Genomic DNA, 45,973 nt, shown 5'->3' with positions numbered 1-45,973 from the left:
GTACGGTGCCGGCGAAGTACGCGCAGCTCGACCACCGCGTGGAGTACGGGGACGGTGGTGAAACGTCGACGGATAATTTGATTGCGGTATGCCAGCATCATCACAACGCCAAGACGGACCGCCGGTGTGATTATCTCTTCGACCCCGTCACCGGCTTTGTGTACTGGTTGTTTGAAGACGGCACGTGGGAGTCGACGGAGCCGCAGGGGATTATGGCCCAGCGGTGGCGCCAGACCATTGCCCAGCGCGCCGACCAGCTCGCCGCCGAGCGCAACCTCATCCCGCTGCCCGAACCGGAGGAGACCAGCTTCGCCGACTAGGAATGACGACGAGCGACAAGGATAACGTCTCTGTGGTGCATGGCCCCGGCGCCGTGCGTGACGTGACGTTCGCGGCGGGATAATTCGACGACCTCGAGCTGCGTGAGTTGTTCGGCGAGCCATTCTGGCATGGCCACCTCATCGGATTCCATTTCGTGGTGGACGAAGAGGAGCGTACCACCAGGAGCGACAAGCGACTCGAGGAGCGAGACTGCCTCCGCGGTCGCGGGAATCCCTCCGTAGTGGACCGAGACCAAGTCATAGGTTGTGCCGCCGAGCTCGGCGAAGTCCGCGACGCGAGCGGTTAATCCGTGTGCGCGGGTGCGGGCAACGGCGGTAGGCGCGAAGTCGATGCCTTCGGCGTCCCAGCCGTGCGCGGCGAGCCAGGCAAGGTCCGCGCCTTCGCCGCAGCCGATGTCAAGGGCGGTGCCGGGCTTGAGCGTGCCCGCGTAATCGACAAGCGTGGAGTTGGGGTTGCCGGACCACAGTTGCTCGGACTCGAGGTAGCGGGCTTCCATTTCCTCGGCGGTGGGCTGGTATCCAGGACCCTTGTGCTCGTGGTGATGATGGTGCTGTGTCATTGCATCGATGCTACTGGCAGGAGTGCCTAGGCGCGCTCGATGGGGTTCGTGAGCGAACCGATGCCGGGAATCTCGATCTCGATGGAGTCGCCCGGGACCATGGGCGCGGTGCCAGCCGGGGAACCGGTCGTGACAACGTCGCCGGGCAGTAGGGTCATGGACTGGGAGATCTCGGCGAGGATCCCGCCCATCTTCACGATCATCTGGTTCGTGTTGGAGTCCTGTTTCTGCTCGCGGACGCCGTCGTGGGTGAGGTAGGCGTTGATCTTGGTGTCATCGAGATCGAACTTGTTGATGTCGGTCTCGATCCAGGGACCAAGCGGGCAGAAAGTGTCAATGCCCTTGGCACGTGCCCACTGGCCATCCTTGAACTGGAGGTCGCGGGAGGAGACGTCGTTGCAAATGAGGAAGCCAAGGACGTGGTCCTGCCAGTGCTCCGGATCGATGTTCTTGGAGACCTTGGAGATGACGACGGCGAGCTCGCCCTCGAACTCGACGTTGGTGGCGAACTCCGGGATCTTGATGGGAGCGCCGGGGCCGATGACGGCGGTGGACGGCTTGACGAAAATGGTCGGCGGCAGGTCGTCTGCTGACTTGGCGAAGACCTCGGCGACGTGGTCGGCGTAGTTGCGGCCGAGCGCGACGACCTTGGTGGGCAACGTCGGCGCGAGGAGGCGGAACTCGCCTTCCTTAAACTCGCGGCCGGTGGTCTCCGGCGGGGTAAACGGGGTGCCGGAAATTTCCTTCGCGACGAGCGAGCCGGGCTCGCCCTCGATGATGGCGAAACAAAGTCCTTCTTGGTGTGCAATTCGTCCTAAGCGCATGGAGGCAATCATACTCAGGGCAGGGTTAGCAAACGTGCAAAGGTGGGATTAACAGCTGTGTCGCCTGGAAAGAGCTATGCATTAAATTCTGCGCTCGGTGACGACGTCGCTGAGGCGTGCGGCGTTGATATGGGATTGCTGAGCGAGAAAGAGTTCGCCGCAGGCAAGGGCATCGGACAGCGCGTTGTGGCTGCCGTAGCGTGGTAGCCCATAGCGCTCACGCACGCGGGCGAGCCGAAGGTCTTCGCCGCGGGGCACGGCGCCGGTACGCTCCATGCGGCGCCGCTCCAGCGCGAAGGTATCCGCAATGGTGAGCGTGGGTAGCTCACCGCGCAGCTCGAGGCAGGCGGCGTCGAGAAAGTCTGCCTCGATGCTGGCGAAGTGCGCGAGGAGGACGCGGCCGTGGAGTGCGGCGAGGAGGGCATCGAGGGCATCGGCAAGCGGAGTGCCGTGGGCGGACTCGTCGTGGGTGATGCCATGGATGGTGGCGGACTCCCCCACCTCGACGCCGCGGATGACGTGGTAGCCAGACAGACCAAGCGCGATGAGCTGGCCACGCACGGGAACCCAGCCCATGGAAACAATGCGGTCGCGACTGGAGTCGAAGCCGGTGGTTTCAAAATCGACGGCAAGAAACTCCACCTTGGCGAGCGGCGTGGATTTTTCGGGCGGGTCGAGGTCCAACTTTCTACGCGTAAAGAAACGAGTCAGCATGGACGAGCCTCCTCCCTCAAAAATTAGATATTGCGTACAGGATACTTGGTGGCCAAGGCGTTCTGCATCGACTTGATAATGCGAAAGGCATCGCGCAACTGTTCGCGTTCGAGACGGCTGAGCTGCGCAGGGTCGATGCGATAGTTCGGGGTTTGCCCAGCCCGGACCTGGAGCGATTGGTGGCGGAGGGTGAGTGCGCGGAGGACCGAGTGGGCATCGGTAAGCTCGTGGGCTCCGGCGGCAGAAACGCTTTTCCCGGCAGTCGAGGAAAGACGATCATCGGTCTCGAGGGCTGTCGAACCTGCGGCAAGGGCGAAGAGGCGCGCCATTTGGACGATGCCGGCGGTGCCGCCCTTCTTGATATCGAGGGTGTTGACGTGCTGGCCGTCACGCTCGACCACGAGGCCGCGGAAGAACGTGAGCGGCGGCTCGCGGCGGGCGGCAAGGCTCGCCAGGTGTGCGTGAAGGCGCTGCGAGGTCGCCGCCGCGACGGCCGAGGCGTGGACGCGCTCGCCCAGCGCGAGGGTGCCCGCGACCGCGCGGAAGTCGAAGAATACCTGGGCGTGGAGCAAGGCATCGGGCTCCGGGGCGGCGGTCCACGTTGCAAAGGTCTGTTCCCACTGAACGACCGTCATGCGCCAGCGGGGATTCATCGCCATCATGTCGCCCGGGCACAGGGACTGGCCGCCTGCGTCGAGGCCACGGCAGACGAACTCGGCCAGGCGCGCGAAGTACTCGCCGTGAGCCTCCGCGTCATAGGAGTTGTCGAGGACAAGCGCGTTGTCCTGGTCCGAGGCGAGACCCATTTCTCGGCGGCCCTGGGAGCCAACCGCAACGAAGGCATATGGCACGGGCGGCGGGCCAAGCTCGAGCTCCCCGAGTTGGCACAGACGGCGGGCCAAGGCGTCCGCGGCCATCGTAATGATGTTCGCGACCTCCTGGGGGCTCGAGCCGCGATCGATATAGCGCACGGCGAGCGTGGCGGCCTCCGTAAAGGCGCCGCGGAGTTCGGCGAGGCTGCTGCGGCGGGACAAATCCGCGGCAACAAAAATGGGATCCGCATGCAGGAGCCGGGCGATCTCCGAATCCGTGACGACGCCGAGGACGCGGTCGCCGACCACCGGCATGTGGTGGAAGCCGCGCTCCGTCATGAGAAGGTGGACTTCCATGGCCATGGCGTCGGGGCGCACGGACAGTGGATTTTCCGTCATAATGCGACGCACGGGCTCGGAGGGATCCAGGTTCGCCGCAAGAACCCGGGTGCGCAAGTCACGGTCCGTGACGATGCCGCGCAGCTGGCCGTCGTCGAGGACGAGCAGCGACGATGTCTCCGCCTGCGTCATCGCGCGGGCGGCCTCGACGATGGTGGCATCGGGAGACACAGACTGTACCGGCCGCAGCGTCATCTCAGACAGGCGCGTGCGCAGCAGCTCCGTCGAGTCCTCCTGCAGCTCGTGCGCGAGGTGGGAAGCGCGGCGGGCCTCCGTGTCGTAAAAGCGCGCGAGGTCCGGGTTCTCCGCGGAGACTGCCTGAAAAGCAGCGCGCGGCAGCACAAGGAGCAGGCAGTCCTCGACCACGTCAAAGGTATAGCATGAAACTGGATCCTCGACGAGCGTCGAATACGCAAAAGACTCCCCCGCCCCGCGGCGGTCCACGAGCTGGCCTTCCTCGCTGATGACATCCACCGCGCCGGAGCGAATGATGTAGAGGTTATCGCCCCGTTCGCCCGCCCTCAGCAGCTGCGTGCCGCGGCGGGCGTAGAGCACGCTGAGCTCTGACGTCAACGCGGCGAGATGGGGTAGGCGCGAAAAGGGTTCGTGTTGGGCGAGGAAGCCCGTGACCTCCTCAAGCTCGACGGTAGGATGGCTCATAGTGAGCTAGATTACTGGTAACTGACGAACCAGGGGCGCGGTTCGACAGAAAATGTTCCCTCTGGGGTAAGCATGGGCTCGTCTTCATCAATGAAGTTCTTCCACGCCATGAAGTAGTCCGAACTCAATCCTTCCCGCATGACGTTCCATGTCTCCATCTTGACGCCGGTCGGACCGTGGCCATCCGCGTGAAGGACGAAGGCAAGCTCCGGGTGGTCGGTTTTTATTGTCTCGCGGTCGCGAATCATCTGCTGCTGGAACTGGTGCAGCACGAGCGCTTTCTGCGGCAGCTTCTTCTCAGAGACTAACCCCGCCAGCCAGTCTGCGACCTCGTTGACCTCTGCGGCTTCGACGTGGCCGACGTTTTCCATCGGCAGCTCATCCGGACCAATCTTCCACTCGGGGTCAAGCGCAAGTCCCACGTTGGGGCCCGAGAGCAGGTCCTCGTAGCGCTGTGCCTGTTCCAACAGGCTCGCTCGGCCCGGTTGCAGGTCAAGGATGGCGTACCCGCCCGCGTCCACAATCGCGTCGACGTAGGGCTCCAGCTCCGCCGGGTCCGACTCATTCGAGTAGTTGCCATCCGGTCCCGGGCCGCCGGAGGCCACCGTCGCGATGACCTCGAAGGCTGGGATAACCGGGTAATCCGTGAACTCCTGGTATTGCGCCGCGAGCTCCTTGACCTTCGCGACCGAGCCGGCCGGGTCCTGCTCGCCCATCACGCCGAGCGCAGGGCCCGACGGGTGCCCGTAGAGCGCCACCATGCGTCGGCCCGGGAATACGAGTCCGCCGCCGCCAGGCAGCTCGCCATTCGCGGCGAGCTCGACTCTACGATCAAAGTTTTCTTGTGTGCCAAACCCCGGGCCCAGCGCCACGACGTTGCCCTTGGACACGGCGTCCATGGACGCCTTCGTCACGCGCGGGTCACCCACCGCAAGCGGCATCACGGTCGCGCCCGCGGCGCGTGCCGTGGCAATATCTGCCAATCCAGTCTTCGCCGTAACGAGCGCGGTGAGGTCACGGGGCTCCGGCGGCGTCATGCCAGCAACGGTCTGCATCTCCCCAAAATGCTCGCTTGCCGATGCCCCCTGCTCCAGCGTCTCCGCATTCTCATAGGTCCCCACGTTGCCGGCCGTGTAGACCTTGGTCACGCCGAGTTTTTCCAATTTCGCTGCGGTATCTGGACCATCGAAAAACATCGGGATGCCCTTCTCGACCGCAGTCTGGGCGCCGGTGAGCGCCTGGTCCTTATCCGTGACGACGGCTTCTTCCGCAGCGTCAAAGAACGATGACGCGTCGGGGTCGACTGTGGGGGTGCTGGGGGCTGCGACTTCCTCGGAAGTCTGCGTCTCAGGCGTGCTCGAGCAACTGCCGAGAGCTAGGGCACTCGCGGCGAGGACGGCGGCGGAAAACGTACGAAGGGAGCGCACTGTAGTCATTGGGCTGATACTACAGGGCGCTCCCGCAAAATTTGGTCTAGACTACGGCGGCGATTCGGTCGCCCACCTCAGTCGTACGAATGGGGGCATCGCCGCGGGCGGATACGTCCTCGGCAACCGCCTTCTCAATGCGCTGCGCACCCGCCTCGTCACCCAGGTGGCGCAGCAACATGGCGCCCGACAGGATGGCGGCAGTCGGGTCCGCAATGCCCTGGCCCGCAATATCCGGGGCCGAGCCGTGGACGGGCTCGAACATGGACGGGTTGGTGCCGGAGGCATCAATATTGCCGGAGGCCGCCAGGCCGATGCCGCCGGTCACGGCGCCAGCGAGGTCCGTCAAGATGTCGCCGAACAGGTTATCCGTGACGATGACGTCATAGCGGGACGGGTCCGTCACCATGTAGATGGTTGCGGCGTCGATGTGGTTGTAGTCGACCGTCACATCTGGGAATTCCTGCGCAACCTCGTCGACGGTGCGCTGCCACAGCGAACCGGCGTTGACGAGCACATTCGTCTTGTGCACGAGCGTGACGTGCTTGCGGCGCTTCTGAGCGCGCGCAAAGGCATCACGCACGACGCGCTCGACGCCGAAGCGGGTATTTTGGGAGACCTCGGAAGCGACCTCGTGGGGGGTATTTACCCTCAACGAGCCGCCGTTACCGCAATACAGACCTTCGGTCCCCTCGCGCACCACAACGAAATCGATGTCGCCCGGATTCGCCAGCGGCGAGGTCGACGTCGGATACAGCTTGGACGGACGCAAGTTGACGTGGTGGTCAAGTGCGAAGCGCATCTTGAGCAGCAGGCCGCGTTCGAGAATGCCCGGCGGTACAGAGCCCGGGGCGCCAATGGCGCCGAGCAGAATGGCGTCATGCTCGCGCAGGGAGGCCAGATCATCCTCGGTGAGCAGTTCCCCGTTGCGCAGGTAGCGACGCGCACCGAGGTCGTACTCGGTCGTCTCGATATCGTCGCGCACGGCGCAGAGAACCTTCAGCGCTTCTGCCGTGACTTCTGGGCCGATGCCGTCGCCGCCAATGACCGCGAGTTTCATTTTGCGGGATTCCTTTCTCACCTGATGGATTTTGTAGCCAGTGTAGCACGCAGAAACGGGCGCCACCATGAAAGGTGACGCCCGTTTTCAGAGTGGGGTGTTTACTCGCTGAGATCGAACTGGAAGGCCTCAGCCTCGAGCTTCGCCGAGATGGACTCAACGAGAGCCTCCGGGACCTCGCGATCGACGCGGAGGATGAGGACTGCGGACTCCGCAACCTTGCCCTGAGTCAGGGCAGCGGCCTGGATGTTGATGCCGTCGGCACCCAGCGCGGTACCGACGGTGCCCAGTGCGCCCGGCTTGTCCGCGTAGCGGAAGAAGATGTTGCGGCCGGTGGCGCGCATGTCGACGCCGCGGCCGTTGATACGGACAAACTTCTCGACGCCGTCGATGCCGGTAAGGGCACCGGTGAGCTGCGAGGAGTCGCCGTCGGCGGCGATGACCTTCACGCGCAGCGAGGAACGGTGACCCTTGGACTCGGCGTTGGTGCGCACGGAAACGTCGACGCCGCGGGTCTCTGCGATCTGCATGGCATTGACGAAGGTGACCGGCTCGGAAACGACACGGGAGAACAGGCCACGGACGGCGGACAGGCCCAGGGCCTCGACGTCTTCGGTGGACAGCTCGCCACACGCCTCAACCTCGATGGCCACCGGTGCCTTGTCGAGCAGCGCACCAGCGGTGAGACCGAGCTTGCGGGCAATCTCGAGCCAGCCGGCGACCTCTTCGCCGACGCGGCCGCCCTGGACGTTGACGGCGTCCGCGACGAACTCGCCGTTGAGCGCCTTAAGAACGGAGGCAGCGACGTCGGTACCGGCACGGTCCTGTGCCTCAACCGTGGAGGCGCCGAGGTGCGGGGTGACCGTGACCTGCGGCAGCGCGAAGAGCGGCGAGTCGGTGCACGGCTCGGTGGCATAGACGTCGAAGCCGGCGCCACGGTGGTGGCCAGCCTTGATGGAGTCTGCGAGGGCCTGCTCGTCGACGAGACCTCCGCGGGCCGCGTTGATAAGGATCTGGCCCTCCTTCGCCTTGGCCAGCAGCTCCGCGTCGAACATGCCCGTGGTCTCCGGGGTCTTCGGCAGGTGGATGGTCACGAAGTCAGCGCGCGCCATAAGGTCTTCGAGCTCGACGAGCTCGACGCCCAGGGCGGCGGCGCGGGCCGGGTTCGCGTACGGGTCGTACGCAATGATGGTGGTCTCGAACGCGGCGAGGCGCTGCGCGAAGAGCTGGCCAATGTGGCCGAAGCCGACGATGCCGATGGTCTTGCCGTAGATTTCCACGCCCTTGAAGGAGGAACGCTTCCACTCGGCACCGCGGAGTGAGGCGTCAGCCGAAGGAAGCTGACGGGCGGTGGCCATCAGCAGCGCGATGGCATGCTCGCAGGCGGAGTGGATGTTCGACGTCGGAGCGTTGACAACCATGACGCCGCGCGCAGTGGCGGCCGGGATGTCCACGTTGTCGAGACCCACACCGGCACGGCCGACGATCTTGAGGTTGGTCGCGGCGGCGAGGACTTCCTCATCGACCGTGGTGGCGGAACGGACGAGCAGCGCGTCAGCCTCCGGAACGGCGGCGAGGAGCTCGGCACGGTTGGGACCGTCGACCCAGCGGACCTCCACCTCCTCTCCCAGTGCAGTCACGGTGGACTGAGCGAGCTTGTCAGCGATGAGGACTACCGGCTTCGACATTACTTTCCTTCTTTTCCCTTGAGGGAAATGTCAGTGGGGTGTATAAGATACGCCGAATTGTAATCTATTCATGCCAGCCTTGTCCAATTCGGTCGGACAATAGGCTAGCATCACCGAAATCACTGCCCAACGCCACGAGCGGGCCGTTTTCTAGACCCGCCACCATCGCGTACGCCGCTTTCGACGCGGTCGGGTCGCCCGAGGGCATGACACGCACGGACGCGCCAAAGGCCACGGCATTCGCGACCGCGGCAATGGGCGTCGTGGGCGTCGCAACAACAATCGGCGCCATCTGGGCGTCGCGGCGCGATTGCGCAGGCAGCGGCTCGACGCGGTTGATATCCTCGTAGCGCGTGAGCGGCTGCCACGCTGCCTTGAGCTCGATATGCTTCGCACTATCGAGGTTCGCAACCGCGGCGACCATGCGCTGCGGGTCCGCAATGACCTGGCTCGTGAACTCGAAGGCGGTGAACTCCCCCATCGCGCGGGTGACCCCATTGTCCTTGATAACAGTCAGGGAACCGGCCGTGTTGGAGGCCAGCGGCACGTCGCCGATGAGGACGACGCGCGAGACCCCCAGCTCGCTGATGAGCGCCACGATATCCGTGCGCGCGTCTTCCGCATACGTCACCATGGGTACGCGCTGAGCGACGGACAGGGACGCGGCGCGCAGCGCGGCGGCATCGGAATCTTCTGCAATGATGAGCGATTCCGAGTCTGGGAAGAAAGTGTGCACGGCGTCGACGCCCGTCGCGTCCGTGAGCACGCTGATGTGTCCCTCAAAATCCTTCGACACGAAGCCGTTGACGTTTTGTGCGCGGGCCTGCTCGAGGTTGATCTCCGAGTCCGGCAATTCCGTGATATTCGTCGGCACAGCTACGTGCGCGCAGCCCGCGAGGAGCAGCGTGCAGGCACAGGCGGCGAGAAATCTACCGCACGAAGGCATTCGGCCCCTCGTCACCGCCGCCCAGGTCGTTTTCGTTAACGTCGCGGATGACCGGCTTGCCGATGGCATACTCAACCATGCCAATGAAACGCTCGCGGCGGTCGGCGAAGAAGCCTTCCCAATCCGAGGTGTGGAGCGTCGTCGGGTCGATCTCGTGCGAGGCGAGGACGGCGTCGAAATCAGCGTCATCGAGGATGGATTTGGACTGCAGGCGCGGCAGGTAGCGCTGCGGCGAGCGGCCCTCGAGGACGACCTCGGTGCGCTTGCCCATGGGCGTACGGTTGAGCACGGACGCCGCGAGGACGGGATCGACGCCGTTCTTCTCGCACCAGGCGAGCGGGAAGACTGGGAAGAAACCCGGCTTGAGCTCGGCAAAGGAGTTCTTGTCGAAGACGCGGCCGGTGCGCCAGTCGCGGGCGCCGCGGGCCATGAGCAGCGCGTCGAGCGCTTTGAAAATGCCCGTCGTGGAATCGGCAGACAGCAGGCGGGATTCGCGGAAGTCAGTGTCACGCACGGTCTTCGGCTCTACGTCCGTGGTACCCAACACCCAGGCGACAACCTCGTCGACGTCGCGGCCGGAGCGCTGCGCCACGGCGGAAGAACCGTAGAGCTCGCCAAAGACGCCGGACCAGAACCAGCGGTTGATCTTGTCCCACGCCTCTTGCGTGGACAACGCTCCGGGCTCGGAGACGAGGCGCGCAAGGATGACAGACAGCGGCACGATCTGCTTGGAGAACGGCACCTGGTCGTGGCTCAAAATGCAGCGCTCGGACAGGAAGGAGGCGACCTCCGCCATGGTCACGCGCAGCGTCTTCGTCGCGTCCTTGTACTCCGGCAGGGACAGCGACAGGATGTCTTCGCGCGTGCCGGAGGCATGTCCGCGCAGCGAGGTCGCGAGCAGAGAGACGGCAGAGAGGAACTCCGTGCGTCCGATGGCGTCGAGCGCGCCGTGGCGACGCAGCAGCTTCTCGGTCTCGGCCCAGTCATCTGCCAAGTGGAAGTTCTCGTCCTCGCTGGCGAAGACCGCGGTGAGCAGATCGAAGACATCCATCTGCAGGCCGGAGCTATTCGCCTGGGCGAAGACCTGGCCCACGCCAGCACGCTCGGTCTCGCGGGACAGGCGGATGATCGGGATGTCGTAGCCTGCAAGCGGGCGGAGTATGCGGTTGTGGAACGCCACGGCGGCATCGGCAAGCTCCGCGTCGCCGGAGGCAGCCAACTCGAAGAGGGCCTTGGTGCCGTCCTCAAAGAGGAGATCGGCGACCGGAATGCAGCCAGCCTCCAGCGCGGTGGCGCGGTCCGGGATGCGGTCCAGGTCCGGGCCGAAGTGCGAGCGCATCATGCCATCCTGATTCACCGCGAACACGGCCTCGTCCGGCATGAGCTCGTTGGCGACGGCCTTGCGCACATCGACGTAGAAGGTGCGGGTGATCTTCTTATTGCGGAAGTCCTTGGTATTGACCCGGCCCTCGCCGCGGAAGCAGTGGTACAGCGTGGTGAGGCGCTGCTGGCCATCGAGGAGCAACAGGCCCGGGTTCACGCCGGTATTCGGCGCACCGGTGAGCGGGCGCGGACGGAAACGCATGGGCTCGTTACGAGTATCGAGCACCATGAGCGCGCCCACCGGGTAACCGCGCAGGACGGTGACGATGAGCGAGCGGATGCGATCTTCATCCCAGGCGTAGTGACGCTGAAAATCGGGCAACTGAATATCGCCGCGCTCGATGCGGGCGAACAGGTCGGTGAGATCAAAGCTTGGCGTTGTAAAACCCATGTGACCGAGAGTACCCCGCAAAGGGAATGCCCGCCCGTATAAAAGCGATCCCTGGGCATATCTCACACAAACGGAGCCAAAAGCAGGCATGCAAAAGCCCTCCCGCGTTGACCGCAGGAGGGCTTGAGTGCGAAGAGCTTAAGCGGTCTGCTCGTGAGCGTCGACTTTGACCCAGCTCATCATGTCGCGAAGCGTGGAGCCAGTCTCCTCAATCGGGTGGTTGGAGACCTCGGCGCGCATGCCCTCGAGCTCCTTGTTGCCGCCCTCAACGTTGGCGACGAGGCGCTTGACGAAGGTGCCGTCCTGGATGTCCTTGAGGACGTCCTTCATGCGAGCCTTGACAGAGTCGTCGATGATGCGCGGGCCGGAGACGTAACCACCGAACTCAGCGGTATCAGAGATGGAGTAGTTCATATTGGCCAGGCCACCCTCGAAGATGAGGTCGACAATGAGCTTCATCTCGTGCAGGCACTCGAAGTAGGCCATCTCCGGCTCGTAACCAGCCTCAACGAGGGTCTCGAAGCCGCCCATGATGAGGTACTCCAGGCCACCGCAGAGGACAACTTGCTCGCCAAAGAGGTCAGTCTCGGTCTCCGCCTTGAAGGTGGTGGGGATAACGCCGGCGCGGGTGCCACCGATAGCAGCGGCGTAGGACAGGGACAGGTCGTGACCCTCACCCTTCGGGTCCTGCGCAGTGGCGATGAGGCAAGGAACGCCCTTGCCGTCGACAAACTGGCGACGGACGAGGTGGCCCGGACCCTTCGGCGCAACCATGCCGACGGTGATGTCAGCGGCCGGCTTAATGAGGCCGAAGTGAATGTTGAGGCCGTGACCGAAGAACAGGGCGTTGCCCGCCTCCAGGTTGGGCTCAATGTCCTCGGTGAAGATCTGCGCCTGGGAGGTATCCGGAGCCAGCAGCATGATGACGTCGGCCCACTTGGCGGCCTCCGCGTTGGTGAGGACCTTGAAGCCGGCCTCTTCTGCCTTCGCGCGAGACTTGGAGCCTTCACGCAGACCGACAGCAACCTCAACGCCAGAGTCGCGCAGGTTCTGCGCGTGGGCGTGGCCCTGGGAGCCGTAGCCGATGATGGCGACCTTGCGGCCCTGGATGATGGACAGATCTGCATCTGCGTCGTAGAACGTCTCAATTGCCATGAGTGTCAATCCTTACTGTTGGTTCGTGCGGGTGCTTTCTTTATTTCTAGCACACTATAGACGAAAAGTGTTCATTATCTGAGACAAATTTTTCAATTTGTCTCAATTGGTGGGAAATTGTGGGTGTGGGGTTATTTGGTGGGCGCCATCGACTTCGGACCGCGGCCCAATGCGACGCGACCAGACTGAATAAGCTCGCGAATACCAAAAGGCTCGAGCACGTCCAGCAGCGCACGCAGCTTGCCCGGGGTGCCCGTCGCCTCGATGACGACAGACTCGGGAGCGACGTCGACAACGCGAGCACGGAAGATATCGACCGCACCGACGACCTGCGCGCGGTTGTCGTTATTAGCCGAGACCTTCACGAGCATGATCGCGCGCGAAATAGTGGTCTCCTCATCGAGCTCCACGACCTTGAGGACGTGGATGAGCTTGTTGAGCTGCTTGGTCACCTGCTCCGTCACGATGTCATTCGCATCGACGACGATGGTGAGGCGATTGATGCCCTCCACCTCCGTCTTCGCTGACACAAGCGAGATGAGGTTGTAGCCGCGACGGGAAAACATGCCGGTGACGCGGGAGATGATGCCTTCCACGTCCTGCACGAGGACGGAGAGGGTGTGGCGAGTGATATCGGTTGCTGCCATGGTATTTAAGCCTCCTCCAGGGCCTCGTGGATTTCGGCGGGTTCTTCCGCCGCGGACGTGTTGTCATCAAAGAGCGGTCGCAGACCCAGCGCGTACTGAATCTCCTCGTTCGAAGCTCCTCCCGCAATCATCGGCCACACCTGTGCGTCCTCGCCGACAATGAAGTCGATGACAACGGGGCGGTCATTGATAGCGCGGGCGCGCTCAATAGCGGGCACGACCTCGTCCTCAGTAGTCACGCGAATCGCCTCGCAGCCCAATGCTTCCGCCAACTTCACAAAATCCGGCAGGTAATGGTCGGCCTCGCGCAGCTTGGTATGCGAGTAGTGCTCGTCGAAGAAGAGGGTTTGCCACTGGCGGACCATGCCCAAGTTGCCGTTATTAATCACGGCAACCTTCAACGGGAAGCCTTCCACCGCGGCGGTGGCCAGCTCTTGGTTCGTCATCTGGAAGCAACCATCACCGTCAATAGCCCAGACTTCCTTCTCCGGCATGGCGGCCTTGGCGCCAAGTGCCGCTGGCACCGAATAGCCCATCGTGCCCGCACCGCCCGAGTTGATCCACGTGCGCGGATTCTCGAAGTCGATGAACTGCGCCGACCACATCTGGTGCTGGCCCACGCCAGCGACGTAGATAGCCTCCGGCCCGACGGTCTCCGAGAGCTTCTCTAGGACGAACTGCGGGTTAAGCTTGCCGTCCGCGGTGGGCTTCCAGCCGCGCGGGAAGCGCTCCTTCATATCCTCCAGGTACGCAATCCAATCCTCGATGTCCGGCGGGTTGAGCTTCGCCTTGCCTTGGTACGTCTTCGTCATCTGCAGCAGCACCTCGCGGGCGTCACCCACAATCGGGACGTCAACCTCGCGCAGCTTACCCACCTCGGCTGGATCGATATCCGCCTGAATAACCTTGGCGCCCGGCGCAAAGGTGTTCAAGTCGCCCGTCACGCGGTCGTCGAAGCGCGCGCCAATAGTAATAAGGAGATCCGCACGCTGCATGGCGGCCACAGCCGGCACCGTACCGTGCATGCCTGGCATACCCATGTGCAGCGGGTGCGAGTCCGGGAAAGAACCCAGCGCCATGAGCGTCGTCACCACCGGAATGTCCGTGTACTCCGCGAACTCCAGGAGCTCGCGGTGCGCGTTGGCCTTAATGACGCCGCCACCCACGTACAGCACCGGACGCTCGGACTTCGCAATGAGTTCGACCGCCGAAGAAATCTGACGCGGGTGGGGCGTCGTGGTCGGCCTGTAGCCCGGCAAGTCCAGCTGCGGCGGGTAGGAATAATCGAGGTAGCCGTTCTGGACGTCCTTGGGAATGTCGACGAGGACAGGACCCGGACGCCCCGTGGCGGCAAGATGGAAGGCCGCGACGATGGCCTCCGGGATCTCCTGCGGATCCGTGACAATGAAGTTGTGCTTCGTAATCGGCATGGTCACGCCACGGATATCCGCCTCCTGAAAAGCGTCCGTGCCCAGCAGGCTCGAGCCCACCTGGCCGGTAATGGCGACGATGGGGACCGAGTCCAGGTTCGCATCCGCAATCGGGGTGACGAGGTTGGTCGCGCCCGGGCCGGAGGTCGCGATGCACACGCCCACCTTGCCGGAGGCCTGTGCATAGCCTTCCGCCGCGTGACCCGCGCCCTGCTCGTGGCGGACGAGCACGTGACGCAGCTTCGTCGAGGCATAGAGGGCATCGTACAGCGGCAACACGGCGCCGCCCGGAATGCCGAATACAAGGTCAGTGCCCAGATCTTCGAGGGTGCGGACGATGGCCTGCGCGCCAGTCATGCGCTCGGTGCTCTTTTTTGCGCCGGACGTCGACTTGGCGAGCGAAGCCGGGGTCGGCGACGGTGATGCTGCCACGGTCAATTACTCCTTGGGGTCAAAGCTTGTTTATTTTTACGGTGCCGCGGGTATGGCGCCGTGCGATCTGTGAAGGATGAGGGTGGTCCTCCAACAACAAAGCCCCCGTCTCAGTTGCGGTGTGTGCAACTGGCGAGGGCGCTTGCTCTAATCAACGACAACTTATGCCGTTGCGGCAGGCGCCGCGTCCGGTACTACAAGCTGAAGTCGAATAATGATCATGGTTTCTATCTTACACTCGATAGGCTATCCCGCCACTTGATACCCCCATTCCATACATTGAAACCCATATCTCGCGAGGTGAGCCGGATTTCCCACACTCGGTCGGTCGCCCCCGTTACACACCTCCCCGCCGTGTCCACTAGTGTCTACTGACATGAATGCGCACACCTTCAGGCCGGATCGCACCCATATCCTCGCCATTGTGCTCATTGCGATGATCGCCATCATCGGCATCGCGTGGGCACCGCTCCAACTCGGTTGGCTGTTGATCTTCCCTGTCCTGTGGATCTGGTGGGTTCTCAAAGCCCACACCACAGTCTCCGAAGACGGCATTGATATTGGCTACGCCTTCCGCGGCAACGTGCACCTCGACTGGGATAACTTCCGCGGCATCGGTTTCAAGGGTTCCCGCACATTCGCTTCCGATGCCGCCGGCAAGGACCACAGCCTGCCCGGCGTCACGTTCAACTCGCTGCCTAAACTTTCCGATGCCTCCCGCGGCCGCATCCCCGACGCTCTCACCGCCGGCCAGTACGCCGCTGAGGAAAAGGTCGTCATCATCCACCGCGACGGCGAGCAGATTCTTCTCACCAAGGAAGAATTCGCCGACTACAAGCGCACGCACCCCGATGCTTAAACCCACCCGACCATAAACAAGGACTCCCCATGTTTCCCCTGCGCTCCAAAGTAACCACCGTCGGCCGCCAGGCCTCCGGCGCCCGCGCCCTGTGGCGCGCCACCGGGACCAAGGAACACGAGTTTGGCAAGCCGATCGTCGCCATCGCCAACTCCTACACCCAGTTCGTTCCGGGCCACGTCCATCTCAAGAACGTCGGCGACATCGTGGCCGAGGCCGTCCGCGCCGCGGGCGGCGTGCCCAAGGAATTCAACACCATCGCCGTTGATGACGGCATCGCCATGGGCCACCAGGGCATGCTCTACTCGCTGCCGTCGCGCGAGATCATCTCCGACTCCATTGAGTACATGGTCAACGCGCACACTGCCGATGCCCTCGTGTGCATCTCCAATTGCGACAAGATCACCCCGGGCATGCTCAACGCAGCACTCCGTCTCAACATCCCCACCATTTTCGTCTCCGGCGGCCCGATGGAGGCCGGCAAGGCCGTCGTCGTCGACGGCGTGGCACATGCACCCACCGACCTCATCACCGCCATCAACGCGACCGCCAACGAACAGGTCTCCGACGAAGGGCTGACCGCCATCGAGGCGGCCGCCTGCCCGACCTGTGGCTCCTGCTCCGGCATGTTTACCGCGAACTCCATGAACTGCCTCACCGAGGCCCTCGGCCTCTCCCTGCCGGGCAACGGCACCACGCTGGCCACCCACACCGCTCGCCGTTCGCTTTTTGAGAAGGCCGGCGCCACCATCATGGATCTGTGCCAGCGCTACTACGGTGAGGAAGACGAGTCCGTCCTGCCGCGCAATATCGCGACGAAGGAAGCCTTCACCAACGCCATGGCGCTCGACATGGCCATGGGCGGTTCTACCAACACCATCCTCCACACGCTTGCCGCCGCCCAGGAGGGCGAGGTCGACTTCACCCTCGAGGACATCAACGAGCTGTCCTACAAGGTGCCGTGCATCTCCAAGGTGGCCCCCAACGGCAACTACCACATCGAGGACGTCCACCGTGCCGGCGGCATCCCCGCCATCCTCGGCGAGCTGCGCCGCGGCGGCTTCATCGACGAGTCCGTCCATACCGTCGCCTACGACACGGTCGACGGCTGGCTCAACGACTGGGACATCCGTGGCGGCAAGGCCATCGATGAAGCCACCGAGCTCTTCCATGCAGCCCCTGGCGGCGTACGCACCACCAAGCCCTTTTCCCAGTCCTCCCAGTGGGAGAACCTCGACACCGACGCGGAGAACGGCTGCATCCACTCCGTGGACCACTCTTTCTCCTCCGACGGCGGCCTCGTTGTCCTGCGCGGCAACTTGGCCCCCAATGGCGCCATCGTCAAAGCCGCCGGCGTCGACGAGGAACTGTGGAAGTTCTCCGGACCTGCCCGCGTGGTCGAGTCCCAGGAAGAAGCCGTCTCCATCATCTTGAAGCACGAGGTCCAGCCGGGCGACGTCATCGTCATCCGCTACGAGGGCCCGGCCGGCGGCCCGGGCATGCAGGAAATGCTCCACCCGACTTCCTTCCTCAAGGGCTCCGGCCTGGGCAAGGCTTGTGCGCTTATCACGGATGGCCGTTTCTCCGGCGGTACCTCCGGCCTGTCCATCGGCCACATCTCCCCGGAGGCCGCCCACGGCGGACTCATCGGCCTGGTCGAAAATGGCGACACCATCACCATCGACATCCACGAGCGCAAACTCACCCTCGAGGTCGATGAGACCGTCATCGCGGATCGTCGCAACGCCCAGGAGTCCCGCGAGAAGCCCTGGACTCCGGTCAACCGCGACCGCCAAGTGACCAAGGCGCTGCGCGCCTACGCCAACATGGCGACTTCCGCTGACCGCGGCGCCGTCCGCGTTGTCGACGGCTTCGTCAACTAGGCATATCGACCCTCCTGTTGCCCCGACAGGAGGGCTTCGCCGTTTTCACGCGCGGATGGCCTAGAGTTATCTAGCGATGAAACTGCTTGAGAATCCCGCCTTCCGCCTCACCCTCGCCGTCCTCGGCGCGCTGGGTGGCCTCGCCACCATCATTCAGCACGTCCTCGTGACGGACTTCCCAGTGGACATGATCATCTACCGCGAAGGTGTGAAGGCCTTCCTCGACGGCCGGTCCGTCTACGCGGAACCCATGATGGCTGGCGACCTCAAGCTGCCATTTATTTACCCGCCCTTCGGCGCGCTGTTCATGGTGCCACTCACCATCTTCTCCGGCATCACGGATTCGATGGCCGGCGACATCATGATCGTCATTTCGGACCTCGCGATCCTCGCCTGCCTCTTCGGTATCTTCCGCGCCGTGACGAAGCGCAGCGACATCTGGTGGGCCATCCTGCCCGTCTGGGCCCTAGGCCTTAACTTTGAGCCCGTCCGCCTCAACGATGGCTTCGCCCAAATCAACATCGTGGTCATGACGCTCGTCGTCGCCGATCTTGTTCCCCGCAAGCGCTTCCTCCCCCAAGGCTGGCTCATCGGCGTCGCCGCCGCTATCAAGATCACGCCGCTGGCCATCCTGCTCTACTTCCTGGTCCGCAAGGAATGGAAGCCCATCCTCACCGCAGCCGCCTCGGCCGTCATCGCGACGCTTATCGCCGCCGCGGTGCGCTGGCAAGTCTTCGTCGAGTTCTTCTCCACCAAATTGCTGCAGATGGGCTCCGGCGGCGACTTCGGCGTGGGCACGGACTACCAGTCCAACTCCTCGCTCAAGGCCGTCATCCAGCGTCTGTTTACCTCCAAAGAGGCCGCCGAGGCCCACGGCACGCTTATCAACCTCCTGTGGCTCGCCGCGGCGCTGCTCACCGTCGTCCTCGGTGCGCTGCTCATCCGCCGCCTCGTCCACCGCGGCTGGGACACCGAAGCCTGGATGACCGCCGCCGTCGTCATGCTGCTCATCTCCCCCGTCTCCTGGTCCCACCACTGGGTATGGCTCGCGCTCATCATCCCGGTACTCTTCTACCGCGTCTGCGAAACCCGTACGTGGCTTACCGGCGGGCTCATGGCCGTCCTCGTCGCCTGGGCCGCCATGCTGCTCACCGTCCCGCCCAAGTGGTGGTTCGGCGACCAAATCGACGTCTACGACATGCCCTTCTTCCAGAAGTTCCTCGTCGATGACTTCGTGTGGCTGGCCGTTATCGCTTTCACGCTCTTCGCTCTGTGCTTCGCCCGCACTCAGTCCCCGACCATCTCGCGCAGCGCCGCCAAGTGACCCTCGAACGCCGACTTTCCGGCCGTGGTGAGCATGACCCACACGGTGTCCTTACCGCGCGAGGAGCCATACTCACGAAAGCGTGAGACATAACCATGGTCCTCGAGCGTGTCCAGCTGCTTGGACAGCGTCGCATCCGAGATCCCTACCTCATCACGCAGCGCCGCGAACTTCATCTCCTTGCGGACCTGCCCCTCAACCGCCCCAAACGCGTTGAGCGCCGCGCAGATTTTGAAGCGATTGAGCGGGTGAATGACCGGATCAAGCGCCGCCATCACTGCACTCCGGGGTTCATCAACGCGCCGCTGCGGAGCATCCAGGCACTATGCGCCGTAGCGCACGCCCCGAAGAGAACGCACGGCCACACCGGCATGGGATCAAAGAAGTTATTGATGAGGTCGACGAACAACGGCCACAACATGAAGCTGAGGGCCGCGTAGAAACTCTTGCTCACCTTCGGCTGCGTAAACGGATCCTGGCGCATAGCCGGGCGCACCTTGGACAGACGGGCAATCTGCCACGCCAGGACGCAGAGAACTACGAACAACCCTCCCATCGTGAGAAAGCTCTGCCACCCTCCTCGGTTCAGTGCAAGAACGAAAATGGAAACGCCGTAGACAAGGCCAAAGAGCACCGCCATCCACACCGGCGCGGCGGTCGTCCGATGTGCCTTTTCCTGAACTCCGGCCTGGTATTCCAGGGCCTCACGAACTTCATCGTTCATCATTCCTCCTTGTTTTCCTCTGTGGAAATTGTTTCATTTTCCACTCTGGAAAGCAAGAGGGTGATTAGCCAAAACCCCCGAATAAGGTCGAGAATTTTCGATTTTTCGCCGCCTATTCGGACGTTGTGGCTAAGCAAGACAAAGCAAAAGCCCGCCGCAGCGAACTGCGACGGGCCTTGAAGGGGACACGGCCAAGCTTTTAGCTCAGCGGATTAACCCCAGCGCCGAACCACCAGGCGACGACGAGGATAGCGATACCAATGACGACGAAGATCCAGGACGAGGCCAGCGGGCGGCGAGCCCAGGAGCGACCAAAGTCGAAGGAGATAACGCCCGGGCCGGTGAACTGCAGGGCGAAGGCTACCAGCAAGAGGACGATGGACAGCCACATGGCGTCCGGCCAGTTGAACAGGTTGAGGCCAGCGCTCGACTGCGTAAGCTCATGAATGGCAGCAAAGCCGGTGACAACCAGGCCCAGCATGGATGCCAGCGGGGTGACCAGGCCGAGCAGCAGGAAGACGCCGGCGATGAGCTGGAGCGTCGGCACCGCGATGGCGAGGACCTGCGGCAGGGCGTAGCCAGCGAACGAGGTCTCCAGCTCGGAAAGCCCCTGGGCTTCACCGAGGCCGAAGAAGGTGCCAACACCGGCGACGATGAGGTACAGGGCCAGCGCGATACGGACGAAGAGGAGGCCGAAGTCGAGGGTGCCGCGGCGGGGGTCAGCCTTCCGCTGCTCACGCTTGGCACGGGCATCGGCAGCCTTTTGCTCCTCCGGGGTCGGACCCTCCTCCGCCTCAGCGACGGCGACGGGCGCGGCGTTCGTATTCGGGTCGAAGTGCTGGGTAGGGGCGGCCATGTCAACCGTCTCGTTGCGCACCTCAGCGGGCTTGGAGTAATCCTCGGAAGTCTGCGCGAACTGCGTGGTCTCCGCCGGGGGCTGCTTCTTTGCGGCCGAGTCAAAGCTAATGGTCTCCGGCGAGCCTCCCACCTGCTGGGGCTGGGCGCGGTCGCCGAAAGACTTGCTCGCAGGCGAGGAGCCGGTGCTCGGGCTATAGGTCGGGACGTCGACGTCGTCGAAGTCGCGTGCGTTATCGGGCCTGTTTTTGTCGGTCATACTTTCCGAATGTAGAGCAGTTCCTGGGAGTTTGCCGTGGGGCGCGCCGATTGTTACCGAGGCGTTGTTTTGCACGACGGGAAAGCTCGGACTATTCTAAGGTTAAATATTTTGTTGACACATGCACAACTTTAGGCGCAACTTTAAGGCAGGGACCCGCAATGGCCACTCAGGACACCGCAACGGATTGGGCCGGCGACGCGCGCAATGCCTCTCCGGACGGCGAATTCGTCCGCGACACCACCTACATCGAAGACCGCATCTCCCCCAGCGTCTCCGAGCCGACCGCACAGGACGACGGCACGTTCTTCTGGCCCATGGAAGCCGGCCACTACCGCCTCGTCGCGGCACGCGCCTGCCCGTGGGCACACCGCGCCGTCATCACCCGTCGACTCATGGGGCTCGAGGACACGCTCTCGCTCGGTCTAGCCAGCCCGACACACGACGTGCGCTCCTGGACCTTCGATCTGGATCCCGGCGAGGTCGATCCGGTACTCGGTACGAAGCGCCTTCAGGAGGCCTACTTCAACCGCTTCCCCAACTACCCGCGCGGCATCACAGTGCCGGCCATCGTGGAGGAATCCACGAAGCGCGTGGTGACGAACTCGTACAACACGATCGTCCGTGACTTCATCACGGAGTGGACCGACTTCCAGCGCGCGGGCGCGCCAGATCTCTACCCCACTCAGCACGCCGAGGAGATGGAAAAGCTCAACGAGTACATCTTCCACAACATCAATAACGGCGTATACCGCGCTGGTTTCGCGGGTTCCCAAGAGGCCTATGAGAAAGCCTACAACCAACTCTGGGAGGCGCTCGACTTCGTTGAGGAGCGCCTGGGCACGCAGCGCTACATGGTGGGCGACCACATCACGGAGACGGATATCCGTCTCTTTGCCACCCTCATCCGCTTCGATCCGGTCTACTACGGCCATTTCAAATGCTCACGCGAGAAGACGGCAGAAATGCCGAATATCCGCGGCTACCTGCAGGAGCTGTTCCAGATCCCGGGCTTCGGCGACACCACCGACTTCACCGAGATCAAGCAGCATTACTACATGGTGCACACGGAGATTAACCCCACCAAGATCGTGCCCGTTGGTCCGGACATGTCGTGGCTGGCGCAGCCGCACGACCGCGACCGCCTCGGCGGTGCCCCGTTCGCTGAGGGCACCACGTTGCCCGGCGCGCTTCCCGCCGGCGAGCACATCAAGAACCCGGAGCAGTTCCAGATTGATCTCTTCGGTCCCGCCGTCGCAGGCAAGTAACGCCTAACGCAGTTCTGCCGCAGCCTCGTGCACAAACTCGGTGAGCTTATCGAGCATCTCCGAGTCCAAGCGCCAGCGCTGCCACCACAATTCCAGGTCGAGATGCACGTTGTCGAGGACGACGAGCTCGCCGCTTTCTAGAAGCGCCTCGGCCTGGATTTCTGGGATCATGCCCCAGCCCAAGCCAACCCGCACGGCTTCGTTGTAGGCATCGATGGCAGGCACGAAGTTACGCCGTCCGCGCATCTCCCGCAGCTCCAGACCCAACCCGCGGAGCGTCGATTTCAGCACGGGGTCCTGCTTGCTGTATAGCACCATCGGCATTTCCTCCCACGCGCGCTTATGCAATCCCGGCGAGGCCATCGCGTAGTAGCGCATGGTCCCCAGCCGCGACGCCTCGCAGCCTGCGACCGGAGTATGTTCACTCGTCACGGCGCCCAGCACGTCGCCGCGGCGCAGCATGCCCAGCGTTTCCGTCTCGTCTTCCACGCGCAGCCGCAACGTCGCACCGCCCAGCCCTGCCACCTTCCCGATGACCGGTTGAAACCACGAATGCAGGCTGTCTGCGTTGACTCCCACCGATAACGGAATAGAACGCACTCGCGCATCAAGCTGCGCCTGCGCCTCCGCCTGGACCAACGCGATCCGTCGCGCGGTCTGCACGAGGATTTCGCCCGCCTCTGTGGGTTCGACCGGCGTCGTGCGTCGCAGCAGCACGCGTCCTGTATCGGACTCCAACGCCTTGATGCGCTGGCTTACCGCCGAGGGTGAAATCCCCAGCACCGCCGCCGCCACTTCAAAGCTGCCTTCTTCCACGATGGCAAGCAGCGTATCCACCTGTACCTGGTTCATGAAGCTCATCTTAATCGAATGAAGGAGATGTAAATGGACTTCATATAACCCCCGTACTACTTTTCAAAGCATGTCAATCCTCGTCGCCGGTTTCGCCCTCGGTCTGTCGCTTATCATCGCCATCGGTCCCCAGAATGCCTACATCATCAAGATGGGCATTAAACGCAACCATATCGGCGCGATTGTGCTGGCCTGCGCACTCTCCGACGTCATCCTCATCCTCGCCGGCACCGTCGGCGTGGGTTACCTCGTGGACCGCCATCCCATGGTCCTCACAGTCCTCAAGTACGCTGGCGTTATCTACCTCGCCTATTTCACGTACCTCTGCTTTCGCGACGCCTTCAAGCCTCAGGGCGACACCCTCGTCATTGAGCACACCGAGCCTTCCGATGCCCCCTCCACCTCCCCCAATTCTTCCTCCGCCGTCCAGACCCTGGTGCGCACCGCTCCGGCTGCGACCTGGGTCAAGCCGGTCCTCGGCGCCATGGCGCTCACGTGGCTCAACCCCGCAGCCTATGTGGACACGCTCGTCATGCTCGGCGGTATCGCCAACCAATACGGCGAACAAGGCCGCTGGGTCTTCGCCGCCGGCTCCATCTGCGCGTCCTTCTGCTGGTTCCCCCTGGTCGGCTTCGGATCCCAGCGCTTCGCCCACGTCCTCGCCCGCCCCAACGTGTGGCGCGGCATCAACTTCGCGATTGGCTGCGTCATGACGGGGCTCACCCTTAAGCTGCTGCTGCACTAAGCACAGATACAAAGAAAACAGCCCCGTCATGCACGATCGAGCTTGTGCATGAGAGGGGGACTGTTTACTTCTCGTCGTTCGTTACGAGAGCTGAATCGATGGCCTCCAGCTCAGCGTCGCTGAAGTCGAGGTTATCGAGTGCGTGCAGGTTCGACTCGAGTTGGGCGACACTCGAGGCGCCGTTGACGACCGAGGTGACGGTCTGTTCGCCGCGGTCGCGCAGAATCCAGGCCAGTGCCATTTGTGCCAACGTTTGGTCGCGTTCACCTGCAATGTCGTTGAGTGCACGCAGGGAGGTTAAGGCGGCATCGGAAAGCCAGTCTGCTTCAAGCGCACCGTTGCCGGGAGCGCGGGCGATACGGGAGTCCGCGGGGATGCCGTCGAGGTAGCGATCCGTGAGACGCCCCTGCGCCAGTGGCGAATAGCAGATGACGCCCAAGCCTGCGTCCGCGGCGACCTCGAGGAGGCCATCCTCCTCCACCCAGCGGTCGAGCATGTTGTAGCGCGGCTGGTGGATAAGGAGCGGGCAGCCTTCCTCCTCCATGAAGTCCGCGGCCTCGGCCGTGAGCTCCGCGTCGTAGTTGGAGATTCCAACGTAGAGGGCCTTGCCCGCCGCCACGATGTCGCGCAGGGCGCCGAGAGACTCCTCGAGTGGGGTCTCGGGGTCCGGGCAGTGGTGGTAGAAGATGTCCACGTAGTCGAGGCCCAGGCGGCGCAGCGAGGCGTCGAGGGAGCTCACGAGGTACTTGCGCGAACCGCCTGTGCCGTAGGGCGAGGGGTTCATCTCAAAGCCCGCCTTGGTAGAGATAATCATCTCGTCACGGTGGCGCTGGAAGTCCCTGGCGAAGTGGCGTCCGAAGTTCTCTTCGGCGGCGCCGGGACCGGGACCGTAGTTATTCGCAAGGTCGAAGTGCGTAATGCCTTGGTCGAAGGCCGCGCGAAGGATGGCGGCTTGGGCGTCGAGGGTGGTGTCGTGGCCGAAGTTTTGCCACAGGCCTAAAGACAGGGCCGGGAGTTTGAGGCCGGAGGTGCCAACCCGGCGGTAGGTCATGTCGTCATAGCGGTCGGCGGCGAGCGTGTAGTCATCCATGCTGCCCATTGTGCCCTTATATGCGAAACGACCGCAGGGCCCATGCTTGGGAACCCTACGGTCGGCCTCTAACGATTACTTGGAAGCAGTCGGCTCTTCGTCGATGTTCTTGACGGTGTCCTCGAGGAACTCCGCGATTTCTTCGTCGGAACGTCCTTCCTCAACGCCGTCGAGTTCGGTGTAATCCGTGACATCGTGGGCATCCTCGTCGAAATCGTCGAGGGAGAAATCAACGTCCTCATCGGCATCGAGCTTCTCCGTCACCTCGGTGACGAGTTCTTCGTAAAGGGCCTCGTCCTCCATGTTGGAGTCGACCACATGCTGGCCGATTTCTTCGTCGAACTTCTCGTCGTATTCCTTATCCGGGTGCAGCTTGAGCGCGAGCAACGCACGGATGCGGTCGCGGCGAATGGACTCGTCCTGAATCTTGGACAGACCACGGAGCCACGCGGCGACAAGGACGGCGACCATGACGATGCCCAAGTAGCCAAGGACCGGGTAGACGGAACCCATGAGCTCCTTGAAGCCGACGAAGGAGAAGGCGAAGCCAACCAGCGTGCCTACGATAAAGACCGGACGGTAGAGGTGCGGGCGCGTGGAGGTCAGGCGCTTGCCCAGCGCGTAGAACATGCCGATGGCCGTGTTGAAGATCATAAGGTAAATGGTGATGGCCATCAGCAGACCCAGCGTGGGGTTGATCTCGTTGACGAGGGTGAGCATCGGGATATCCGAGCCCGCGGCGTCCGGACGCATGAGCAGCACGAATCCGGCGATGCCCATGAGGATGGCGTAGGAGATGCCACCGATAAGGCCGCCCCAGCCTGCCTCGCGCGGGCTGATGTTGTCGCCGCCAATGACGAGAGACATGGACACGGCGAGGATGAGCGCAAGACCGCAGTAATTGAGCGCGGAGACCAGCCAGTTGTTAATGGGGCTTTCCGTCTGGGCTGCGATATTCATCGACTCGACCGGATCGGCCGGCATATTCAGCAGGGCGTGAATTCCTACGCCGAGGACCGCGATGATGATGAGCGGGGTAAGCGCACCGATAACCTGCGAGACCTTGTCAACGTCGAGCATGCCCGCGACAAGGACGAGGACGACCATGATAGCCGAGCCTATCCACGCGTCAATGCCGAATTGCTGGGACAGGTTCGAGCCCGCGCCGGCGAGCATGACCAAGCCGACGGCGAACAGCGTGAAGATGACGCAGACGTCAAGGAACCGCGAGATAATCGGGTGCGTGACGTGGCGGAATACGTCCGAGTGCGCCGAGGCATGGAAGTACGAACCCAGCTGGAGGAACACCGTGCCGGCCAAGGCCATGATGAGGCCTGCGACGATGATGCCCCATACGCCGCTCACACCAAAGGACGTGAAGTACTGGACCACCTCCTGTCCCGTGGCGAATCCAGCGCCGACGAGCAAGCCGACGAATGATAATGCGATACCAATTGTCTTGTTAAAAGACACGTTTTCCTTTAGTTGACAGCAGTTTTCCATGCACTCACACCGCACCCCTCGGCGGAAGGCAATCGCCATCCACAATACCCCCGGCTACTCCCCCGCGCCGGTTGTGGAATGGTGAGATTTCCTGCATCTATGCACTAGCGTGGGGTAGACCACGATTCTCTGGCTTGGATGAGGCGACTCGCGGCTGTGGGTTCTATCAATTCAGGCCACGCTGCACGGGCCGAAACAATAAGAACCCACAGCCAGCTTTCAGCCGGGCGCGCATTGCCTCCTTGGCTTTGGGTTTATGGCGCTTCGGGCCTTCTCACGACGTCCAAGGCGCCATAAACCCAAAGCTAAGCCGACGCGGGCTGAGAGGCGACCGAAAGCGTCGCGGACGCTTTGGCGGAAGCCCTCGACGCGAGCGGCGCGTTCGGCCTTTACGCTCCTCGCGAAGTCGGTATCGAAAGCCGCGAGGGCCTTATCGAGCGGGGCATCGGACTTTTCCTTCGCGAGAGCCATCTCAGCGAGGACGGACTCCCCTGCTTTGTTGAAATCCTTCAGCACATGGTGCGACAACTCCACGGTACGTCCGGGCAGCTGTGAAAACGCAACACGCCCGGCCGGAGCCGGGCATGAGCGTGGAATTCTTAGGCGTCGAAGGTGGAGGTGTCGATGACGAAGCGGAACTTCACGTCACCTTTCACCACGCGGTCGTAGGCGGCGTCGACGTCGTCCACGCCGATCTTCTCGATGACGGCGCCGATGCCGTGCTCGCCGCAGAAGTCGAGCATTTCCTGGGTCTCGGCGATGCCGCCGATGTTATTACCGGTGAGCACCTTGCCGCCGCCGATGAGGCGGTTCATGTGGATGCCCATCTCCTCCGGCGGCAAGCCCACGACGGACATGATGCCGCGCGGCTTGAGCAGGCCCAGGTACTGGTCGAGCGAGTACGGCGCGGAGATGGTCGACAGGATGAGATCGAACTCGCCACGGTGGTTCTTGAAGAAGTCCGGATCGTCGCCCGAAGCCAGAAGGCGGTTGGCACCGAGCTCCAGGGCTTCCTTTTCCTTGCGAGTCGAGCGCGAGATGACGGTGACGTCCGCGCCCTTGGCCGCGGCGATCTGCACGCCCATGTGGCCAAGGCCACCCAGGCCCACGATGGCGACTTTCTGATCAGGCTTGACGTCCCAACGGGCCAGCGGCGAGTAGGTCGTAATACCGGCGCAGAGCAGCGGTGCGGCGTGATCGAAGTCGATGGAGTCCGGGATGGTGCACACGAAGTTCTCATTGACGACGACCTTCTGGGCGTAGCCGCCCTGAGTAATCGTGCCGTCGACGTCCTCCGAGTTATACGTGCCCACGTTGCCGTTGAGACAGTTCTGCTCCTGTCCGTTACGACACTGCTCGCACTCACCGCAAGAGTTGACGAGGCAGCCCACGCCGACGCGGTCGCCGACCTTGAACTTCGTCACGTTCTCGCCGACGGCCGCGACGACGCCGGCGATCTCGTGGCCGACGGTAAGCGGGAAGTGCGCCTCGCCCCACTCGTTGCGAATGGTGTGGATATCGGAGTGGCAGATGCCCGCAGCCTTGATGTCGATGACGACATCGTCAGCGCGCGGGTCGCGACGCTCGATGGTCGCGACCTTAAAGGGGGCATCAGGAGAGGTCTTTTGGAGGACCTTGGTAGAAATTGTCATGCAATCGAGGGTACAGAAATAGCCTGTGACCTCGCATAATGGAAAGTGTTCCCAATAAAAATGCCACCGCCGCAGCGGTGGCACGGGAAAGCTCTACGCTTTAAGCCAGCTTCTTCGCGATGAGCTGGTTGACCTGAGCCGGGTCAGCCTTGCCGCGCGTGGCTTTCATGACGGCACCGACGATGGCGCCGGTGACCTTCTTGTTGCCAGCCTTGTACTTCTCGACGATGTCCGGGTTGGCGGCAAGTGCCTCGTCGACAGCGGCCTCGATGGCACCGTCGTCGCGGACGACCTCAAGGCCGCGAGCTGCGACAACCTCGTCGACGTCGCCCTCGCCGGCCAGGACGCCGTCGACGGCCTGACGGGCCAGCTTATTGGTGAGCTTGCCCTCGTTCACAAGAGCGATGACGCGGGCAACCTGGGCCGGGGTGATGTCCAGGGCGGCGAGCTCCGTGCCGGCCTCATTAGCCTTACCGGAGAGGTAAGAGACCCACCAGGAACGGGCCTCGTCCGGCTTCGCGCCAGACTCGGTGGTGGCGATGATGAGGTCAAGTGCACCGGCGTTAACGAGGTCGCGCATCTCCTCGTCCTTGAGGCCCCACTCTTCCTGGATGCGGGCGCGGCGGATCCACGGCATCTCCGGAAGGGTCTTGCGGACTTCCTCGACCCACTCGCGGGAGACCTTCACCGGCGGGAGATCCGGGTCATTGAAGTAGCGGTAATCCTCCGCCGTCTCCTTCGGACGGCCCTTGGAGGTCGTGCCGTCGACCTCCTGGTAGTGGCGGGTCTCCTGGTCGATGGTGCCGCCGTCTTCGAGGACCTGCGCCTGACGCTGCATCTCGAAGCGCACGGCCTGCTCGACGGAGCGCAGCGAGTTGATGTTCTTGGTCTCGGTACGAGTACCGAACTCCTCCTGGCCGATAGGGCGCAGGGAGAGGTTGGAGTCGACACGCATGGAACCCTGGTCCATGCGGGCATCGGAGACGCCGAGGGCCGCGACGAGCTCGCGCAGGGCGCCGACGTAGGCCTTGGCGACCTCGGGGGCACGTTCGCCCGCGCCGATGATCGGCTTGGTCACGATCTCAATAAGCGGGATGCCTGCACGGTTGCAGTCCACGAGCGAGGAGGTTGCGCCGGAGATGCGGCCGTCCGCGCCACCGATGTGGGTGAGCTTGGAGGTGTCTTCCTCCATGTGGGCGCGCTCGATTTCCACGCGCCACTCGGTGCCGTCCTCAAGAACGACGTCGAGGTAGCCGTCGTACGCAATCGGCTCATCGTACTGGGAGATCTGGTAGTTTTTCGGCTGGTCCGGGTAAAAGTAGTTCTTGCGCGCGAAGCGGGAGGACTCTGCAATCTTGCAGTTGAGCGCCAGGCCAATCTTCATGGCTCCCTCGACGCCATCGTGGTTGACAACCGGCAACGCGCCCGGCAGACCCAGACAGACCGGGTCCACGTTGGAGTTCGGGGCCGCGTTGAAGTTCGTGGCGGAGGTAGAGAACATCTTCGTATTCGTGTTGAGCTCGACGTGGACCTCCATGCCCATCACCGGTTCAAACTTTTCGAGGACCTCGTCGTAGTCCATCAGGTCATACATCGCAGCAGTCATGGGGGCTATCTTAATACGTCGCCCGACGCGAGGCGCCATGCGGATCGAACTTCGAACACAGGTCCACTTCTCTGCTTATTCCGCTGCCTCATGTCGGCTCCCTCCGATAGTCTCATCTTCATGACGCTAAGCACAGGAAACATTGCCGCGACGGCGAATGTGCACACCCTGACTCGTCTCAAATTCGACTCCTCTGCCTAGGACATCTAGCGCTCGCCGTCGAGGAGCCCCGCCCCTCCACCTCCGCCCTCACCCACCTCACGCCCGCCGAGCACCACTGCCTCGACTGGCTCACCGAGCATTCCTCCACCGGGTGTCTCCGCATTGAGCAGGAAAGAATTACCTTTGACCACGCGACGGCTGCACTACAGGCGCTCTTCGCATAATCTGGGCGCCATGGAACCGCGCCTCGCTTTGGGTCTCTACCCCACACTGCCCACCCTCGACCAGCTCGGTGAAAGGCTGAACGCTCTCGACGCCCAGCTTCTCGAGCTTCCCGCGGAGGTCGAGGAAGGCACCGGCCTCTTCGCCCTCGTGGAGAACGACTACCTCGTCCTTATCCGGCGCACGGAGTCCGTCCTCCCTGACGCGCAGACCGGCCACCCGTTGCTGGCACGCGCCAGCGCCCCGCACCTTAAAGACGCCACCGGCATGGTCGTCGTCATCACCTACGCCACAGAGAACCTCCTGGTCAGCCCCGTCGAGTTCGCCCTTACCCACGCGCGCCTCACCGCCGCGCTCGTTCCCGACGCCCTCGCCATTCACAACACGGGCGCGGCCGCCACAGTCGACGCCGACGTCTTCCGAGCAGCCGTTGACGAGGGCCCACTGTCCTACGCACTCGCCCCGGTCTGGCTCTACGAGGAAGACGGTCGCTACGGCGCTTACACCATGGGCCTGCACCGCTACGGCCTGCCGGAGCTCCAGGTCGCGCCCGGCAGCACCGGCCCCATGGAGCTCTTCCAAGGCCTCACCCAGCTTGCCGATGCCGCCCTGTCCCCCAATCCCCCAACCGCCGGCGCCACAGTGCTTCTGGCCGAGGGCGAACAGCCCCGCACGCTCGTCGAGTCCACGTGGGTCGTGGGCAAGGACGTCCCTGCTCTTACTCTGCCCGCCGTCTAGCTTCGAAGGAATCCGCCGTGCCTACTCCCTTTGCCGTCAACCGCGCCCACCTCGCCCGTCAACGCTTTACGCTCGTCCTCCTCGACAGCGAGGCCGACGTCATGATGAAGATCCGCACCGCGCTCTCCAACTACTTTGGTCCGCGCCTCGGTTCCTTCACCCCGGCGCCCAAGGATGACGGGGCCTTCTCCGTGGCCATCAACAACGTGGCCACCATCGCCTTCGCGCAGACTGCCGGCACGATGGTGGGCGAGTCGGCTCCCATCGCGCACCCCATTCTCACGGGAAGCTTTGATCCGACGAAGGTACGCTCCATCGTAAGCATCGCCCAGGTCGAGCCCGCGCTTCCTGGCACAGACAACGAGTCGCGCGAGGGTGTCTTCGCCCAGCTGCGCATCCTCGCCGAGGCCACCGCGGCGCTCTGCACGCTGCCCGGCGTCGTGGGCGTACGCAACGATCTGGGCCGCGTCATCGCCCAGCCCGATATCTATGCCGAGGCCGTCGCGCGCGACGAAGCCCCACACTATCTCGCCACGGCATGGATCACGCCCGGCGAGGGCCGCACCATCAACGCGGGCACCGTGGGCATGCCGGCCCTCGGCCACCCGGAAATCCAGATTCAAGGCTTTACCGGCGACCCGACGGACCTCTACTACCGCATGGCCAACCTCATCGACTACGCCGCCCGCGGCCCGCTACTCAAGCCCGGCGACACACTTTCCTTCGGCGAGGGCCAGCCGCCTATCAGCATCACCGAGGCCACGAACTTCGTCTCCTCCGACATCCCTACCGTCGAGGTCCACCTGACCTAGGGCCTAGGCCTTGCGCGCGTCCGACCAGCGGCAGCCTGCCGCCAACAGTGCGCCAGACAGGTTGTGCCACACGGAGAACACCGCCCCCGGCAGCGCCGCCAGCGGATTCATGTAGGCGCTCGCCAGCGAGGTCGCCAGACCGGAGTTTTGCATGCCTACCTCGACGGCCATCGTGCGGCGCGCCGCCACCGGCTGGCCGGTGAACTTACCCGTGAGGTAGCCCAGCAGGTAACCAAAGCCGTTGTGCAGGATGACGGCCGCGAGAACCAGCGCACCCGCAGTCGCGATATTGTCGTGCGCGCCGCCCACCACGATGCACACGATAGCTGCGATCGCCGCCACGGAGATCCACGGCAACGCTGCCTGGATCTTCTCCACGATCTTCGGGACGAGCATGCGCACGAGCAGACCGCCGACGACCGGCACCAGCACGACTTTGACGATGGACATGGCCATCGAGCCCGCGCTCACCGGCATGTACTCCCCCGCCAGCCACAGCGTGAGCAGCGGCGTCAACACCGGCGCGAGCAGCGTCGAGATGGATGTCATCGTCACCGACAGCGCAACATCGCCACGGGCTAGGTAGGACACGACGTTGGAGCTCGTACCGCCAGGCGCACAGCCCACGAGGATGACGCCCGCCGCGATACCCGCCGGCAGGTTCAGAACTTTGACGACGACCACAGCGACCAGCGGCATGATGACGAACTGTGCGACGACGCCGATGAGCACCGGCAGCGGACGCTTGGCCACCACTACGAAGTCGACGGGACGCAGCGTAAGACCCATGCCAAACATGATGACGCCCAGCAATGACGTGACCCACGACGCGAACGAATGCGCAGTATCGGGCGCGAGGTAGCCCACGATGCCGCCAATAATCACGAGCACCGGGAAACCGAGCGCGGCAATAAGCGCGGCACGGTCCTGCGCTGCCGTCGTCTGCGTCGCCGGAGTGGCCGCGGCGACCTGTCGGGAATCACTCTGCGTGCTCATGGAATGAACACTAGCGCCCATAGGTTGAGAAATCAATCTCACATTTTGGAACATGACCAAGCAGACATGCACAAGGCCGCCTGAGAAAATCCTCAAGCGGCCTTCGACGAAGCTGTGAAATGTTTATCCGAAAAGCGCACGCGCCGTGGCATAGCGGCCATTCGGCACGATCTTCAGCTTGCCCACTGCGTCTTCGAGCGGAACGAGGTCGATGTTCTCACCGTGGAGCGCAACACACATACCAGACTCGCCGCGGTGTGCGGCGCGCGCAGCGTGAACGCCATAGCGCGTCGCCAAAACGCGGTCGTACGCAGTCGGGGTACCACCGCGCTGGATGTGGCCAAGCACCGTGGTACGCACGTCATAACCCGTACGCTTGTGAATCTCGCTGGCAATGACCTGGCCAATGCCGTTGAAGGTCTGGTGGCCGAACTGGTCAACGCCGCCTTCCTGGAACTCCATCGTGCCTTCCTTGGGCAGAGCGCCCTCGGCCACACAGATGATGCCGTACTTCTCACCCATCTGGAAGCGGCGTTCCATCGCCTTCGTAATATCCGCGATATCGAACGGCTCCTCAGGAATCACGGTGTAGTGCGCGCCACCGGCCATGCCGGCATGCAGCGCAATCCAGCCCACGTGGCGGCCCATAACCTCGACGATGAGGATACGATTGTGGGACTCTGCCGTGGTGTGCAGACGGTCGATGGCGTCCGTCGCAACGGAAACCGCGGTATCGAAACCGAAGGTGTAGTCGGTGGCGTTGACGTCGTTGTCAATGGTCTTCGGAACACCGATGACCGGGATGCCATTGTCAGAAAGGAACTTCGCGCCCTTGAGCGTGCCTTCACCGCCGATGGCAATGAGCGCGTCTACCTCAGCGTCAGCCATGTTGGCCTTTATCTGGTCGATGCCCGCCTTAAACTTATCCGGGTGCAGGCGGCCGGTACCGAGGATGGTACCGCCGCGCAGGAGGATACGGTCGATTTCCGCATCATCATAGAGGTCACGGCGGTGGTCTTCCATGAGACCAACCCAACCGTCCTCGTAGCCGACGACGGTGTCGCCGAACTCGTTGGAGGCGGTGCGCACGACGGCGCGAATAACGGCATTGAGACCGGGGCAATCGCCACCGGAGGTAAGTACTGCAAGGCGCATAGATTCCAACTTACCGCGCTGGCGCCTATCGTGCAGCAGCTGCCAACGTGTCTCTGAAGAACAAGGATGCGATAAGTCCCACAACCAGCGCCGCGACAATGACGAACAGCGAGTTCGCCATGCCGCCAGAGCCCTCCACCGACTGCACGACCGCGGACACCGCTGACACGCCAATCACGGAGCCCACCTGCCGCGAGGTGTTGTAGACACCCGAGGCCGCGCCCATGAGCGGCGCCGGAGTATCGCGCATCGTCGTCGCGGCATTCGAGCCCCAGATAAAGGACTGCCCGACGCCCAACAGCGCCATGGGCACGCACAGCCACCATGCCCCAGCGTCAGAGCGCATCAACACACAAATCCCAATGAGCGTTCCGATCAGCACTACGAAACCGGTCGTGGCGAGACGCCGCGGATCCACCTTGTCAGCCAGTGCGCCCGCGATCGGCGAGACGGCCAGCGAGATAATCGCCATCGGCGCGACAATCATGCCCGCCATGCCAGCGCCCAAGCCCTTGACCTCCTGAAGCCACATCATCACCGGCAGCATCATCGACGCCGCCATGAATCCCATGGCCACAATCGCCAAAGACCCGGCCGAATAATTACGGTCCTTAAACAGCGGCAGAGGCACGAGCGCCTCGGTACCGCGCTTCCCCGCCGTCGACTGCAGCCACACGAATGCCACAAGCCCGCCGATGCCCACGGCCATCAGGCCCCAGACCCAGCCAGCCCAGCCGGTCCCCGGGCCTTCCTGGATGCCGTAGACGAGTGCCGCAAGCGCCACGAACGAGACCGCGACGGACGCGTAGTCCACCCGGCGCGCCGTGGTCGCCAGCACTGGGACCCAGTGCTGCGAAAGCACGATGGCCGCAATGACAAACGGGACGTGCACCCAGAACACCGCCTGCCAGCCAAAAGCGCCCACAACGAAACCACCAAGCAGCGGGCCCGCGAGCGACGCGACGGAGCCGATGATCCCCCACGCGCCAAGCGCATGCCCGCGGCGCTCGCGCGCAAAGATGCGGTTGATAACGGCCATCGTCTGCGGCATCTGCAATGAAGCACCGAGTCCCTGCAGCCCTCGCGCCGCGATGAGAAACCCGATATTAGGCGCCAACGCGCAGGCCAGCGCACCGACGCCAAACAGGGCAATACCGAACTGGAACATCTTCTTTTGTCCATAGATATCGCCCAAGCGCCCGGTAAAGAGCAGCGGGGTCACGACGGCGAGTAGATAGATGGAACTCACCCACATCACCTGACCCACCGTTGCCTCAAATCCGTGCTGGATGCCCGGCAGGGCGACCGCAATCATCGACTGGTCGAGCAGCGAGACGAAGAATCCCAGCGAAAGCGCGAACATCGCACGCCACGCGTCGCGTTCCGGTGGGACTTCAGAGTGAGAGGCAAATGTGGGCACGGTCATAGCCCGCGAGTCTAGCGAAGCCGCCCCAAGTGGTCGCGGCCGCGCCTACACTGTGTGCCATGGGATCCATCGACATTAAGAAACCGCAGACCGTCTCCACCGCCACCACCGTCGCCTTCGGCCTCATCGGCGGTTGGCTCACCGCACGCGAAACCGGCATCCGCCCGCTCGGCGGCGTTGTCCTCGGCGCCGCTGGTCTCTGGGCCGGCCGCAGCTGGCTCGCCAAGACCGATCCAATCACCACCACGGCGCTGTCCGCCATCTATCTTGGTGCCTTCGGCGCCTCACACCCGCTGGCTAAGAAGATCGGTGCGTGGCCAGCTGTCCTCGCCGTCACCGGTGCTGCCGCTGGCGCTGCGTACTCCCTGTCCGACATTCGCTAGCTAGGTAACACGAATTCATCCATAATTCATACGGTCGCGAGCCACTGTTCACCTTCACGGGGTTTGATCTTTGAGTCATTAATCTCGACTATCACTCTCCGTGGAGGATTTTCATGTCTATGCCTCGCTTCCTGACTGCCTGTGCGGCCTTCTCAGCCGTCACCTTGTTAGCTTCCTGCGCAGAACCTGCGTCCGAAAAAGGGGTATCGGATAACTCTGCAGCAAGTGGTGAGAAGACAACCATCACTGTCTACACATCAGAGCCGGAAGAAAAGGTCGACGAAATCAACGCGGCGTTCATGGAAGCCAATCCCGACATCGAGGTGGAAGTCTACCGCGCGGGTACGGGCGACCTTAACGCGCGCATCGCCACGGAGAAGGAATCCGGCGACATCGGCGCGGATGTCTTCTGGGCTGCCGATGCCGCCACGTTCGAAAAGTATGCCGAAGCCGGCGATCTCGCGGAACTCACCGACGTCGATGCTGAGCCAGTTATTGACCAAGCCAAGGATTCGAAGAACCTCTACGTGGGCACACGCATTATCCCCACGGTTATCGCGTACAACACTGATGTCATCGACGAAGCAGACGCACCCAAGTCCTGGGCAGATCTCACAGATCCGAAGTACAAGGACAAGCTCGTCATGCCGAACCCAGCCGTCTCCGGCGCGGCAGCCTTCAATACTTCGGTATGGAAGAACGACCCGGCACTGGGCGAGGAATGGATCACCAAGCTGGGCGCGAACGCTCCGATGATTGCCGAGTCCAACGGCCCGGCTTCCCAGGAAATCGCTTCCGGCTCGCGCCCGGCTGGTGTGGTCGTGGATTACCTCATCCGTAACCTCGCTGCCGACGGCTCTCCGGTGGAAACCGTCTACCCCACCGAAGGCGTTCCCTATATCACGGAGCCCGCTGGCGTTTTCGCAGACTCTGAAGCCAAGGAAGCCGCCCAGACCTACATCAACTTCCTGCTGAGCGAAGAGGGCCAGAAGCTCGCCGTCGAGCAGTCCTACCTGCCGGTGCGCCAAGACGTTGGCACCCCGGAGGGTACCCCGGAGCTCAAGGACATCAAGCTCATGGATCAGGATCTGAAGACCATCACCGGCGATAAGGATGCCGCGGTTGAGCTCTTCCAGAATGCTGTGAAGTAACGTGCGCTCTTCCGTATCGCTGTTGCGGGGCGGGGTGTGGCTGATAGTCCTCGGGCTTTTCGCCACACCTCTTGCTTTTGTCGTATCCCTTGCGATGGGCGGCAACCAGATCCCGCTGCTGTTTGATCAAGGGCTTGGTCAAGCCGCCTGGAACTCACTGTTTTCAACAGTGCTTTCCGCTGTCGGGGCCGTGGTTATAGGCACCATCATCGCTATTCTTCTTGACCGTACTGATGCGGCGGGTTCCAGTGTTCTCCGCCTGTTCTTGCTTTCCCCATTGCTTGTTCCGCCGTTTATTGGCGCGATTGCGTGGATGCAGCTCTTCGGGCCGGCACAGGGCTTCAACAAGATCTTCGACCATGATGTGTGGAATATCTATGGCGCGGACGGCGTGACCTTCCTGCTCATGGTTCATTCCTATCCCACGGTCTATGTCATTGTCTCCGCGGGTCTGCGTTCCATTCCCGCCGATCTTGAGCAGGCCGCGCGCGTCGCAGGCGCTTCGACGTGGACCGTGCTACGCACCATCACATTGCCACTGCTACGTCCCGCGTTGCTCTCAGCATTCACGCTCACTGCCGTTGCCAACCTCGCTGACTTCGGCATCCCCTCCATCCTCGGTTCGCCTGCCCGCTTCGAGACCCTGGCCACGATGATCTATCGCTTCATGGACTCCGGAACCGTGGACAATCCACTCCAGGTGGTCTGTACCGTCGGCGTGGTTTTGCTCTTCCTCGGTCTGGGGGCGGTCATCGCTGATTACCTCGTTGCTATGTGGGCGGCGTCCAAGCTGCAGGACACGGGCACGTCACACCGCTTCCGGCTGGGCGCGGCGCGTTGGCCCGTCACTCTCGTCGGCTGGGTGGTTGGACTCGCAGTTACGCTCGGGCCCATCCTCGGACTCGCCTACCGAGCTCTGCTCCCGGCCCCAGGCGTGCCGTTTACGCTCGACACCATCTCGCTCAGCAACTTCTCCAAGGCGCTGTCCAATCCCCGCGTCATCGATGGATTCACCAACTCCGCTCTGCTCGCACTCGGCGCCGCGCTCATCTGCGGCGTGCTGGGCTGGCTCATTGGTCTACTTGTCACGCGCACTCGGTTGTTCGGCAATACCGCGATGACGCTGCTCGTGCTGCTTCCCACGGCGCTGCCTGGCCTCATCATCGGCGTCGCCTGGCTCATCGTCGGGCGCTACACCGAGCTCTACAACACCGTATGGATCATCCTGCTTGCCTATGTCTGTGCGTTCACGGCTCTGGTGCTACAAGCGGTGCGCGCGCCGTTACAGAACACGCCTGTTGCCGTCGAGGAGGCCGCTCGCATCTCCGGTGCTGGACCAGTTAGGGCTCTTTTATCCACCACAGGCGCCATGGCGATTCCTGCCGCGATCTCCGGCGCCGTCCTCGTCGCCATCACTGCGGTACGCGAGCTCACAGTGTCCATTCTGCTCATCTCACCTGGTACCACCACTCTGGGCGTGCAGGTATTCAACCTCCAACAGGCCGGCAATTACAACCAAGCGTCTGCGCTCTCGTTGCTCTTCGCACTCATCGGCGTGGTCGGCCTCGCGCTCACCATCCGTCCGCCTCGTCTGAAGAACTAGGACATTCATGTCATCCATCACGCTTTCCCATCTCACCGTCGACTTCGGCGATGGCGCCAAAGGCCTCGACGACGTCTCGCTCGACGTTGACTCCAATGAGTTCATCGCACTCGTCGGCCCGTCGGGCTCTGGAAAGACCACGCTATTGCGTTCCATCGCGGGCTTCCTCGAGCCGACCTCCGGCACCATTTCCATCGATGGAAAGGACATCTCAAACACACCGCCGGAGCGTCGTTGTATGGGGATGGTTTTCCAGCAACACGCCGTATGGCCACATATGTCCGTCGCTGACAACGTGGCCTACCCGCTGAAAATGGCCAAGGTCGGCCATGCAGACCGCAGCGCCCGCGTCCACCGTGCACTCGAACTGGTCGGTCTCGGCGACTTCGGCCGCCGCAAGCCAGTCAGCCTTTCCGGCGGACAACGCCAGCGCGTCGCACTCGCCCGCGCCATCGTCGCCGATCCCACCGTGCTGCTCTTGGACGAGGCTCTCTCCGCCCTCGACGAGCCGCTGCGTGATTCTCTGCGCCGCGAACTCGTCTCGCTCACCCGTCGCGAAGGTCTCACCACGGTCCACGTCACCCACGATCGCGCCGAGGCCTTGGCCATCGCGGACCGGATTGTGGTTCTCGACAAGGGCCGCATCCAGCAAGTTGCCACACCGCAGAAACTTCTCGCCCGCCCCGCGAGTCCCCAAGTGGCCGCGTTCATCGCGGATGCCACAATCCTCGACGCCCACCGCGACGCACACGAGGTGATCTGTCCTTCGTTTGGTCTTTCGTGGCCCGCGCCCGATTCCGCAGACATCTCGTGCGTCGGTGTCCTGCCTTCCCACGTCGAGCTCACCGCTCCCGGCACTCCCGGTGCTGTCGATGCCATCGTGACCTCGGCGCTCTTCGAATACAACCGTTTCTCGGTCACTGCCCAGGTCGGAGCCGACACGACCTTCCGCGCCTCAACCACCACGCGGCCCGACGTTGGCGACACGGTGGGGCTTCGCATCAGTACGCCGCTTATGTATTAGCCCCACGCCCGCGGTTCCTCTTGACCGCGGGTCTTCTTTTCTCTAAGGTTACCCACATAGGTGGTAAACCCCCTAACCCAAACACCTTTCCCTAACACTCACAACGAAAGGAGGCTCCATGAGCGACTCCCGCCCCTTGTATCAACAGCTCGCTGGCGGCATTCGGGACATGATTATCTCGGGCCAGCTCGGCCCCGGCGATCGCGCCCCGAGCACCAACGAGCTCTCCGCGTTCCACTCGGTCAACCCGACCACAGCTGCCAAGGCGCTCACGGTGCTCCACGATGAAGGACTGCTGGAAAAGCGGCGCGGGCTCGGCATGTTCGTCACGCCCGAGGCCCGCGACCACGTCCAGAAACAACGCCGTTCAGCACTGCGCGAGGACTTCATCGCACCCCTTCTCGCCGAGGCTCGCGCGCTCGGCCTATCTCAGACAGAACTCATCGATCTCATCCGTGCCGAAGGAGACCAGCCGTGAACACCATTTCGCTCGACGACGTCCACGTCAAAGACTTCCTACGCGCCGACTCGCTGAAGCTTGCCCCCGGACTCTACGGAGTCATCGGCCCCAATGGCGCCGGAAAGACCACGCTCATGCGGGTCATTGCGGGGCATCTACCGGCGTCCGACGGTACGGTCGACTGCGCGACGACCGCCCTCGCTCGGACCGGGCACGATATTGCGCTCGCTGGCTGGACCGTGGCCGACCATCTCGATATCGCCCGGCGTGCACGAGGCGCGCTCGACCTCGACTACGCCCGAAACCTGCTCGAGCGCTTCGACCTGGCAGAGAAGTCGCGGTGTTCTAAGCTCTCGACCGGCCAGCGACAGATCCTCGCCGTGATTACGGCACTTGCGGCCCGCACTCCCATCACGCTGCTCGATGAGCCCTTCAACGGCCTCGACGCCCCGACTCGTTCCACGTTGCGTGAGATACTCATCGACCATGCTGCGCAGACCTCGGACTGGACGCTCCTCATCTCGTCGCATCGCGCCGAGGACCTCGCCGGGCTTGCCGATGCCCTCGTCATCCTTCAGGCCGGCATCGCCACCGGCCCCGTCCAACTCGATGAGCAACGCGCGCTATTCCCTTCGCTCACCGGAGAAACCAGCGCCGTTGACGCGGCCATTAAGGAACTAGACGCCGAAGTCCTCGACCGCCAGACGCTCGGCCCAACGACGCGCGCGCTCGTTCGCGCCACTCATGCCCCAGCCGATCTGCCCGCCACCGTAACAGTAGAACACCCCGACGACGCGCAGCTCATCGACTCCATCGTCACCGCCGCCAAGCACTAAGGAGCCCTATCATGCCCACTCTTTTTGCCGCCCAGCGACCGCTACCCCTCGTCTTCGGCATTCTCATCATTGTTCTCGCCATTGGCGATTACTTCATTCCCCGCGACTACCACGCCGTCACTATCAACCCGGCTGGCTGGATTATCTGGTCAGCGTTCCTTTGGGGCGTATTCGCAACTCTCACCGCGACGCAGTTTCGCACGCTGCGCAGCCTCGACATGCCACAGAAGATATGGCAACGCGCAACCCACGGTGTCATCATTTGCGGCTCAGTGGTATTCGGCATCATCGCTGCGGCCGCGCACTACGTCGCGCAAGGAATTGGCGTTCCCGTCGACAGCTCCTTCGAGGTCTATTTCGATTCCACACCAGAGGTCTATTTACCTGACGGGCACGTCGATTACGCCGCTGCCCAACCTGATTGGCGCCTCATCGCCCTCACCGTCCTCGGCTTCATCGTCACCTATCTTCTCGCGGGGTACATGGGGGCCGGGACTGGTCTCTTGTTCGCGAGCTTGCGCGTTCGCGGCCTGCCAGCGCAAATCCTCGCACTGTTCGCTCTGCTTGTCCTCGTCTATTGGCTCGCACTCCTCGCGAGTAAGGTGATTTACGCTGCAGTCGGGTATGTTTCGGCCCCCTTCCCGGGACTTTTCGTCTTCGGCGGGATTGCCGTCACTGTCGGCGCGCTCCTTGTCTGGCGCCTGCCGCGGCACGTTCATCCTTAGCCTCCTCACAAAGGCACTATGCCAATAGCAATAAGCCCTGGTCACGAAAAATCCTCATTTTTCGCGACCAGGGCTTATTGCTTTCGGAACATTGCCGTCGTGGGCTAGAGCTCGCGCGTGGCGGCTTCCTCTTCGACTTCCAGCTCGGCGACAAAGTCCCGCTTGGAGGCCTGCCACTCGTCTTCGGTCATGCGCAGGCGCCAGTACCCGGAGATCGACGCGTCGCGCTTCGATACGCCGCGGTTAACAAAGAGGTAGCGGCGCAGCGACTTGATCATCTCAGCCACGCCGTGGACGAACCAGCCGATGTTGCCATCTGGGACCTGGTAGGTACGGACGGCATCGGAAAGCGCGGTGCCGGGCATCTCTCCGTTGCGGTAGACGAAGCGGACCTCGGACTCGGGGTTCTCCGGCATAGGAATTTCGTGGCCCGGTGCCTCGACCTCAATAAAAGCGACCGCCGTCGAGCCCGCCGGAATCTTCTCCAGCGCCGCGGCAACCGCGGGCGCAGCCGCCTCGTCACCGGCGAGCACGAAGTGGTCGTAGTCGGCCGTCGGCGCCCAGCCGCCGCCGGGGCCAGCAAAGGCGAAGCTCTCGCCCACCTGGACGTCGCGCGCCCACGGACCAGCCAAGCCCGTGTCGCCGTGGAGTACGAAGTCGATGGACATTTCGCCCGTCGTCGTGTCCACGGTGCGCAGCGTGTACGTGCGGGTTACGGGGCGCAGGTGCTTGGGCTGCGTGTCCTTGATGTGCCCCAGGTCGAAGGGCCAGGAGTAATCGGCACCCTCCGGGACAAACAGGATCTTGATGTAGTGGTCTGTCTTATCGAGCTCACGCCCAATGATGCCCGGCGCCGTCGCAAAGAGGCGCACCATGTCGGGCGAGATCTGCTCCTTGCCCGTAATCGTCGCCTCGATGGCTGTGCGACCCTTCTTCTTTGGCGGTTCGGGCCGTGACTCCTGCTGGACAGAGCCCGCTGCAAGGAACTGCGCGCGCCGTTCTTCCTTCTCCTGGTAGCGGCGCGCCTTAGCATCGTGCTTCGCGCGCTTGCGGTCCGCGTAGGAGGCGGCATAGAGATCGGCGCGGCCCGCCGCCATGCCCTCACGATAGCCTTCGGCGTAGGCGGCGGCATACCCGGCTTTGAATCCCTCAGTCCACTCAGGCGACGGGTTGATCGGTGCGGATGCAGGTTGCTGCTCAGCGCTCATGGTGCCTCCTCTAGGTTCAACTAGAAGCAAAGGCTACCCTAACTCAAATGAGCATTTCTAATCGCGGGGGTGGTTGTCCCTCCGCGCGCGAAGCCCCAAGACTCCCATAACCGTTGTGGAAACCACCAGCACCGCGGCGATGGACACCAAGATAACCGGGCTAGCCGATGTCGTCTGCAAGAGCCCCTTGGCCGCCAGTACAAACAACGTCACAAGAGCGACAAACGACACGAGGGATACGATTTGGGCCGCGCGGAACACGATCTCCTCCTTAAGGTCTACGTGGCCCCTACCCTAACAAAGGCACGTGCATGCCGTGCCCGGACTTGTAGAACTGGGCGCAGTGACGCCACCAGTAAAAGGAACACTCAATGCGTACGCGCGTGAGCACGACACGGCACAGTAGGACATAGACGAAAGCCCCAGTTCACAGCGTGAACTGGGGCTTGATGCGCGTTAAGGCCTACTTGTTGCGGCCAGCCTCGTACGCGGCACCCACCTTGTACAGGCGGTCATCCTGGAACGCCGGCGCCATGATCTGCAGGCCGGTCGGCAGGTTGGTGTCCGAAGCCAGACCGGACGGCACGGACATGCCGCACACGCCGGCGAGGTTGAGCGGCAGGGTGCACAGATCGAAGTTGTACATCGCCATCGGATCTTCGACCTTCTCGCCCAGCTTGAAGGCCGTGGTCGGGGTGGTCGGAGACACGAGGACGTCGGCGACCTCGAAGGCCTTGGCGAAGTCCTGGGCGATGAGCGTACGCACGCGCTGCGCCTGGAGGTAGTACGCGTCGTAGTAGCCGACGGACAGGGCGTAGGTACCCAGCATGATGCGGCGCTTGACCTCGGGGCCGAAGCCGGCGGCACGGGACATGGACATGACCTCTTCGGAGGAGTGCGTGCCGTCGTCGCCAACACGCAGGCCGTAACGCATGCCATCGAAACGAGCGAGGTTCGAAGAGACCTCACACGGCATGATGAGGTAGTACGCAGCGAGAGCGTCGTCGAAGTGCGGGCAGTCAACCTCGACGATCTCAGCACCCTGGGAACGCAGCTGCTCCACGGCGGCGTGGTAGGCCTCCATGACGCCGTCCTGCCAGCCGTCGCGCTCGAACTGCTTGATAAGGCCCACCTTGACGCCGGTGAGGTCGCCGTTGGCGCCTTCCTTGGCGGCGGCGACAACCGGGGCAACCGGCTTATCCACGGAGGTGGCGTCGAAAGCGTCGTGGCCGGCGATGATCTCGTGGAGCAGCGCAGTATCAAGCACGGTCGTGGCACACGGGCCGGCCTGGTCCAGGGAGGACGCCGCAGCAATGAGGCCGTAGCGCGAGACGGTGCCGTAGGTCGGCTTCACACCCACGGTGTTGGTGAGCGCGGCCGGCTGGCGGATGGATCCGCCGGTGTCGGTGCCGATGCCCAGCGGGGCCTGGCCGGAAGCCAGGGCCGCCGCGGTGCCGCCGCCGGAGCCGCCCGGGGTGCGGTCCGTGTCGTACGGGTTGTGGGCCGGGCCGTAGGCAGAGTTCTCGTTGGAGGAGCCCATGGCGAATTCGTCGAGGTTCGTCTTGCCCAGGATCGGAATGCCAGCGGCGCGCAGCTTCTTCACGAGCGTCGCGTCATACGGGGACATCCAGCCCTCCAGCATCTTGGAGGCCGCGGTCGTGGGGGCATCGGTCGTTACGAGCAGGTCCTTGAGCGCGAGCGGGACGCCAGCCAGCGCAGAGGCCGGGGCCTCGCCAGCGTCGAGGGCCTTATCGACAGCATCGGCAGCAGCAAGTGCTTCCTCAGCGCCGACGTGGAGGAAGGAGTTGAGCTCGCCGTTGGTCTCCGCGATGCGATCGAGGAAGGCCTGAGTGACCTCGCGGGAGGTCAGCTCGCGGGAGTGAATCTTCTCCGCCAATTCAGCGGCGGTAAGGGAGGTAATCCCCTCAGTAGGTGCGATAAAAGTCGACATTTACTCTCCTCCCAGAATCTGCGGAACGACGAAGCGATCGTCTTCGCGAGCCGGCGCCTGGTCCAGGGCCTGCTCGGCGTTGAGCAAGCGAATAACCTTGTCCTCACGCATGGGCGCGTCCACGGAGTGCGGGTGGCTCATAGGTTCCACGCCCTCAGCATCGACCTTGCCCACGGCCGAGACCGAGTCCACAATCTTGTCGATCTGGCTGGCGAACTGCTCCAGCTCCTCGTCGCTTAAAGCCAAGCGGGAAAGCTTGGCCAAGTGCGCGACCTCTTCACGCGAAATCTCAGACACGCGAACTCCATCCTTTAATTCAGATACGTCTGTGTAGCTAGGCAACCATGTTACTGCACTGTCCAGCATGCGGCGGCACGGGGCGCTCACTCCCTTCACCCATAGGGTTGGACCAATTCCTTGTGGAGTGATCCACGACACGAGTACCATGGGGCGGAACGCCCAAATCCATCGAAAGTTTGCCATGTCCTTCCTCATCCGAGTCATCCTTCCCGACACACCCGGCAGCCTCGGCCAGCTCGCCGAGGCATTTGGCATCGCCGGCGCGAACATCCAGTCGGTGGATATTGTTGAGACATCCCCCGAGGGTTCCGTCACCGATGACATCGTGGTGGAGCTGCCCGCCGGCACCATGGCAGACGTCCTCTTTACCGCCGCCAACGAGGTCGACGGCGTCGAGATCGACTCCATCCGCCCCTTCAGCGGCACCGTCGACCGCCGCGGCCAGATCTCACTGCTCGCCCGCGTCGCCGCGAAGCATGACACGACCGCCGCCATGCAGGAGGTCTGCGCCGCCATGCCGCAATCGCTCACCTCCACGTGGGCCATCGTTATCGACAACAATGAGCCCATCCATCGCATTGCTGCTTCCGATGCCGCCCCCGAGGACGATGGCACCATCCCCTCCTCCATTGCTGTGGACAGCGCCCGCGTCCTCCACCCTGAACGCGAAGACTGGATCCCGGAGTCCTGGGCCCTTCTCGATTCGGCGCTGGCCGCCACTCCGCTCGGCAACACCGGCCTCGTCATGGTCATCGGCCGAGTAGGCGGACCCGACTACTTGGCCTCCGAGGTCGACCACTTGGGGCACTTGGGCACGATTTTGGGTGCTTTTGTGAAATAAGTATCCGATCGCGGCGCGCACCGCTACGATCGGATAATGCCTTAAACGATCGAAGTTCAATCGCCTTCGATCGTTTCGTCATTGACGCTCTTCCTCATGTGGCCCGCCGTAGAAATGGAAGAACTCCTATGGACGTCGCACGCGCCCTTGTACCGCCGAGCACGGGCGAAGCAACCCGCAACGGACGACTCCCCGCGTGTTTTCGCTAGTCTGACGGCATGGAGGAAAAGAAGCTCACTAGCCTCATCTTCGGAAACGTCGTTATCGAATCCTCGTTCATGGGCGGAAGCCTGCGCGTCTACAGCCCGGACATGCGCTCCTATTCCGAGCTCACGCACCACGGCATCACGCTCAAGTCCCCACTCGACGAACTGTGCGAGCACATCTTTCGCGACGTCGAAAGCGAGCTGGAGAAGCACTACCCGGGAGGCGTAGCACGAGCTCGCCGGGAACTGCCCCCCCCTGGCTTGAACATATGGCGATGAAAACTA

The 45,973-nt window shown here is 63.1% G+C and carries 44 protein-coding genes; 18 read left to right on the top strand and 26 right to left on the bottom strand.

Annotation, left to right across the window (positions count from 1 at the left end):
• Window positions 1-320, top strand: a 320-nt coding sequence (locus HMPREF0307_RS12065; protein ID WP_197418415.1) for an HNH endonuclease signature motif containing protein, incomplete at its 5' end; no start/stop codon positions are given.
• On the opposite strand, the gene HMPREF0307_RS12060 is transcribed toward HMPREF0307_RS12065, so the two are convergent.
• From HMPREF0307_RS12060 to HMPREF0307_RS12005, 12 genes are all read right to left on the bottom strand, one after another.
• Window positions 317-901 (bottom strand): class I SAM-dependent methyltransferase, encoded by a 585-nt coding sequence (locus HMPREF0307_RS12060; RefSeq protein WP_066493426.1) that lies wholly within the window; start codon window positions 899-901, stop codon window positions 317-319. The genes HMPREF0307_RS12065 and HMPREF0307_RS12060 overlap by 4 nt on opposite strands.
• A 26-nt stretch (window positions 902-927) precedes the next feature.
• Window positions 928-1,725 (bottom strand): fumarylacetoacetate hydrolase family protein, encoded by a 798-nt coding sequence (locus tag HMPREF0307_RS12055; RefSeq protein WP_181734630.1) that lies wholly within the window; start codon window positions 1,723-1,725, stop codon window positions 928-930.
• Between the two features lie 81 nt (window positions 1,726-1,806).
• Window positions 1,807-2,439 carry an exonuclease domain-containing protein gene (locus tag HMPREF0307_RS12050; RefSeq protein ID WP_066493424.1) on the bottom strand — a complete coding sequence of 211 codons (633 nt, stop codon included), beginning with the start codon at window positions 2,437-2,439 and terminating at the stop codon, window positions 1,807-1,809.
• Between the two features lie 23 nt (window positions 2,440-2,462).
• Window positions 2,463-4,310, bottom strand: a complete 1,848-nt coding sequence (locus HMPREF0307_RS12045) for a DUF294 nucleotidyltransferase-like domain-containing protein (protein WP_066493421.1) — start codon at window positions 4,308-4,310, stop codon at window positions 2,463-2,465.
• Between the two features lie 11 nt (window positions 4,311-4,321).
• A complete protein-coding gene (locus HMPREF0307_RS12040) occupies window positions 4,322-5,746 on the bottom strand; it encodes a hypothetical protein (RefSeq protein WP_066493419.1) in 1,425 nt (474 codons plus the stop codon).
• Window positions 5,747-5,783: 37 nt separating this feature from the next.
• Complete coding sequence (locus HMPREF0307_RS12035; RefSeq protein WP_066493414.1) at window positions 5,784-6,797, bottom strand: 3-isopropylmalate dehydrogenase; 1,014 nt, start codon at window positions 6,795-6,797, stop codon at window positions 5,784-5,786.
• A 101-nt stretch (window positions 6,798-6,898) separates the two neighbouring features.
• Complete coding sequence (serA, locus tag HMPREF0307_RS12030) at window positions 6,899-8,485, bottom strand: phosphoglycerate dehydrogenase (RefSeq protein ID WP_066493412.1); 1,587 nt, start codon at window positions 8,483-8,485, stop codon at window positions 6,899-6,901.
• A 64-nt stretch (window positions 8,486-8,549) separates the two neighbouring features.
• Window positions 8,550-9,359, bottom strand: coding sequence for a hypothetical protein (locus HMPREF0307_RS12025; RefSeq protein ID WP_066493410.1), 810 nt, complete (start codon window positions 9,357-9,359; stop codon window positions 8,550-8,552).
• A 55-nt stretch (window positions 9,360-9,414) separates the two neighbouring features.
• Window positions 9,415-11,205, bottom strand: a complete 1,791-nt coding sequence (locus HMPREF0307_RS12020; protein ID WP_066493406.1) for a GmrSD restriction endonuclease domain-containing protein — start codon at window positions 11,203-11,205, stop codon at window positions 9,415-9,417.
• Window positions 11,206-11,343: 138 nt separating this feature from the next.
• Entirely contained in the window at window positions 11,344-12,360 is a 1,017-nt protein-coding gene (gene ilvC / locus HMPREF0307_RS12015; protein ID WP_066493403.1) for a ketol-acid reductoisomerase, read from the bottom strand.
• A 131-nt stretch (window positions 12,361-12,491) separates the two neighbouring features.
• On the bottom strand, window positions 12,492-13,007 hold the full coding sequence (gene ilvN, locus HMPREF0307_RS12010; protein ID WP_066493401.1) for an acetolactate synthase small subunit: 516 nt from the start codon (window positions 13,005-13,007) through the stop codon (window positions 12,492-12,494).
• Window positions 13,008-13,012: 5 nt separating this feature from the next.
• Window positions 13,013-14,875 carry an acetolactate synthase large subunit gene (locus tag HMPREF0307_RS12005; protein ID WP_082723342.1) on the bottom strand — a complete coding sequence of 621 codons (1,863 nt, stop codon included), beginning with the start codon at window positions 14,873-14,875 and terminating at the stop codon, window positions 13,013-13,015.
• A 370-nt stretch (window positions 14,876-15,245) separates the two neighbouring features.
• On the opposite strand from HMPREF0307_RS12005, the gene HMPREF0307_RS12000 reads away from it, so the two are divergent.
• From HMPREF0307_RS12000 to HMPREF0307_RS11990, 3 genes are all read left to right on the top strand, one after another.
• Entirely contained in the window at window positions 15,246-15,728 is a 483-nt protein-coding gene (locus HMPREF0307_RS12000; RefSeq protein WP_066493399.1) for a PH domain-containing protein, read from the top strand.
• Window positions 15,729-15,757: 29 nt separating this feature from the next.
• Entirely contained in the window at window positions 15,758-17,611 is a 1,854-nt protein-coding gene (gene ilvD, locus HMPREF0307_RS11995; RefSeq protein WP_066493396.1) for a dihydroxy-acid dehydratase, read from the top strand.
• 76 nt (window positions 17,612-17,687) lie between these two features.
• A complete protein-coding gene (locus HMPREF0307_RS11990; protein ID WP_066493391.1) occupies window positions 17,688-18,935 on the top strand; it encodes a glycosyltransferase family 87 protein in 1,248 nt (415 codons plus the stop codon).
• On the opposite strand, the gene HMPREF0307_RS11985 is transcribed toward HMPREF0307_RS11990, so the two are convergent.
• From HMPREF0307_RS11985 to HMPREF0307_RS11975, 3 genes are all read right to left on the bottom strand, one after another.
• Entirely contained in the window at window positions 18,899-19,210 is a 312-nt protein-coding gene (locus HMPREF0307_RS11985) for a transcriptional regulator (RefSeq protein WP_066493387.1), read from the bottom strand. The genes HMPREF0307_RS11990 and HMPREF0307_RS11985 overlap by 37 nt on opposite strands.
• Entirely contained in the window at window positions 19,210-19,662 is a 453-nt protein-coding gene (locus tag HMPREF0307_RS11980) for a hypothetical protein (protein WP_066493385.1), read from the bottom strand. The genes HMPREF0307_RS11985 and HMPREF0307_RS11980 overlap by 1 nt, the downstream gene beginning before the upstream one ends.
• Window positions 19,663-19,858: 196 nt before the next feature.
• Window positions 19,859-20,773, bottom strand: a complete 915-nt coding sequence (locus HMPREF0307_RS11975; protein ID WP_066493383.1) for a DoxX family protein — start codon at window positions 20,771-20,773, stop codon at window positions 19,859-19,861.
• A gap of 161 nt (window positions 20,774-20,934) precedes the next feature.
• Here HMPREF0307_RS11975 and HMPREF0307_RS11970 point away from each other — a divergent pair, with 161 nt between their 5' ends.
• Window positions 20,935-22,041 carry a glutathione S-transferase family protein gene (locus HMPREF0307_RS11970; protein ID WP_066493378.1) on the top strand — a complete coding sequence of 369 codons (1,107 nt, stop codon included), beginning with the start codon at window positions 20,935-20,937 and terminating at the stop codon, window positions 22,039-22,041.
• 3 nt (window positions 22,042-22,044) lie between these two features.
• Here HMPREF0307_RS11970 and HMPREF0307_RS11965 read toward each other — a convergent pair whose 3' ends face one another.
• Entirely contained in the window at window positions 22,045-22,893 is an 849-nt protein-coding gene (locus tag HMPREF0307_RS11965) for an ArgP/LysG family DNA-binding transcriptional regulator (RefSeq protein ID WP_066493433.1), read from the bottom strand.
• Window positions 22,894-22,963: 70 nt separating this feature from the next.
• Here HMPREF0307_RS11965 and HMPREF0307_RS11960 point away from each other — a divergent pair, with 70 nt between their 5' ends.
• Window positions 22,964-23,638 (top strand): LysE/ArgO family amino acid transporter, encoded by a 675-nt coding sequence (locus HMPREF0307_RS11960; RefSeq protein WP_066493376.1) that lies wholly within the window; start codon window positions 22,964-22,966, stop codon window positions 23,636-23,638.
• Between the two features lie 64 nt (window positions 23,639-23,702).
• Here the strand turns inward: HMPREF0307_RS11960 and HMPREF0307_RS11955 are convergent, their stop codons facing one another.
• The 4 genes from HMPREF0307_RS11955 to gatB form a co-directional block, all read right to left on the bottom strand.
• Window positions 23,703-24,728 carry an aldo/keto reductase gene (locus tag HMPREF0307_RS11955; protein WP_066493431.1) on the bottom strand — a complete coding sequence of 342 codons (1,026 nt, stop codon included), beginning with the start codon at window positions 24,726-24,728 and terminating at the stop codon, window positions 23,703-23,705.
• Between the two features lie 75 nt (window positions 24,729-24,803).
• Window positions 24,804-26,201, bottom strand: coding sequence for a YkvI family membrane protein (locus HMPREF0307_RS11950; protein ID WP_066493374.1), 1,398 nt, complete (start codon window positions 26,199-26,201; stop codon window positions 24,804-24,806).
• 629 nt (window positions 26,202-26,830) lie between these two features.
• Window positions 26,831-27,883 carry an NAD(P)-dependent alcohol dehydrogenase gene (locus HMPREF0307_RS11940; RefSeq protein ID WP_066493370.1) on the bottom strand — a complete coding sequence of 351 codons (1,053 nt, stop codon included), beginning with the start codon at window positions 27,881-27,883 and terminating at the stop codon, window positions 26,831-26,833.
• Window positions 27,884-27,983: 100 nt separating this feature from the next.
• Window positions 27,984-29,489: an Asp-tRNA(Asn)/Glu-tRNA(Gln) amidotransferase subunit GatB gene (gatB, locus tag HMPREF0307_RS11935; protein WP_066493365.1), complete on the bottom strand. Its 1,506-nt coding sequence runs from the start codon at window positions 29,487-29,489 to the stop codon at window positions 27,984-27,986.
• A 182-nt stretch (window positions 29,490-29,671) separates the two neighbouring features.
• Between gatB and HMPREF0307_RS13605 the strand changes: the two genes are divergently transcribed.
• The 3 genes from HMPREF0307_RS13605 to HMPREF0307_RS11925 are packed head-to-tail and all read left to right on the top strand — an operon-like array spanning window position 29,672 to window position 31,423.
• Window positions 29,672-29,875: a Wadjet anti-phage system protein JetD domain-containing protein gene (locus HMPREF0307_RS13605; protein WP_082723344.1), complete on the top strand. Its 204-nt coding sequence runs from the start codon at window positions 29,672-29,674 to the stop codon at window positions 29,873-29,875.
• Between the two features lie 10 nt (window positions 29,876-29,885).
• Window positions 29,886-30,611: a hypothetical protein gene (locus tag HMPREF0307_RS11930; RefSeq protein ID WP_066493360.1), complete on the top strand. Its 726-nt coding sequence runs from the start codon at window positions 29,886-29,888 to the stop codon at window positions 30,609-30,611.
• A 17-nt stretch (window positions 30,612-30,628) separates the two neighbouring features.
• Window positions 30,629-31,423, top strand: a complete 795-nt coding sequence (locus HMPREF0307_RS11925; RefSeq protein ID WP_066493358.1) for a DUF4261 domain-containing protein — start codon at window positions 30,629-30,631, stop codon at window positions 31,421-31,423.
• Between the two features lie 3 nt (window positions 31,424-31,426).
• Here the strand turns inward: HMPREF0307_RS11925 and HMPREF0307_RS11920 are convergent, their stop codons facing one another.
• From HMPREF0307_RS11920 to HMPREF0307_RS11910, 3 genes are all read right to left on the bottom strand, one after another.
• The gene (locus tag HMPREF0307_RS11920; protein WP_066493357.1) at window positions 31,427-32,419 is read right to left on the bottom strand and encodes a bile acid:sodium symporter family protein; all 993 of its coding nucleotides are present in this window, start codon (window positions 32,417-32,419) and stop codon (window positions 31,427-31,429) included.
• Window positions 32,420-32,542: 123 nt separating this feature from the next.
• Complete coding sequence (locus HMPREF0307_RS11915; RefSeq protein WP_066493356.1) at window positions 32,543-33,574, bottom strand: 6-phosphofructokinase; 1,032 nt, start codon at window positions 33,572-33,574, stop codon at window positions 32,543-32,545.
• A gap of 25 nt (window positions 33,575-33,599) precedes the next feature.
• Window positions 33,600-35,000: an MFS transporter gene (locus tag HMPREF0307_RS11910; protein ID WP_066493354.1), complete on the bottom strand. Its 1,401-nt coding sequence runs from the start codon at window positions 34,998-35,000 to the stop codon at window positions 33,600-33,602.
• Between the two features lie 59 nt (window positions 35,001-35,059).
• Between HMPREF0307_RS11910 and HMPREF0307_RS11905 the strand changes: the two genes are divergently transcribed.
• The 7 genes from HMPREF0307_RS11905 (at window position 35,060) to HMPREF0307_RS11875 (ending at window position 41,182) form a co-directional block, all read left to right on the top strand.
• The gene (locus HMPREF0307_RS11905; protein ID WP_066493352.1) at window positions 35,060-35,383 is read left to right on the top strand and encodes a hypothetical protein; all 324 of its coding nucleotides are present in this window, start codon (window positions 35,060-35,062) and stop codon (window positions 35,381-35,383) included.
• A gap of 113 nt (window positions 35,384-35,496) precedes the next feature.
• Complete coding sequence (locus HMPREF0307_RS11900) at window positions 35,497-36,534, top strand: ABC transporter substrate-binding protein (protein WP_066493351.1); 1,038 nt, start codon at window positions 35,497-35,499, stop codon at window positions 36,532-36,534.
• A 94-nt stretch (window positions 36,535-36,628) separates the two neighbouring features.
• Window positions 36,629-38,137, top strand: coding sequence for an ABC transporter permease (locus HMPREF0307_RS11895; RefSeq protein WP_197418414.1), 1,509 nt, complete (start codon window positions 36,629-36,631; stop codon window positions 38,135-38,137).
• Window positions 38,138-38,144: 7 nt separating this feature from the next.
• The gene (locus tag HMPREF0307_RS11890; RefSeq protein ID WP_066493349.1) at window positions 38,145-39,161 is read left to right on the top strand and encodes an ABC transporter ATP-binding protein; all 1,017 of its coding nucleotides are present in this window, start codon (window positions 38,145-38,147) and stop codon (window positions 39,159-39,161) included.
• 118 nt (window positions 39,162-39,279) lie between these two features.
• Window positions 39,280-39,639: a GntR family transcriptional regulator gene (locus HMPREF0307_RS11885; RefSeq protein WP_066493347.1), complete on the top strand. Its 360-nt coding sequence runs from the start codon at window positions 39,280-39,282 to the stop codon at window positions 39,637-39,639.
• The gene (locus tag HMPREF0307_RS11880; RefSeq protein WP_066493343.1) at window positions 39,636-40,457 is read left to right on the top strand and encodes an ATP-binding cassette domain-containing protein; all 822 of its coding nucleotides are present in this window, start codon (window positions 39,636-39,638) and stop codon (window positions 40,455-40,457) included. The genes HMPREF0307_RS11885 and HMPREF0307_RS11880 overlap by 4 nt, the downstream gene beginning before the upstream one ends.
• An 11-nt stretch (window positions 40,458-40,468) precedes the next feature.
• Window positions 40,469-41,182 carry a hypothetical protein gene (locus HMPREF0307_RS11875; protein ID WP_066493339.1) on the top strand — a complete coding sequence of 238 codons (714 nt, stop codon included), beginning with the start codon at window positions 40,469-40,471 and terminating at the stop codon, window positions 41,180-41,182.
• Between the two features lie 104 nt (window positions 41,183-41,286).
• On the opposite strand, the gene HMPREF0307_RS11870 is transcribed toward HMPREF0307_RS11875, so the two are convergent.
• The 3 genes from HMPREF0307_RS11870 to gatC all read right to left on the bottom strand — a co-directional run bounded on the left by HMPREF0307_RS11870 (window position 41,287) and on the right by gatC (window position 44,638).
• Window positions 41,287-42,390 (bottom strand): siderophore-interacting protein, encoded by a 1,104-nt coding sequence (locus tag HMPREF0307_RS11870; RefSeq protein WP_353935769.1) that lies wholly within the window; start codon window positions 42,388-42,390, stop codon window positions 41,287-41,289.
• 463 nt (window positions 42,391-42,853) lie between these two features.
• Window positions 42,854-44,341, bottom strand: a complete 1,488-nt coding sequence (gatA, locus tag HMPREF0307_RS11860; RefSeq protein WP_066493335.1) for an Asp-tRNA(Asn)/Glu-tRNA(Gln) amidotransferase subunit GatA — start codon at window positions 44,339-44,341, stop codon at window positions 42,854-42,856.
• Window positions 44,342-44,638, bottom strand: coding sequence for an Asp-tRNA(Asn)/Glu-tRNA(Gln) amidotransferase subunit GatC (gene gatC, locus HMPREF0307_RS11855; protein ID WP_066493333.1), 297 nt, complete (start codon window positions 44,636-44,638; stop codon window positions 44,342-44,344).
• Window positions 44,639-44,822: 184 nt separating this feature from the next.
• Between gatC and HMPREF0307_RS11850 the strand changes: the two genes are divergently transcribed.
• Both HMPREF0307_RS11850 and HMPREF0307_RS11845 read left to right on the top strand, forming a co-directional pair.
• Window positions 44,823-45,482: an ACT domain-containing protein gene (locus tag HMPREF0307_RS11850; protein WP_066493331.1), complete on the top strand. Its 660-nt coding sequence runs from the start codon at window positions 44,823-44,825 to the stop codon at window positions 45,480-45,482.
• Between the two features lie 218 nt (window positions 45,483-45,700).
• On the top strand, window positions 45,701-45,967 hold the full coding sequence (locus HMPREF0307_RS11845; RefSeq protein ID WP_066493329.1) for a hypothetical protein: 267 nt from the start codon (window positions 45,701-45,703) through the stop codon (window positions 45,965-45,967).
• Window positions 45,968-45,973 lie beyond the last annotated feature (6 nt).

It is taken from the genome of Corynebacterium sp. DNF00584 (assembly GCF_001552965.1).
GTDB classification, from domain to species: Bacteria; Actinomycetota; Actinomycetes; order Mycobacteriales; family Mycobacteriaceae; genus Corynebacterium; species Corynebacterium phoceense.
Note: the sequence above shows the minus strand (reverse complement) of the source record. Positions and strands in the feature narration are given on the sequence as shown.

Coding starts and splice junctions, on each gene's coding strand:
- HMPREF0307_RS12060 (WP_066493426.1), bottom strand. CDS start 901: ATGACACAGCACCATCATCACCACGAGCACAAGGGTCCTGGATACCAG.
- HMPREF0307_RS12055 (WP_181734630.1), bottom strand. CDS start 1,725: ATGCGCTTAGGACGAATTGCACACCAAGAAGGACTTTGTTTCGCCATC.
- HMPREF0307_RS12050 (WP_066493424.1), bottom strand. CDS start 2,439: ATGCTGACTCGTTTCTTTACGCGTAGAAAGTTGGACCTCGACCCGCCC.
- HMPREF0307_RS12045 (WP_066493421.1), bottom strand. CDS start 4,310: ATGAGCCATCCTACCGTCGAGCTTGAGGAGGTCACGGGCTTCCTCGCC.
- HMPREF0307_RS12040 (WP_066493419.1), bottom strand. CDS start 5,746: ATGACTACAGTGCGCTCCCTTCGTACGTTTTCCGCCGCCGTCCTCGCC.
- HMPREF0307_RS12035 (WP_066493414.1), bottom strand. CDS start 6,797: ATGAAACTCGCGGTCATTGGCGGCGACGGCATCGGCCCAGAAGTCACG.
- serA (WP_066493412.1), bottom strand. CDS start 8,485: ATGTCGAAGCCGGTAGTCCTCATCGCTGACAAGCTCGCTCAGTCCACC.
- HMPREF0307_RS12020 (WP_066493406.1), bottom strand. CDS start 11,205: ATGGGTTTTACAACGCCAAGCTTTGATCTCACCGACCTGTTCGCCCGC.
- ilvC (WP_066493403.1), bottom strand. CDS start 12,360: ATGGCAATTGAGACGTTCTACGACGCAGATGCAGATCTGTCCATCATC.
- ilvN (WP_066493401.1), bottom strand. CDS start 13,007: ATGGCAGCAACCGATATCACTCGCCACACCCTCTCCGTCCTCGTGCAG.
- HMPREF0307_RS12000 (WP_066493399.1), top strand. CDS start 15,246: ATGAATGCGCACACCTTCAGGCCGGATCGCACCCATATCCTCGCCATT.
- ilvD (WP_066493396.1), top strand. CDS start 15,758: ATGTTTCCCCTGCGCTCCAAAGTAACCACCGTCGGCCGCCAGGCCTCC.
- HMPREF0307_RS11990 (WP_066493391.1), top strand. CDS start 17,688: ATGAAACTGCTTGAGAATCCCGCCTTCCGCCTCACCCTCGCCGTCCTC.
- HMPREF0307_RS11985 (WP_066493387.1), bottom strand. CDS start 19,210: ATGGCGGCGCTTGATCCGGTCATTCACCCGCTCAATCGCTTCAAAATC.
- HMPREF0307_RS11980 (WP_066493385.1), bottom strand. CDS start 19,662: ATGATGAACGATGAAGTTCGTGAGGCCCTGGAATACCAGGCCGGAGTT.
- HMPREF0307_RS11975 (WP_066493383.1), bottom strand. CDS start 20,773: ATGACCGACAAAAACAGGCCCGATAACGCACGCGACTTCGACGACGTC.
- HMPREF0307_RS11970 (WP_066493378.1), top strand. CDS start 20,935: ATGGCCACTCAGGACACCGCAACGGATTGGGCCGGCGACGCGCGCAAT.
- HMPREF0307_RS11965 (WP_066493433.1), bottom strand. CDS start 22,893: ATGAACCAGGTACAGGTGGATACGCTGCTTGCCATCGTGGAAGAAGGC.
- HMPREF0307_RS11960 (WP_066493376.1), top strand. CDS start 22,964: ATGTCAATCCTCGTCGCCGGTTTCGCCCTCGGTCTGTCGCTTATCATC.
- HMPREF0307_RS11955 (WP_066493431.1), bottom strand. CDS start 24,728: ATGGATGACTACACGCTCGCCGCCGACCGCTATGACGACATGACCTAC.
- HMPREF0307_RS11940 (WP_066493370.1), bottom strand. CDS start 27,883: ATGACAATTTCTACCAAGGTCCTCCAAAAGACCTCTCCTGATGCCCCC.
- gatB (WP_066493365.1), bottom strand. CDS start 29,489: ATGACTGCTGCGATGTATGACCTGATGGACTACGACGAGGTCCTCGAA.
- HMPREF0307_RS11930 (WP_066493360.1), top strand. CDS start 29,886: ATGGAACCGCGCCTCGCTTTGGGTCTCTACCCCACACTGCCCACCCTC.
- HMPREF0307_RS11920 (WP_066493357.1), bottom strand. CDS start 32,419: ATGAGCACGCAGAGTGATTCCCGACAGGTCGCCGCGGCCACTCCGGCG.
- HMPREF0307_RS11915 (WP_066493356.1), bottom strand. CDS start 33,574: ATGCGCCTTGCAGTACTTACCTCCGGTGGCGATTGCCCCGGTCTCAAT.
- HMPREF0307_RS11910 (WP_066493354.1), bottom strand. CDS start 35,000: ATGACCGTGCCCACATTTGCCTCTCACTCTGAAGTCCCACCGGAACGC.
- HMPREF0307_RS11905 (WP_066493352.1), top strand. CDS start 35,060: ATGGGATCCATCGACATTAAGAAACCGCAGACCGTCTCCACCGCCACC.
- HMPREF0307_RS11900 (WP_066493351.1), top strand. CDS start 35,497: ATGTCTATGCCTCGCTTCCTGACTGCCTGTGCGGCCTTCTCAGCCGTC.
- HMPREF0307_RS11895 (WP_197418414.1), top strand. CDS start 36,629: ATGGGCGGCAACCAGATCCCGCTGCTGTTTGATCAAGGGCTTGGTCAA.
- HMPREF0307_RS11890 (WP_066493349.1), top strand. CDS start 38,145: ATGTCATCCATCACGCTTTCCCATCTCACCGTCGACTTCGGCGATGGC.
- HMPREF0307_RS11885 (WP_066493347.1), top strand. CDS start 39,280: ATGAGCGACTCCCGCCCCTTGTATCAACAGCTCGCTGGCGGCATTCGG.
- HMPREF0307_RS11875 (WP_066493339.1), top strand. CDS start 40,469: ATGCCCACTCTTTTTGCCGCCCAGCGACCGCTACCCCTCGTCTTCGGC.
- HMPREF0307_RS11870 (WP_353935769.1), bottom strand. CDS start 42,390: ATGAGCGCTGAGCAGCAACCTGCATCCGCACCGATCAACCCGTCGCCT.
- gatA (WP_066493335.1), bottom strand. CDS start 44,341: ATGTCGACTTTTATCGCACCTACTGAGGGGATTACCTCCCTTACCGCC.
- HMPREF0307_RS11850 (WP_066493331.1), top strand. CDS start 44,823: ATGTCCTTCCTCATCCGAGTCATCCTTCCCGACACACCCGGCAGCCTC.
- HMPREF0307_RS11845 (WP_066493329.1), top strand. CDS start 45,701: ATGGAGGAAAAGAAGCTCACTAGCCTCATCTTCGGAAACGTCGTTATC.